This window comes from Staphylococcus sp. 11511212 (genome assembly GCF_011394755.1).
Taxonomy (GTDB): domain Bacteria; phylum Bacillota; class Bacilli; order Staphylococcales; family Staphylococcaceae; genus Staphylococcus; species Staphylococcus chromogenes.
Map to the genome: position 1 here is coordinate 57672 of NZ_JAANBQ010000012.1, position 57671 is coordinate 115342.

Sequence of the window (57671 nt, forward strand, 5' to 3'; positions counted from 1 at the left end):
TATCCTAAATCATTAATTTTAGAAGTTCCCATTCACCATCATGCATATCCAAAAGTTGAGCAACTTCAATTGAAATGGTATGCCGTACCTATTATTTCAAATATGGATTTAAAAATTGGAGGTATCACGTATCCTACTGTCCCTTTTAATGGATGGTACATGGTAAATGAAATTGCTGTTCGTAATTTCTTAGATACTTATCGTTATAATTTGTTAGAACCCTTAGCAGAAGCCATGAACTTCACTCAATTACGCAACAGTTCATTTAATAAAGATCGTGTCGTTGTTGAAATAAACGATGCGGTTTATCAATCTTTTAAAGACGCTGGTGTTTCAATGGTTGATCATCTGACAGCTGCTAAACAATTTGAAAAATTCGAGGCAGCCGAACACGAACATGGACGAACGGTGACAGGTAAATGGTCATGGTTAGCACCACCGCTTTCTCCAACTTTAACTGCCAACTATCATCACGGCTATGATAATACAATGCGAGAAACCAATTTTTATTATAAACAAAACACCTCGGGAGGCTGTCCTTTTCACTAAAATTGTGTAAAATGAGAAGAAATCACAATTTTGAGGTGACGTTATGACATTATATTACTTAGGACCTAAAGGCACTTTTTCTTATCTGGCTGCATTAAAATATAACACGAATGATGAAAGTTTTATCCCAAAAGAAAACCTATATGAAGTCATTACAGCACTTAAATCAGATGCTTCATCACGTGCCATCGTACCCATTGAAAATGCAATCGAAGGAACGATTAATGTGGTGGCAGATAGTTTAGTAGAATATCCTTTTACCGTCATTCAAGAAGTGCATCTTGACATTGAATTTTCATTGTATGGTGCAAAGGGAACTTCCATAGATGAAATTCAAGAAGTACGTTCAATTGCGCCGGCAATAAGTCAAACTCAAAAATTTATTCATCAACACCAACTTCATTATTCGTATACACAAAGTACGGTTGAATCCTTACAGTTTATTGATGCATCCACTGCAGCAATTGCGCCTAAAGGAAGCGGTGAAGCCTATGGTTTTACTGCCCTAGCACAGAATATTGAAGATTATCCACATAATGTCACAAGGTTTTTAGTGTTATCAAATGACGAAATGCCTTTGGAGGAAGGGACACAATGCTTGTTATTGATTACGCCTTCACGAGATCAACCTGGCCTACTGGCTAGTATCTTAAACACTTTTGCATTATTTAACGTCAATTTAAGTTGGATTGAATCTCGCCCATTAAAAACGCAATTAGGGAGATACCGTTTTTATGTGCAAGCGGAATATCCCGATGAGATGACGATGAAAAAAATCACGACAATTCTTGAAACACTTGATTTTGAAATTCGTCATTTAGGGAGATTCAATTAATTCAAAAGACTGTCTATAAAGTGCTCTTCATTATAGTGCGTTTGGGGTACTTTCTAAACGTGACTAAGTATAATCATCTATGCGACATCAATTTTCTTTATTAAAATAGCCATCAAAATTTATCTACGTGTAAATTTTGATGGCTTTTAATTCAACTTTTTTCTATATCATATCTATAGGAGCTAAAAGAATTCTTTTATTAGAAATATTAGGAAAAGCACAACCTATCATTTTAAACTACGCATCACATCTTAAGTCATTAACACTTTGTTGACGTAGTTCCGGTAAATTTTCATTTTTAAATAGTGCGACATGGTCAATTGCCGTTAATTGAATAGGACTCATCGTACCTATAAATACGTTATTTAAAATTTCGATATGTTGATGGGGTGCCTCTTTATGACTTCTAATGTGCAATGTATCTTGATGAGATACATTTTCGACTCTATTATTCATAAAAATGAGACCCTTGCCGCCTTCTTTACCTTCGATACGTCCATCAAATGAATACATATTTTTCCCCTTATAAACACCTAGATATCTCAGTGCACCTGCACAATTCTTGAAGGTATTGTTGACAATGTATACATTTTTTGCTTTTAACGGTGTTAATGCGTAGTCTTTCGTCGCTTCGAAAACATTATCTTGAATAACTATATTTTCATAAAAATGAAATAGGCGACTTGCATGCGAGCCTATAGCGCGATTCCAAGGCCCCATCGCCCCTTCGCCAGAATTTCCGAAGTAACATCTTTCAATAACTACATTTTTAGTAATTGTGCCATCATTAATGCCAAATTTAGGAAATGCACCTTCTACAAATAAATCTAGTTGAATCGCTTCTGAAAAAGAACGATCTCCAACATAATCTGCAAAACCTAAAAACTGACAGTCATGGATGTGCACACCATCCAATCCACAAGCATCAATTCCATGACCCCCTACAATATTTTTGAAAGTCACGTGAGCCACTTCTACTTCACGTGCATGTCCAAGACACATCGCTGTATTGTTATAAGGGTATTCATTACCGTTCATATCGAAGGTGCCCCCTTCTATTTTTATATGGCCATTCCCTTCATAACGATAATATTTTTTACGACTCGAACCATTCTTCAGTAATGCATCTTTTCCTTTACGTAATAAAATCGCTTCTGGATCAAGTTTCAATTTAGTATTATGATATATTTTTAAAGCCTTTGCAATATGGTATTCTCCTTTAGGAATGAAGACAGTGCCACCCCCGTGTTGTGCTACTTTCGTTAATGCACGTTGAATCCCAATCGTATCTTTCCATTTATTTATCGTTTTTGCACCAAAATCTTTAACATTTTTAAACATAAATGTAGTATCCTTTCGTATTTAGGTTATACTATAAACATCTCTTGTTTACAGATAGTATACCCATTTTTAGGAGGACGTTATGTCAAAAAAAGCATTAATTATTGTTGACTATTCTAATGACTTTATCGCTGACAGTGGAAAATTGACTTGTGGGGGAGCGGGTCAAGCCATTGAGGGTTATCTCGTTGAACGTATTAAACATTATCATGAAGCCAATGAGAATATTTTTTTTATGATGGACTTACATTACGAAAACGACCCAACCCATCCAGAGTCTAAAAGTTTTCCTCCACATAATATCATCGGTACTGAAGGTCGTGATTTATACGGTCAGGTAGGTGCCATTTATCAGGACATTAAACATGAAAATCATGTCTTTTTTATCGATAAACGTCGATATGATTCGTTTTTCGGTACACCGTTAGACACACTACTTCGGGAAAGAAAAATTGATACTTTAGAAATTGTCGGTGTATGCACAGATATTTGTGTATTACACACGGCTGCTACGGCTTACAATTTAAATTATCAATTAATTATTCCAAAAGATGGCGTTGCCTCTTTTAATTCACAAGGACACGAATGGGCATTAACTCATTTTAAAGATACACTAGGCGCAACGGTGGAATAACACGTACTTTGCATGATAAAATATTTAAGAAAACATTAGTATAAATATAAGGAGTTTGAACTATGACAACATATATTTTTGGACATCAAAACCCAGATACAGATGCAATCACATCAGCCATTATTATGGCAGACTTTGAACATTTACATGGAAATAATGAAGCGAAAGCCTATCGTTTAGGTGATGTCGCTCCTGAAACACAATACGCATTAGATTACTTTAAAGTTGAGGCACCTGAATTACTTTCAGATGATTTAACAGATCAAGATGTCATCTTAGTGGACCATAATGAGTTCCAACAGAGTGCTGAAACAATTGAAAAAGCAACTGTGAAACATGTTATCGACCATCACCGTATTGCTAACTTCGAAACTGCTGGTCCACTTTACTACCGCGCAGAGCCTGTGGGTTGTACGGCTACAATTTTATATAAAATGTATAATGAACGTGGTTATGAAATTAAACCTGAAATTGCGGGTCTTATGATTTCAGCGATTGTTTCAGATAGTTTATTATTCAAATCACCAACATGTACAGAACAAGATGTCAATGCTGCACGTGCGTTAGCTTCTATTGCTGATGTTGATGTCGACCAATATGGATTAGACATGTTAAAAGCAGGTGCTTCTACAAAAGACAGTACTGAAGCCCAATTATTAAATAAAGATGCTAAATCATTCAATATCGGTGAAAGCACAGTGCGTATCGCACAAGTAAATACGGTTGATATTGATGAAGTGATGCAACGTCAAGAAGCACTAGAAAATGCAATGAACAAAGAAATTGCTGATGAAAATTATACGTCATTCATTTTAGTCGTAACTGATATTTTAAACAGCGATTCTAAAATTTTAGTTGCTGGTGCAGACACAGACAAAATCGCAAGTGCATTTAATACAACACTCGACAACAACACTGCATTTTTACCTGGCGTCGTTTCACGTAAAAAGCAAATTGTTCCTCAAGTAACAGACGCTTTATCTTAATTGAAATGAAGGTGAAAACATGCCATTAACCGTTCAAGCTGGACGTAATAAATTCTACATTGGTGAAGATGAAACTTCTCCACAAGCTGAAATCACATATACGTTCGTAGAAGAAGATACTATTGACGTGACACATACATTCGTAGATCCGAGTCTTAGAGGGAGTGGCGTTGCAAAACAGTTGTTCAATGCGGTGATTGAAAAAGCACAAAATGAACAGTTACAAATTATTCCTTCTTGCTCATATGTACGTGTACAATTTGAACGTGATGCATCTTTACAACATTTATTAAAATCGTCACTATAAATTAGCGCACGTGTAGTTCAAGGCTATGACGAGCAAACATTCAACGGGGCTAGGACAACTATTGTTCTTGCCCTTTCCTTTTATCAATAAAGCATTACGAACTTTAATATACGTACTAAACATGCAAAGTCCAACTTAACGTCACAGTTTTTTTAAATTCCATGGGTTCTAACTGACTCACTAAATAGGAGTGATATCAATGAATGAGCGTTTACTTTTTGAGGCCTCACAAAATTATTTTCGAACTTTAGCAACACGACCAATAGATACAAGAAAACAAAAACTCAAATCTTTAAAGAAAAGTATCAAAAAACATGAAAAAGATTTATATGCAGCTTTAGAAAAAGATTTGGGCAAAAATAAGGTAGAAGCTTATGCGACAGAAATTGGCTACATTTTGAATTCAATTAGCTATTACCGTAAAAATCTAAAAAAATGGAGTAAAAAGCGTGCAATCGATACGCCCTTTTTCTTATTTCCTGCCAAAAGTTTTATGATGAAAGAACCCTTAGGAACCGTGTTAATCATCGGTCCTTTCAATTATCCATTTCAATTGGTGATGGAACCGCTTATAGGTGCGATTGCAGCAGGAAACACCGCAATAATTAAACCGTCAGAAATGACCCCTCACGTTGCAGAAGTTATTCAATTAATTATCGAGGATACTTTTGAAAAAGAATATGTATCTGTTGTTCAAGGCGGTAAAGAACAAATAGAAGCGCTACTCTCTCTCCCTTTTGATCACATATTTTTCACAGGAAGCACAAAGGTAGGACAAATCGTTTATGAAGCTGCAGCCAAACATTTAACACCAGTGACATTAGAGTTGGGTGGCAAATCTCCAACGATTATTGATAAAACGGCAAATCTTAAAGTCGCTAGTGAACGTATTTGTTTTGGTAAATTTATGAACGTGGGTCAGACGTGTGTCGCCCCGGATTATGTACTTATTGAAGAATCAGTCAAAGAGGCATTTTTATTGGCTATAAAGACAACCCTTACAGAATTTTATGGAAAACGCCCTTACGAAAGTCAAGATTTAGGTCGAATCGTCAATGACAAACATTTTCAACGATTGTCTCATTTATTAGAGGTTCATAAAGAAAATATCGTTATTGGCGGTTATCAAGACGCTGAACATCGTCTGATCGAGCCGACAGTATTAGATGATATAGAAGCAGACGATTTCATCATGCAAGAGGAGATTTTCGGTCCTATTTTACCGATCATCACTTATCAATCCTTAGACAATACGATGGACTGGTTAAAAACTTTACCGAAGCCCCTTGCCCTCTATGTATTTTCAGAAGACGAAAATGTCTCTAATCGTATTTTAGAAACACTCTCTTTTGGTAGTGGTGCTGTGAATGATACTATGTTGCAATTGGCAAATGCGAACTTACCGTTTGGCGGTGTAGGAGCTTCTGGAATCGGTAGATATCATGGAAAATATACTTTTGACACGTTTTCACATGAAAAACCCTATATCTTTAAAACCACTAAACTTGAAACGGGGCTATTATTCCCACCTTATAAAGATAAATTGAAAACAGTAAAACACTTATTTTCTAAGAAAAAGTAATAAGGAACTTGAAGAAAACACATTATTTGCGAAGTCGATTGAAAGGTAGTAGCTATTCTTTGCAAAATGGATATAGTGTTACGTCTACAGCTAAGGCATGAATCAAAATTACTATTTTATAACCCTAAAGTTATAAATGTTTCTTTACCCACTCAAATTTCCTGAATTAAGTTGCATCAAAATAGCCATCAAAATTTATGCTAAGATAAATTTTGATGGCTTTCTCAATTGAGGCGCGCTCTAACTTCTAACCCTTTATATTTTGCAAATCTTTACTGTTTGTAACTGAGTATTTCTATGCATTAAATTTCACGCAAACACCTTCAGCGGCAAATGCTGCATCATCTTTTTTAGTTAAAGTACCATTTTCAATATTTCTCTCAAATACGACAACTTTAGAATCACCCTGCTCATGGGCCACAACGAGCTGTTTTCCTGATGGAGAAATGTTAAAGTCACGTGGAAATACATCGCCCGTTGAGACTATATCCACGAGCTGTAATTTTGCACCATCTTCTAAAATTTTAAATATCGCAATGCTATCATGCCCACGATTACTAATATATAAAAACTTTTGATCTTCTGAAAGATGCACTGCTGCAAGTTTTGTAGGTTGTAAAAAGGCTTCTGGAATCGTCAAATGACGTTCTAAAGGTTGAAATTGCCCGTCGTGGTATGACATGACTACTACAGTATTGGATAACTCATTAACCACATAAGCATATCGACCTGATTGATGGTAAGCAATATGACGTGGTCCGTCACCAGGGAGCATTTCAGTACGGTGTGCGACTTCTAGTCCTTTTGTGCCATAGTGATAAGTCACGAGTAAATCGGACCCTAAATCCACCGCTACCACGTACTTCTCTTCAGGTGTGACTTCTAAATAATGGACGTGTGATTGATCTTGACGGTCAACATTTGGACCTTTTGGATATTCGTGATAAACTTCTTCAATTAAACGTACGACTTTTTGATTTTTTTCATCAAATTCATAAATCCGTGCAATACCATCACCATATACCGCTTCGAAGACAAATTGACCATCTGGTGAAAATGCAACGTAACAGCCGGAGCCTTTTAATGAATCAAGGCATTCTCCTGTTTTTTCTAATTGTCCATCACTTTTGATTTTAAATGTCGCTACGCCACTATACGTATCATTTTTAGTAATCGCCACAAGTGTATCTTTATAAATATCAAAATATGTAGAAGCGTTCAATTCATAAGCTGTGTCGATTTGTGTGATTCGATTTTGATTCTCATCAAGTTCAAAATAATATAAACCTTTACCTTCTTTTTTTGTATAGGATCCAATATAACCTTGTACAGTCATAAGAACCCCTCCTTTTTCCGAGTTTTTTCAGTGTTCGTTTCTATTTTAACAAATATTCATTCTTTCTTGATATCAAGAAGATAAAATCTGAATTTCCCCTTGATGCACATGCCATGCTTTGCCACTCGGCGTTAACCCTTTTATTCCCTCAAAATATTTATTACCAAGTAATTCTAATAAATAATGTGAACAGAGATTACTTATACAATAAGTACGTGAGGCATCAAAACGCTCGTTACGATAGAGCCTTTTTAAGAGTCTAGAAAAGCCCAACGCATTTGAAAACACAAACCAAAGATCAGGGTCGTTTTCAACAAAAGCACGTTCAAATTTTTTCATATTACTACTATCGTCATTCCACGTCACTATTTGGACAATCGAAGGGGTTAAAGTATCATAACTTAAATAATCTTCTAGCTGTCTTTTAAATCTCTCAGCACACTTTAATAATTCTGGGTCTTGGCTTACCCCAATTGTAATATTTCTAGCGAAAAGATGTGATTTGAATATAGTGTCAATCAAACTTAAAGGGACGCTTTCTTCTAAATGCGAATTTCTCAGTTGTCTATCTAATTGTTTAACTTGAAAAGTCGTTTGTTGATTTAATTTGTATGAGACTAATGTATTTTGATTTCGATACAAAATCATCACCCTATCACTAAAATTTTAAAATATTCAACTAAACTTAATTAGTGTAGACAAAATGTTATGCAAACGAACAATTTTAAATTCAAAAGAAAAAACGAACACGGTCTCGTGTTCGTTTAAGATTAAGCTTGATTAGCTTCAATATCAGCAATAATTTGTTTTGTTTTGTTCTCAATATCTTCAAAGTCTTTTTTAAATACAACAGCTAAAACAGCCACTGTTGCACCTACAAGTACAGTCAATACAAGCATTAAAGCAAAGAATACTTTAAAGATACCACCGATAAATCTTAACATACTTGTTTCACCTCTAAATCCCATTGTTTAGTCTGTCTAAGTGAATTATAACATAGACAACATACCTTATAAAACTTATACCCTATCAAATGATGTTTAATCCTAATTATTCATATCAATACAAAAATATGTTACATTTATTACAACAACAGTATGAAAGAGGTTACGTCAATGCCTTATATCTCATTTCTCAATTCTTGGAAAAATCATGATTTAGAACGTGTAAAAGAAATGATTGATGACACAGTTTCTGCGTACTATATTAACGATTTAGGTGTTCCTGTTGCACTCAATAAAAAAAGACTTATCCAGTTACTCGCAACACGAATGTCTGCAGTAAGTGCAGATCCTAAATTACAATGGAATTTCGAAATGATTCATCGTGCGCACATACATGGAAATCAAATGATTATGTTTTATGCGTACACACAAGAAAATCAAGACTATCGCGAAACTCCCAAAACACTTTTAACGATGACATTTGGTGAAAATCCTAGAAATAATATTAATCAAATTAAATCAGTCTATATTACACCAAATGTGACAGATATATAATAAAAAAGATTGTTACCCCACTTGAATTACAGAGCTCAAGTTAGTAACAATCTTTTTTCTTCTGTACATTTTTTAACGATAAAATGTCCGATACAACCATCGTTTCGTAGCGACATACGTGTCTACCCACATCCCTATCACTCCCTGATTGTGATGTTCTCTCATTTCTGAAGATAATAATATTATAAGTGCATTATGACTTAAATACTATTAACGATGTATTACAACATCGTAACAAATTGTGTTAAACAGATTTCACTTAAAGGGGCTTTTCCACATGCAAAAAGTAACGTTAGATATAGAAACATTTGAAGGCACACATTATGATTATGGTGTCTTTGTTGCGCACTGGATGCAACAAACAAAAATGCTTAAAAATAGAGAGAAAGAATGGAAAAAACGTGTTCCTCGCTTCGATATTGATGTACAAGAAACGTTTTATGCTTTCCAAAATTTTGCTCCTGGTATATGGGATGAAATCAAGGGCATTCAAGACACTTTAAATATCCCAACAAAGCAAGCCATCCTTAATTTTGCACATTTTCGCTTCACTGAACTGCCGGAGAGTGGTTGCACCGTATACGTTGGCGATGACTATATGGTTCGCAATTATGATTATCATCCCGCAACATACGATGGAAGATATCAACTTTTTCGACCAACGGATACAGGGTATGCCCAAATCGGCCCAATGTCAAGGACGACAGGCAGAATGGATGGTATGAATGAACACGGCTTCGTCATGGCTTATAATTTTATGCATCGAAAAAAACCTGCGAATGGGTTTGTGTGTTATATGGTAGGACGTATATTATTAGAAACTTGTCGAAATGTCGAGGAAGGCATTCAAATGTTGAAAAAGCTCCCCCATCGAAGCTCTTTTACATATATGTTACAAGATAAAACAGGGGCACATGCGATAGTAGAGGTGACGCCAAGACGTGTTGACGTCCGATATGATCATACTTGTACTAATCATTTCAAACTTTTGCAACATGAAAATCGAAATTACATCAAAGAGTCCCAAGAACGATTACAACGTTTAAATCAAAATTTAAATGAACCCTCAGATCGTTTTGAAATTTTCAAGAGATTCAATGATCCACAATATGGGATTTATAGCAAACTCTTTAAAAGTTGGAGTGGTACCATTCATACAACCATGTATGAACCTAAAACGTTAACTGCATGGATAAGTTTAGGTGAAAACCAACATCCCATCGCCATTTCATTTCAAAATTGGTTAAACGGACACCCACTCGAAGTCAACAAAATTGAGGGTGTGATTGATACCGACATTCAATTTGCCTCAAAATAGTTCAAAAAAACCGCTTTACGTGTCAATTTACGTAAAACGGTTTTTCTATATTAATCAATACTTATATCTCCATGGTTCGTATAGAGCTCAATCAAGTGTTTGCCTGTTCCATTTTTTCCTTGATGTAATCCCGGCGTATTGACATTAATTTTCCCCTTTTCAGGGCTTAACTTTAACATCACATCTTTTGGAGCGTCTAAATAACGCATTGTGATATTACCATGATTAACAGATCCCTTGAAATCGCACTCTGGTTTCATCTTGTTGAGCTCCATGCTCCCTCTTTCAACTTTAAAGACGCTTTTATGCACGAGCGCATTATTCATCATAATTTTACCTTTATCGACGTTGATTTCTGAATTTGAAAGTTGACTGTTTTTCATCTTAACAAACGATTCATTCGCATTAATGTTTGTTTCGTCAAACTTACAATGATTTAAAGTAATTTCTCCGTTAGCCTCATTCCAAATGGTCGCATTGTGACTTTGTACATCATTTAATGCCACATCACCAACACGCGTATTTATATTGAGTTCATCTAATTTTTGTGGCGGTACAGTAATGATTAACTGCTCTTGTGAACTATCAAACGGGTTTAAATTTAGAATGCGTTTTTTATCGTTTTGAGAGTCGGAAATTTGTAAAGTTTCATTTTGATTGGAAAAGTTGATGTTCGACTTTCCTTCATAATGTACATGAAAACGTTGGCCTTTTTTTATTATGACATTTGTACCGTCAGAGTGAACATTAATTCGTTTGATGTTATTTTGAGAATACGATTTTTCTATAGTTTTGACTTGGTTGCCATGGGCTTCTACGCCAAACCATATCGCAGAGCCAAGTGCAAAAAAGACTAAAAACATGATCAAACCTGCTATAAATAATTTCTTCATGATTGAAATGTTCCTTTTTTAATAAAGTTAATGTTCCATTTTAAATAACGAATCAATGCATCACGTAGAAGACAAACGAATTTTACAATGACAACAAAAAACATCAAACCTAAACCACAATACGCAAAACTAAAAAGGTAATTACTCACTGAAATTTGGTGTAAATCTGCAAAGAGATTTGTAATCAATACAATAAGTGGTGCTAACACCATACCTAACGTAATAAACATACCGACAATAATTAAAAGTATGAGAAAAATTAATGGCACAACCACAAAAATAAGTGTGATTAAGCTCATACCAATGGTCGCCGCCACCGCACGTCTTAAGTGATTAAAATCTGGTTTCTTTTCAGCATCTTTGACCGCATATTTTGCATACTTTTTCTTTGCAATTTGTTTAGGGGAATCTAGTGTTTTGAGAATTTCGCTATCGGTTTTGCCTTTTTCATTCTCTTTAAAAAAGTGATTTTCATATTGATTCATAATTTGATCCGCCACCTGATTCGGTAACCGATGCAATTGATGTTCTAACTCATTTAAAAATGTGATTTTGTCCATCTATTCCCCCCCTTTTGCAAACATATTATCTCAACACTTAAAATTATAATTTGAAACAATAAAAATTAAAACCTCGTGCCATTATTTGTATTCTAAATGTCATAAACTTAATTTGTTGTAATCTTTTTAATTTTCTTTCAATAATCATGTTGCTATAATAGAAACAACGAAGGAGGGTGTTAACGATGACGCATTTAAAAACATATTATCAGCAAGCAAAGCCTATCGATCAATATATTGAAGATATGTCAGTCAATAAAGAGGGATTTTTAAGCATCTATGAAGGCTTTGAAATGCCACAAAATGATTCAAGATTTGATGCGATACAAGCGAAAGGGTATCGTTATGTACTGATTATTACCGAAGATTGGTGTGGGGATGCCATGATGAATAGCCCGATTCTAAAACACATTTCAGAAAGATTAAATTTAGAAGTTCGTGCTTTTTATCGTGACGAAAACACGGACCTCATCGACCAATATTTAACGAATGGAAAATCCCGATCTATTCCAATTTTTATTTTTATGAATGAACAATTTGAGCAACTGGCAGTTTGGGGACCACGCGCGCAGTCTGTACAAAAATTTGTAACTTCTGTTCGCGAAGCATTACCAGACAAATCACATCCAGACTTTTCAGATAAAGAAAAAGAAGTCCATCAAACGATTCGTAATCGATACTTAACAGATCATACATTTTGGAATGATGTGTACGAATCCATTCTCAAAACACTTCAATAAGCGAATAATGCTGAAATAAAATTAATTTCATTGATTCTCAAATGGGCCTCATATAATCTGTCTTTTTGATTCTTTTTCACTTATTGAAATGCTATAAAAATAGCCATCAAAACTAACGCATTGATAAATTTTGATGGCTTTTTAATTACTGGGTGCAATGTCTTTTAACTTTTTTGTTTGTGTACTAGCTTTCATTTTCATTCGGATTTTTGATGTGTGATAACATTTGTGTTTTTATTTTCCGCAATCTCTTTCGCGCGTTTTACCGCTTCTTCTTTATTTCTAAATGTATCAGAGGCTTGTTGTGCAGTTTCAGTTTTCACTTTCCACATATCGTCTTCATAATAGACGTGTACGTCATGCTTATTGAGCTTAGGATTGGCTGAAGAAGATTTTTCGTGTTGCGTTACAGATTGATGTTGTAGTTTTTCTAAATCCTTTTCTGAAGCATTTTTGTACCATTTCTCTGCCTGTGAAGTTGCGATAGGAATCACTTCAGACTCCTTGTAGCCATCTTCTAACATTGCATTTCCGATATCAATTGCTTTTCTAAGTTCTAAACGGTCAAGATTTTTCCAACTTTCAGGATAATCCTTCATTGTCCATGGCATGAAAATCACCTCTTTTATTTCATACCCTCACTGATTTTTATTACACAAATAGACTTAATAAAAATACAAAAATAAAGCCAGACACTGAAATAATTGTTTCAACTAATGACCATGTAAGAAATGTTTCTTTTATTGTTAAACCAAAATACTCTTTAAACATCCAAAACCCTGCGTCATTAACATGTGAACAAAAAACACTTCCAGCCCCAATGGCAAGCACTACTAAAGCAAGATTGACATCCGCTGTTTGGAGTAATGGTAAAACGATACCTGTCGTCGAAATCGCAGCCACGGTTGCTGAGCCTAATGCAAGACGGAGCACTGCAGCCACAATCCATGCTAATAGAAGAGGTGATAATGTAGAGCCAGTAAAGAAATGTTCAATTGTTTTGCCAACCCCTCCATCAATTAGGATTTGTTTAAAGGCACCCCCACCCCCGATGATAAGTAACATCATGCCAATAGGATAAATCGCTTCAGAAACCGAATCCATAATATGAGACATTTTACGTTGTTGACGAAATCCCATACTATAAATCGCAAAGAGAACAGCAATCAACATAGCTGAACCAGCACTACCTACAAAATATAAAAAACTTTCAAAAATATTTGTTGCACCCTCCTGATGCCCAGATATCAATTGCCAAATCGTTGCAATTAACATCAAAATAACGGGTAATAACGCGGTAAAAGTACTGATTTTAAAGCTTGGTAATTCTGAAGGTTCGAAAACTTTTGAAGCACCCAATGAAGAAATATCCCCTTCACGTTGAAATGCTTGAGCGGTTAACTTCGGTGCGATTTTAATGAATAAAGGACCTGCTATAAGCGTCACAGGAATCGCAATAATAAAGCCATACATGAGAACTTCTCCGATATTAGCATTTAACTCTTTAGCTATGACGACAGGTCCAGGATGAGGGGGTAAAAATCCGTGCGTCACTGAGAGCGCTGTGACCATTGGTAAACCTATAGACAATTGAGAGATTTTCATGCGCTTTGCAATTGTAAAAACGAGTGGTATGAGTAATACGAGACCTACTTCAAAAAATAACGCGATACCTATAATAAATGAAGCGAGGACCATCGCCCACATGACGTAACGGCGTCCTAATTTTGCAATTAAAGTATCCGCAATTTGAGTGGCACCTCCACCATCTGCAAGCAATTTACCTAACATTGCGCCTAACCCAAAAATCAGGGCAATGTGACCTAGTGTTCCTCCCATACCGGTTTCAATAGTTGTAATAATTTTATCAAGTGGCATGCCTAATAAAATTCCAGTCACTATGGCGGTAATAATCAATGCAATAAACGTATTTAACTTAATCTTCATAATTAACACGAGCAAAATAAGAATACCCAAAATAATACTTATCAACGGCCATAATTCTTGTACCATTTTCATCCCTCAATTCATTTATTTTGATTTTGAAAAGCTGCAATTCTTTCGTAAGTCGTCATTAAATTTTGAGTCATTTCCATAAATATAGAGCTTAAGATCCGATACTGTTGTACAGCTTCATCATTAGGTTCATGACGATTGACGTTTCCTATCCAGTTCGACAGATAATCATAAGCCCGTTCATCTCCAAGCGCTTTAAATCCAAGGGTTGCTGCGCCTAAACAAGAACTTTCATAACTTTTAGGAATCACGACTTCACAGTCAAAGATGTCTGCCATTATTTGTCGCCAAAGTGAATTTCTTGAAAAACCCCCAGTCGCTTTAATCGTTTTAGGTAAGGTTCCAGTCATTTCTGTTAAAGTCATTAAAACCGAATAGAGATTATATAAAACACCCTCTAACACAGCGCGTATCATATGACCTTGATGATGCGCCAATGTAAAGCCGATGAAAGCCCCTCTCGCATTGGAAGACCAAATAGGCGCACGTTCTCCTGACAAATAAGGCTGAAAGATGAGGCCATCAGCACCAGGTTGTATCTCTTCTGCCATATTAAACATTTGATCGTAACTTAAGCTCACCTGTTCATCCTCATGATTTGTCTGTCTTTGCAATATTTGTTCACGTAGCCACTGTAACGTGACTGCCCCATTGTTCACAGGACCACCAATGACATAATGATTTTCATCTAATATGTAACAGAATGTACGCCCTTTAGGATCTAATTGAGGCGTATTCACTACCGTTCTGATGGCACCTGATGTGCCGATTGTGACCGCGATTTCTCCTGGTCTAAAACTATCCACACCTAAGTTTGATAAGACACCATCACTTGCACCTATGATTAACGGAACACTAGAGGTTAGATGTAACTTTTGGCTTATTTCTGGTTCTATAGATAAAACGTGCAGGGTTGATACAACCTTTGGTAAGCTCATCTCATCAATTCCAATTTGTTCTAAAGCTTCAGCATCCCATTTTTTATGATGAATGTTGAATAAACCGGTTGAAGAGGCAATGGACATATCCATCACGCATTTTTGTGTAAGGTGAAAAATCACAAAAGTTTTGATATCAATCATTTTATAGGCTTGATTAAAAATTTCTGGTTGATGTTCTTTTATCCATATTAATTTACAAAAAGGCGACATCGCATGAATAGGTGTTCCGGTATTGTAATAGAGCGTCGCCCCCTTATCAGAATGTTTATAACGTTCCGCAATCGTTTTTGCTCGATTATCGGCCCAAGTTATTGATTTTGTAAGCGGTCGCATATGTTTATCAACTAGCAATAAGCTATGCATTTGTGCACTAAAAGCAATATGTGAAAGCGTGCCAAGCGTTTGTGCTTTCTCAATTGTTTCAGTTAACGTATGCATCACCGCTAAAACAATGTCTTCAGGATTTTGTTCAGCCGTCTCTGTATTCGGTGTTAATAGCGGATATGCTTGTTGTGACTTTCCTCGCTCTTGACCCTGAGCATCAAAAATCACTGCTTTAGTACTTGTCGTGCCTATATCGACACCAATACTTAACTTCGTCATCCCCTCATCCTTTCTATAATTCTCATCTCCAAAATGCGCCAATATCATCATTTAAATCATTAAAATTAACTTTAAACGCTTCGTACATCAAGGTTTTATTTCTTTTTTGGATAGCTTCAATATAAAGTTGATGGTTATGTACAATTCTTTCAAAATCAGCCTTATCTGATGTCATACGTGTCGACATGCCAATGTAAATAACACAAAGTAATTTTTCACGAATCGATGTCCACAAATTAAGGAGGGCTTCATGGTGACACGCAAAAACTAAATGTTCATGAAATAATAAATCATGTTCAGAAAATCCTGCCGCGTCGTTGAATTGTATACACACTTTCATCATTTCAAGTGTTTGATACATTTTTGAAATTAGCCATTCGATATCTTCATGTTGAATGACCTTAGTAAATGCAAAAGATTCAATCATTAATCGGATATCTGTTAATTCTTGCTGTTTTTCTTTATCAAACGCTTTAACCTCTGCCCCCATTCTTTCTAGTTGAATGAGCCCTTCTTGATTTAAATTTTTAAAAGCATCTCTCACAGGTGATCGACTCACTTCAAACTGTTTGGCGATTTGATTTTCCGTTAATACGGTTTTCTCACTATAATCTCCATTGATAATATTCAAACGAATTTGCGCTGCAATTTTCTCTCCCGTTGATAAGGGATACAACCAATTTTCAGGAATATTCATAAACTCACCTCAACTTGTATACAAGTATTCTAAAACATTTTCCGGTTTGTGTAAACGCTTTCTTTTGCGAATAAGTATATCTTTAAAAGCCTGGGTATTTTCAGATATGAACACCCTCACATTAAAAAAGCACCCAAAATTCATTTTCCAATGAATTTTGAGTACTTTTATGAATTTATTTTAAATATCTCTTTTACTGATAACAAAGAGGTTCGCTACAAATAAAACAACAATAGAAGCTATATTAATGAACCATTGCCAATGTGTAAAATCTAAACCATCATTCATGGATTTTTCACTGAGGTAACTGAATGGGATGTACTTAAGTGATTTATTAATATCGTCACCTATTTCAGGAATTAAAGGTACAAAAGGTTTCACAACAGGCAGTAACAGTAATAATAAAATGCCTAGTGTAAAGACTAATGATGGTTTTTGAACAAATAAATTAATTAAAAATAGTAATAAACCATACACCAAAAATAAAATGAGATAGAAAACGATAAGTTCCCAAATATTTTTACTATCAAAATCAGGACCTTTTGTTGTCCAACTAATAATATAAGTGACTAAAATGACAACACCGGACATTAAAATAGAAATAAGGATAATTGAAACAAATTTGGCAACAAAATAACTTACACGATTTCTTACATTGTTAATAAAGAGTTGAATAGTTCCTTGGCTAGTATCTCGTGTAATCGTTTTGATGACAAACATTAATCCAATAAGTGAGAAAAACCACTTAGCCACACTAAACATTGTTCCAGGGTCAACATCTTTATGGTTTCCTATTAAGATACCTATTGTAATGGCTAAGGGTGCGATGCCTAATAATAAAGCAATATATGTTAATGGACTCTTAAGAATACTAATAAGATCATATTTGATTAATTGTGCAATATTCATTATTTGTCACCTCTCTGATTAATATTAAAGTACGTATCACGTAATGATGCGCGACGTGTTTCGATATAATTCGGGAAAATGTTTTCTGTCGCTAATCCTTTTAATACAGGTTGGTAACTCGTTTGCACATGAAGAATAATTTCTCCAGATTCTTTATAACTTTGAATCACCTCAAAGTTCGATTTTAGATATGTAAGTGCTTTATCAAAATCATTGCTTTCCACGTGCAGAATTGTTTGATCTGACGTTTGTCCTTCAGTCATATTAACATCTTGAACAAAATGACCATCACGTAAAAATACAGCACGGTCACAGATTAATTCTATATCCTCTAATTTATGACTCGAAATTAATATTTTCATATCTAATTCTCGCACAAGTTTTTCAATTGTTTTTAAAACATCGATGGAACCATCGGGATCCATCCCATTAGTTGGCTCATCTAAAATTAAATATTTCGGTTTATTCATTAATGAAACAGCAATGGCTAGCTTTTGTTTCATACCCATTGAGTATTTTTTTACTTTTTTCTTAATATACGTTTCCATTCCAAATGCTCGAATAATTGCTTCTGTATACTCCGCATCGTACCCTTTTCCTAACACATGGGCGAACAACTTTAAGTTATACAATCCGGATTTATTGTCATAAAGCTTTGGATGCTCGATGAGGTACCCTATATTGTCTTCCTTATTAACTGAAACTTCACCAGAATAATTCACGATATTTCCGTTCATTATTTTCATAATTGTAGTTTTACCTACACCATTTTTACCGATTAAACCTACAATTTTACTGTCTTCAAACGCAAAGTTGATCGCATCAAGTACAGTATTATTACCATAACGTTTTGTAATTTGTTTTAACTGCATGCCTGATATCCTCCTAAAAATTCTTTAAATGTATCATTTATTTAAGATACATATTCATTGTTGATAGTATACTTACAACAAAGTATGAAAACCCTAGCTCTATATGCCCCTCACGGAGGAATTTTTAATAAAAATGAACCCTATTGCTAAAAGAACTTCACCTATTCATTAAGAATTTCAGAGTTTTTTAGTTACGAATAAACAAATATCGGTATGTTAAAATTCATTTTTTACTACACTGAGATAACCCCAAAATCAAGATAAACAATCACTGTAATAAACATTTATACAAAACTAAAATGTACAACAATACCACTTACAAAAGCGCATTCCCTATGTAACGGGAAAATCAATGATAGCCTCAGTTGCTCCCAAAACTGATATGTAAAGGCTATTAAGCAGTTGTAAACGTGATACAGGTAAACTATGCCAAAAACGCTTATTAACCAATACGGTTAATTTACCTAAATGCATTTACGCTTTCAAACAACATGATGATTGATAGGATAAATATGAATGATTGCTAAAACAAAGGGTAGTCTGATTTCGCAATCATATACCAAGGTAACCATAACAAAATTATCAAATAAAGCGCAACTCTCCACTTTCTTAAATAAAAGAAACTTATCAAGAGTTGTGTCATTGTGTTATTGCTTTCTGTTCTATGCGCTCATAATTTAATTACATCATAATTACTACTTATAACGTCTCCTTATCATCATGGTTAACGCTTCTAATGGCATGTGCACAGTTTTGGCTTCTTTCACTAAGTTTTGAGACATTTCTTCAATCATTTTCAAATGTCTCTCTTTAAGCCGCTCTGTATTGAAAGTGTTCACATACGTCCCCTTTCCTCTATAAGTACATAAATAGCCTTCTTTTTCTAAATCTTCATAAGCACGTTTTGTCGTAATTAAACTAATGTCTAATTGTCTTGCGAGCTCTCTCATAGAAGGCAAAACCATTCCTGGGGCAAGTTCTCCTTGTAACACTTATCCTTTAATCTGTTGCTTAATTTGCTCATAAATAGGGAGTTCATTTTGTTTTTCTAACATTATTTTCATAATACACCTCCAACAGTGTATATATACAAAATACACAACATTCAACTTTAAGTGAATCAAATACATCTTAATTTTATGTAAATCCCCTTTAATTAATACTATTTATATAAACAAAAAAAGAACCTGATATCATACACATGATACAGATTCATTTAAAATATCGATAACTCATAAAATTTGATATTGAACAAAATGCTAACTTCAAAATGAAACTTCACTTTTGATGCTTTATTGATTTCTTTTTTTACGGTCATTATTTCGACTAATAAACGCACAAATCATAAACATAATGGATGCTATAAATAATTTTATTGCAGAGGGTTCCTCACCTTGATACTGAAAAAAGAGCCCTACGAAAAATACGATAATCGCAATAATTAAAAAGATTTTAGTCAGATGCTTCATCATACCTTCACCTCATTTATCACAGTATAACAAAGATACATAATAAGATAAATGTGAGATTTTATGAAGGTTCCTCATTGAATACGCTTTCCTTCCCTTTAATTTTTATGCAATTCACGTTATAGTAAGAATATCTATAATAACGAAAGGTTGACGCTTATGAACCCTTTAGCCCTATCCTTAAATGATGAATTAAATCGTTCCAATCCCATAGTCTTAGATATGCTTTCTGATTTAGGAAAAAGCATGTATTATCCTAAGGGAATTTTAACACAATCTGCTGAAGCAAAATCAGCGGACTACAATGCGACAATTGGCATGGCCACAACAAAGAATGGAAAAATGTACGCTGCATCTTTATACGATATGTTCAACGATATGTCGACGGACGAAGTCTTCGGATATGCTCCTCCTCAAGGGATGGAGTCCTTACGTCAATTATGGAAAGACAAAATGCTAAAAGAAAATCCTGAGCTTTCCGAAGAGGCTATTAGTATGCCTGTTGTCACAAATGCATTGACACATGGTCTTTCTTTAGTCGGTGATTTATTCGTAAATGAAAATGATGTTGTACTATTACCTCATCATAATTGGGGCAATTACAAACTCGTATTTGGTGTACGTCACAAAGCGAATATCGAAACTTACCCTATTTTTGACGTGGATGGCCATTTTACAACTGATGGACTCATTAACAAATTAGAAGAAGTTACTCAAGAAAAAGTCATTATGGTACTTAATTATCCAAATAACCCAACAGGCTACACGCCGACACAATCAGAAGTTCAAAAAATGGTTTCAGCCATTGATCAACTTGGTCAACGTGGCGTTAACGTTGTTGTTGTAGTGGATGATGCTTATTATGGCCTTTTCTTTGAAGAGGTTTATACGCAATCTATTTTCACTGCATTAACGCAACTAGATAACCCACATGTGTTGCCCGTTCGTTTAGATGGGGCCACAAAAGAATTTTTCGCGTGGGGCTTTAGGGTTGGCTTCATGACATTTGGTTTGTCAGACGATTCAACGAAAGCAATCTTAGAAGCAAAACTAAAAGGTTTAATCCGTAGTAACAATTCAAGTGGTGCTTCGCCTTCCCAAGCGGCCGTGCAACACGTCTTAAAAAATCATGATAAATTTGATCATGAAATCCAACAAAATATTGAAACTTTACGCGCACGATATGAAGTCACTAAAGAAATCGTGTATCGCGACGCCTATCAATCCTTATGGCAACCTTATGACTTTAATTCAGGCTACTTTATGGCGCTTCAAGTTAAGCAAGTGAATGCTGAAACATTACGCCAACATTTATTAGAGAAATACTCTATTGGCATTATTTCATTAAATGATCAAGATATTCGCATCGCCTTTAGTTGTATTGAAAAAGAAGATATTGAACATGTTTTCAATACGATTGCACAAGCTATTCAAGAACTTCAATGTTAAGAACAAACATCTATAGCGCATCTATTCTTAAGCGACGAAATCATCAGATGGATTTCGTCGTTTCCTTTTAAGGAGGGATGACCATGGATATTGATTTTAAAAAGCCTCAACGATTTTTAACGAAAGCGAGTGGCTTTTTATCAGACTACACCCATACCCTTAATCCCTATATGGGTTGTCAATTTGGATGTCTTTATTGTTATGTCCGTAAGTCACCGATATCATTATTTTCCGGAAAAACGTGGGGAGAATGGGTCACTGTTAAACAAAATCTGTCGACGCAATTTGAAAAAGAACTCGTAAACGCTAAAAAGAAAGGGCCAGTAACGATTTTTATGTCGTCATCGACAGACCCGTATCAACCGTTAGAAAAGAAGTACGAAGTGACGCGCGAATTACTTAAAATCATGCACAAAACGCCACCCGACTTCTTATTCATCCAAACGCGAGGCCCCTTAATACAACGTGATATCGATATCTTATCAACCTACCCTGGGCGTTTTATTGTGAGCATGACCATCGAAACAGATCGTGAAGATGTGATTCGGCAATTCACTCCTCACGCCCCAAGTATCCAAGCACGACTCAAGACGCTATCAAAATTAAATGAGGCACAAATACCCGTACAAGTTGCCATCGCCCCAATCTTACCCTGCACTTCTCATTTTGGAGAACGTTTGAAAAACTATACAAAACGCGTAACGGTCGATGATTATTTTATGGGAGATGGTTCTAACGGGCATCGAACGCAATCATTAAATATAGAAAACATTTATGCGTCTATTGATGAAATGGACTGGTATCAGCGTGATGCCTACCAATATGTACAAAATCTCATGACACAAACTTTTGGCAAACAAAATGTCTCTATCAGTGTCGATGGATTTAAGCCCAAGTAATGTGAGGAATGAAGATGAAATACTATTATAAAGATTTTATGACACCCTTAGGTGAAATGCGCGCAGTGGCCACTGAAGAAGCTATTGTTCTGTTAAGTTTTAAAGATGCTAAAGATTACAATAAAGCGCTTCAAAAACTAACTCAGCGCGGGCGACTTGTCCAAGTTTCCATATCACCTTTAATCGATCAACTAATTTATGAATTAACTGCTTACCTACACGGAGCGTATCACACGTTTACAACACCGTTACAATTTGATTTAGGGACCCCTTTTCAACATAGTGTTTGGCAAGCATTACAAGCGCTAAATGTAGGTCAAACTGTGAATTACAGTGATATCGCACAAAAAATTGGGCGACCTAAAAGTACGCGTGCAGTCGCCACTGCAATAGGACAAAATCCAATTTCTATTGTAATCCCTTGTCATCGCGTATTACGTAAAGATGGAGGGCTCGGTGGATTTAATAGCGGTCTACATCGTAAGATTCAATTACTCGAACATGAACAACAGATGACAAAAGACAAACCTAACTTTTAAAAAGAAAGGTTTGTCTGTTTTTATGAATATGTTTATCTATAGGCGTCTCGCAAAATTACATAAACTCCTAAAGGAAAACAAAAATCAACTAAAAAATAGAGTAAAAAATGAAGGTCTGTGAGATTAATATCAATGAAAAAGACATTCAAAAGTTTCACAAATCATCAATTCATGTTCATTAAATACTAAACCATATTTCTGAAACTCTTCTTTAAAAAACTTCTCATGCGCGTCTTTCCAATAATTTAATGTGCGATCGCCTTCCCCTTCTAAAAAAGCATGTAGCGCAGTCACCTCACGATAAGGTACTTTTTCAACACGCGTCGTTTTAATAATACACATCGGTTCGTTTGTCTCGTTCAAAACGATACTTAAGTCTCCAACTTTTGGCAAAGGTTCAGCATCAATGGCATAAAGTGCATAAGCGCTTGTCGTCGCTGTTTTCTTACCTTGAATCACTAAATTTGCTAAATGCGTCGCATCAACTCCAAATTGCCATGCTGTATAAGTATATGATTGATATTCTGGATATTTTTCAACGAACTTCTCCCAAAATACGTTGATATTCATCATCGTTCATCCCTTCTTTTGCTGTCATTTTCTTTTAAAAGAGGAGAACACGCCTATCCAATTTGATAATTGAATGAAAACAAACTCAATAATTTTAAAGATAATTTCCATAACTTCCTCCTCGGATTCGAAAATATTACATCGAAGTATTATGAGATTCTTTGCGTGTTTTACTTCTTTTATCTTCATCTTAGCATAAACGATGACTTTACAGAAACGTGTTAGAATAGCGTCCTATATGAACGTTTATCTTAACTAAAAATTTTCAATCGTTTTCATTTATTTCTTCACATATGAACATTTCTATTAATTTTGTTAAAAAGTTGTAACTATTTATTATAATTTACTCATCTTATTAAGGTATATACTTTACTTGTATAAAAGCGTTTGAGTATGGACTTATGTGATTCAAAATTAAAAATGAAAGAGGTTGATTAGAATGAAAGCAAAAGTATTTCAAAATTGGACAACTCTGCTTTGGGCAAGTATCATAGGTGGACTCTTATCTGGGATTGTTAAGTTAGGATGGGAGGTGATGTTTCCACCAAGAACACCGATGAGAGACGCAACGAATCCTCCGCAACAATTACTTCAATTGTTCGGCATACCTTCTGATATCACACATTTCACTTATCAATTTTCTGAACATGCACTCCCTTGGGTGAGTTTTATTGTACATTACAGTTTTTCAATTGTTATCGCCATTATTTATATTTTTCTAGCGACTAAATATTCAAAAATTACACTAGGTTATGGGGCAATATTTGGTATTTTCATCTGGATAGCATTTCATTTAATACTCATGCCAGTGATGCATGTCGTCCCTAGTCCTCTTCAACAACCTCTTGCTGAACATATTTCCGAGTTTTTTGGACATATCGTTTGGATGATGGTCATTGAAATGGTAAGACGGTATTTTGCAAATAGCTTTAGACAAAAATCGTGATGATACACGCTTGTCATCACATGAGACTGGCAGGTTCACTTAAATATCTTTAATTCACGAGATAATCACACTAATGTTTGAATTCATCACTTAAACCAAAAAGACGCTTTCCAAAAGTTTACTCAACTTATGGAAAACGCCTCAAAAGAATTATTTTAAATGTCCTTTTAGTTCATCTGAATTGGGGGGCATTTTTATTTTTTAGATTTTTATGTCATTATTATGTCATGCAGAATCTTAAAACACTGTCAAATCAATGTTTATAAGCTATTTTACATCATGCCTGGCATTAAGTGCTGCTTAAAACAAGCTAAAATACATTCATAAAAGCCTATTAAATCAACATTTATGTATTTAGATTATACCATTATTTTTAGTTTTTTTATCCCATTATGACCAAATTATGACCACCATTCTATTTTCAGACCAACAAAAAAAGGCTTAGAATTTAGTATTCTAAACCTTGTGAAGTGTTGTTAATTAAAAATTTATTTTATTTAAAGCCTCAAAATCTGGGGGATAAATTTCTTCAATCGTAACTATATATTTTAGGTTCACCTTAATTTTTGTTGGTTCTAACACTTCAATCAATTCTTTTTCTAAACTACCCTCTTCAATACTATAAACTGATACTTTATCGCCAGTAATTAATTTCAACTCAATATGATCTAAACCATCTTTCTTTAATAACTCTGAAATGTATTCTTTATTCATCTATTCTCATCTCCAATATTTGCGTTGAGGTGCACAACACCCTTTAATTAATATTATCTTGCAACACAATGCGTTTCTCAGCGTCTTATTTATATGCTTTACCGAAAATAGTTAATGTTTCATTCTTTCCATCATCATTTTGAACAGATTCAATATTAAAATCTAAATTTTTCCACTTGATACGTTGTTTTGAGGTTATCCCCTCTCTGTATCTAATAATGAACCTCACAGGGATTTCTGAAGCTGTAAGTCCAGAACTTAAATACTCATTACCACGAATTGTTTTTATATCTGCCCATGGTTTTGCAATAACGTTCTCTTTAAAATTATTTGGCATTGGTCCGCTACTTACTCTTTCAACTATTTCTATTCTATTATTAAAACGATATGCCATAAATACACCTCCTATATCTAACGTCGTGATTTGCGACGTAACGAATCGTTACCCCAGCGCTTACATAGCTCTCAAAAACTGTTCATAGTTATCAAACAATCCCACATACGCATCTAATAATGAAGCTGTGCCATCTATACGGCGTTTTGGTGATTGATTCTTAACAGGAACAATATTTCCGTTACGATCTGTTTCTATACCCGTGTTTGTTAAGCACCACTTCAAAATCGGATTGTTATTATAATTGATTTTGTGTTTCTCTAAATCGGCACCCATATTTTGCATCGGTAAACTTAAAGTTCTAGCGCCTTGTGGCGTACGTACCATCTTAAAGCCGTTAGCTTCCATTTCGTCAACCCAGTAACGAGCAGAATAATTATCGTAGTATATCCATAGTGGCGTGATGTCATATTCATTCAGCATCTCTAAGAACCATTCTGTGATGTCGCTATAATCAATTGTATTGCCCCTACACAAACGAAGTAATCCTTGTTCATACCATTTGTCATACGGTATCTTATCTTCGTCTACACGCTTTCTGAGGTTATCCTCAGGCAACCAATACATTTGATGTACATAACGCATTTCTGTTTCAGGTTCTACAAATAACAACGTGGCACAACTAAGGTCTGTAGTGATGGATAAATCAGCACCACCTATCGCATAACTACCTGAGAAGTCACTTATATCAAAAGTATCTTCATTATTAATCGCCTCAAATGTGAGCCATGCGCTATGTGTGACTTCACGTATATTAAAATCTTTCGTTAAGATTCCTGTTAAATCATTCACATTATTTTTAGCACGTGTAACCTTACGTTCTAAGTCCTCGACCTTTTTTGATACACCTAAAGCAGGATTTGCCTTTTGCCAGCATTCAGGTATCTTATATTCTGCTTTATGATCTAACTCATACATAATCGGTAAAAAGTTATCATCTGTAAATTTACCGTCAACAACATTGCAGGCATACTCATATAAATCATCAAATATTGTACCTCTATGAGTGCCAGCTGTTGTAATCATTATCAGTAACGGTTGTGTACGTGCTGATTGAGACTGTTTCATAACCTCATACAAATTACGGTCTTGAATAGAATGTAATTCATCAATCACAACGAGATGTGCATTCAATCCATCAAGTGAATTTGAGTTTTTGCCTAGTGATTGCATTTTACTGAAGTTATGCGCAAAATATAAATCACTTTTACGCTTACGGATATTTTTATTTAAATCAGGACTCTGTATAATCATCTCATGCGCTTGGTCAAATAAGATATTAGCTTGGTCACGTTTCGATGCAACTGAGTACACTTCTGAGCCACTTTCACCGTCTGCAATCATCATATATAATGCAATAGCACTTAACATGGTTGTTTTACCATTCTTACGCCCAACAAAGAAAAAGGATTCTGTATAACGTCGGTAACCCGTCTCTTTATCTACAAAGCCAAATAGCGCCGAAATATAGGCTTTTTGGAACAAATCTAACTTTAGGGGTTTACCCGCCAGCTCCCCTTTAGAATGACGGCAGAAACGTTCTATGAAAGCGATAGGGCGTTCTGCTTTAGATTCGTCATAAATATATTTATCGTGATGTTTCATGTCATCTATGAGCTTTTTATACTGCTTACGTACACGATTTGAAGCAACTATATCGCCATTTTCAATTGCACGATAATAGGCCTCAATTGGATTAGCCATTGTTCACAAACTCCATAAAGCTATCTGATTCATCTACTTTTTCAGGGAACAATGACAACAATTGTTTGTACGTAGCGTTATATTTAGGCATTGTAGCGTTATAGGCTTTCATTGCGGGATTCTCCTTGAGGTAGGATTGTTCACCTTGAGTAAAAACGTATGTTGCGCCATGTTCACGTACAGTCTGTTTAAGCTCGTCCATCGTTTCTTTCATGAACATCAATTCTTCAAGTAAATCGTAGGCTACATGTTTATTTTCTATATCATTTTTATCAATATATGTTTTAAGTTTTTCTAAATTAATATATTTCATCTATAAATTCTCCTAACTTTATTTTTAGGCACCCCTAAACTTTCAAAATATCAGATGGAGGAAAAGAAAGCCCCAGCACCGTTTCCCAAGCGTTCCTTTCATATCAAGGTTATAGGGGGTATCCTATTTTTATTTTATTAACTTTTTATAATGTTACCTTTTTCATCAAATTGTAATCCTTCACCAATTGCTATGCTCCCGAAATGTTCCTGATTATGACACGTTTGACACAATGCTTCTAAATGGTCATGGTTCAAAGATACATACGGATTCTTATAATTATTAGCGTTTAAATATACTTTGTGATGGCATATACTTGCCAACGCCCCGCATCTTTCACAAATATAATTTTGTTTGGCCATATAGCTATTTTTGCACTTAATCCATTTTGTAGACTTGTAAAATGAATGCGGAATACTTCTAGCCATTATATTCACGTCCTAATGCAGTTAAAGACACCAATAAACTGTCGATGGTACGCTTTAAACGCTCACTGTCCTGTGTCTGTGGGTCAAACCATAACTGCAATATAAACTTTGCCGTAGTCTGCGCTAATGGTTGCACTGGCTTATCCAACCAATCACGCCCAGTAGTGATATACAAGTAATTAGGTATTGCATCAATGAGTGGCTCGATAATCTCATCATTGTAATCACCATCTATCCGTAAAGCATTACGTGCTTCTTCAATTGTTATGATCATTATGTTCACTCCTTTATTAATAAAGGACACCAGCTATATCACTGATGCCCTCACTGGTTTATGTTGTTTATGCGATTGGTTCTGACGTAGTTGTTGAAGCTGATAGTTTAACAAATGCATCATCTACTAATACACGTGTATCTGCTACCGCCATAGCTCTATAATCTATTAAACCTGAACGGAAACTAGATTCACGTGATGATTCAAGCATAATGCCTTGCGGTAAGTTATAACCAATATAATTAAAGTCACCTAAAAGAATTGTGCCGTCCTCGATATTGTCATCAATAATAACTGGTTTACCGAAGATGTACCCTACGTTTTCACGTTGTGCATCTTGAATAAAAATAGGACGTTGGTTATTATCCATCACACCATACACAGTGTTATATAAAGTCGCATTGCTCATTGCAAACTTCGCATTTTGTGCATAACCACGTGCTAACATACCTAACGCTTCTGTGAAGTCTGTATATTTACCTGTTAATGATAAGCTGTTTGTATCGTCCCATGTAATGCCTGTTAAGATACCTTGCCCTTGGTTTGTACCTGTACCATTGATTAATGCGTATTCAATAGCTTCTACAACACAGTTAGTCAATTCCTCAACAAGATATGATTCAAATGCCGAAATACTCATTGTTTTAGCTTTAACTGAGATACTGAAAATTTTAATAATCTCATTCGCTTCAAATGATACGGCTGTTGTAACTGCCTTATCTGCTTCTACATATGCCCCTTCCTGATGCCATTCTGCACGTTCTTGAGGCGTTGAAATCGGAATACGAATTTTAGTAGGCATATTGAATGAACGTACATTAGCAAGTAATCCTCCTTGTGTTCTAGCACGGCGAATGACTTCATTAAGAGTAGTTTCAGGAATTACTGCCGATGCGTTAGATGATGAAGTAAATTCATCTGCGCGATGTTCAGTTTTTTGTTGATCCATTGCATGATTGAATGTACGTTGTTCCACATCTGTTAATTCTTGTCCTAACATGGTTTTAAAAAATGCTGATCTATATTCATCTGAACCAAAGATATTTTCTTTTGGTACATCTTGAGTTTTAAATTGTTGTCCTGTAATTGGATTATATGAACGGTTTTCCACTTGTTCTTGCTCCTTTTCTTTAATATTTTCTTTTGCTTGATTTAAGCCTTCAATTTCAATATTTAACTTTGTGACATCTGCCTCTGGGTCGTTTTCGATTGTGCCTCTAATTTCACCAGCACGTGTTTCAATATCTTCAAGCGAGGCATTGCGATAATGGTTAAATGCTTCTTGTACTGTATTGAACATTTTATTTAATCTCCTTCATAAATAGTTTATTTAAATTGATTTTCGCTTTATTAATTTGTTGTTGTCGTAGTTCTGCTTCCTGCATTTGACTTCTAGCCTCAACAGATGTTTCAGAATAAGCAGGGAAATTTACTACAGAAAATTCTAATACTTTATCAATTTTGGTTATTGTGCGGGTTCTTGTTTCTACATCGTACCGACTGCCGTCTGATACGGTGAAACCAAAAGAAACTCCTGACATATCACCACGTTTGATAGATTCATAGACGGAACGGGCTTCTTCTGTGTTTGCCAACTTTGCCCTAAAATGCATGCCTGCATCGTCTTTCCATATATCCATCGTTTTTGGTGATTTTGCTAATGGTAAACGGTTATGATCATGAGACACTAAAAGTCGTGTATCATTAAACTTAACTCCGTCCAGCGCATTACGTTTGATAACTTCGGTATATGAACCTGTTGGCGTATTAATAAGTGCGGGTTTATCAAATACAATTGCTGTACCTTCAAGAACCATTTCGTTACTTTGGGAATCTGTTTGTATTTCTGCACTTCTAATTTCCTTCATCTGCCTTAACCTCCTTATCTGCCATTTGATAGTTCTTTGCTAATGTTTTTTCAATATAGTTCAAACTTTGTATGCGTTCATCTCCATCTTCAACATGAGGCAAGTTCATTAAGTCACGTGCTTCATTAATGGTTAGTAATCCGAGTGGCAACAATTCTCTTATAATCGTTGATTTCGATTGAGTGCTTGCATACTGTAATTTCGATGATTCATATATGATGCGGTTACTAAAAGACTGTTCACGTTCAGTAAAAATCTTTTCGGTAAGCTCTGAGGATAACTGAATGGCAAAAGGTTCAATCACAGATTCAAAGAACGCTTGAAATGTGTTTTCATCATAGTTACCTGTCACAATAGCTTCATTGACTCCTAGATACTCATATATCTTTTGTTTAATTACTTTTATTTGTGATGTATCTATTTGTACATCTGATATGTTTAATTGTTGGTAATCCATCGACGTATCTAATGGAACAACACCACCGTTATTTGCCATTGATAAATAATTGCTTGTAAATTCTTCTTTTGCCTGCTTCAACTTGCTAGGACTTAATGCTTGATTGTATTTCAGAATACCTCTGATTTGAGCCGAATTTTTAATTGCCTCAGTCATACCTTCATTTTGCGTATAGGCAAGTTGTAACGTATTCATGATCGCATCGTTGTTATCTCCTAGTAATTCATTAGAATTGAAGTGTCGACGTAATACCGCAATTTCTGAAATATGGAAATGAACGATTTCACCATCATTGAATAAAAATTTAAGATACATTTCGCCTGCACCATCAACCACGTATTCAACACTGCTCGGCGTTAACGGATATAAGTTTTTCAAGTTGCCTTTATCGTCCTTTTGTACAAGGATAAACGCATTATTAAATAAGTAGTATTGAGTCGCTACTTTATAGAGAAAGTCATAACCACTCATATAAGGATTGGGTCTATTTTGTAAAATTCTGTTAATTTTATAGTTGTTAAAGTCTTTCGTATTATTTACATGCTTACCTGATAACTTCGCTATATGGCGAGCAATCGTATCTACTGCACTGCGATATACATCGTTTGAATATGCATCTCCTGAAAACTGAGATAATGATTTAAAGCCACCCGTTAGCATTTCAAACTGTTGTGCAGTCGTTTGCTCAAACTTATCAAGTCCTAGCATCTTATTAATCCACTTCGGCACTTTGTCACCTACTTTATAGAATGTTTGTTCGTTTAATAAGTACATACGTTCGTTTTATACATCTAAATTATACCACACTAGGGTATATAAAGCTAGTTGTGGTAAGGATTTAAGGGTTATTTAACTGAGTTTCTTTTAATGTATTTTAGATAACTTTTTAGTCGTGCTAACACAAAATCGTAATCACCGTTAGCTATAATTTTATAATTAGTCCTTTTATTAGTGTTAGGTATAAAACTTTCACGCCACGCTACCCAGTTGCTATCAATTTTTTCAAAATATACTTGTGACACTTTACTTATTGAACAAAAGTATATTTCTTCTGATATTCCTGTGATTAATCCTATTTTTTCCGCCTGCTCGTCTAAACTGTAAATTTTATTAACGGCTTGCACTTCTAACAGTCGCCTCCCACTCTCTCTCGGTTATTACATCACCGTTTTTATTATCTCCTATTAATATCCTTAAAGGATCTATATCAACGTTACATTGTACCGCATAACTAACTGCTTTATATAGGTCATCATTTCTGTATTCACTTGTACCGTCTACTATTCTTTGGTAAGCACGTTTACCCTCTCCGCCTTTACCGTTAGCTAAATGCTCGAAGTTGTTATTTGGTAACACGTTTTTTACTGAATAAGGTTCAAGTGTTTGTTGCGTGTAATTGCCATGAGTTGAAAAGATACGTTTCTCAAAATCTCCTTCGTATTCTTTAACTTTTATCCCGTTATGTTTATACTTTCCTTTTAATGTCCGACTGCCTGCAAGCACAAAATAATTATTGCGATGTGCTTTTATATCTACAGACGGTAAATAACTTATTTTCTGACCGTATTCAATCCCTTTACGTTTCCTGAATATAATATGTTTGCCACCACTCGGCGTAGTTTGAACAAGTGTACTTTGTGCGTTAGTTACAATCTCATCGTAATAAGGAATGTGCTTAATACTATCAAAACCATCATTTCCATTTGCATGGTTTATATCAATGTCGATACACCACACCTCTCTTGTAAGGACACCTAATACATGAGCGTAGTGATATAAATTTTTGTGTTGCTCAATAAAATCATCAGTTATATCAACATCTGCAAACGTAACACTAGGTTTTTTATATTTGTTGAGCGGTATAACTTGAATATTCTTTTTTAATAATTGTTTCGCAACATGATAACCTGACAATTGGTAACCTCCTTTTATTCGAGAATTAGACTAACCCTTATAACCAACTTTTTTTCTATAATAAGAAAAATATTTCGATACCTTAATGCACTGTATAAAAATAGAGTTATAAGAGTTAGAGAGTTGTCATTATAGGTTATTTTAAGTTAGTTTAAGAGTTAGTGAGAGTTAGACTAACCCTTATGTTAATAATTTATATGCCATATCAAATAATTCTTGATTTCCTATTTTATGCACTTTGCAGTTTTGCCCTTCTAACCATAGCTGACTATTAATATCAACGCCGATTCTCTTCATATCTTGCTTAGCATTTTTAAAACGTAAATTCTTATAATCCTCTTGAATTAATCGTTGCAATGTATCATCGCCTGCAGGAACAAACCCTTGTTTTTTAAGCATCTTCAATATAACGACTTGCGTTTCAGTCAATTCATCTTCACTAAAGTAATGTTTCAATGTAACATCATTGAACTTGAATTCACCGCCTATTGATTTAAGGTGATCTAAACTTGCAATTAGAAATGAAATAGCAGAAGCCACTGAACATTTGTCGTTAGGTTTAACAAAATTCCAATATGGTTCAAAAACTTTGTAACGTTCCTCGTCTGTTTCGTGTATCGGTCTATCTTTAAGCGAAATCTTGACTGTACGTGTCGTGTTTGCGGTAATCTCTCCAGTATCTACGTTTTCGTTTGTATCTAACACCAAAACAGATTTGTTTCGAAAAGTGAATGCATTTCTCCCAATACCTCGACCAGATATAATTTCACCAGTTGCTATTTTTCTTAATATACGCATCATAGGTTTAGTGATTTCACCCGTTTCATTTGCGTGTGCTAAGTCTGCACCGTAGAAACTCATCCACTCATTCGCCGATTCAAAGCCACCCGCAATAAGACTATCAAAATTAACCTTATTCACTTTTAACAATTCATTAAATGTTTCCATAAGCAAACCTTTACCTGAACGTCCAAAATCTTTCATCAAGAACCATTTTTCAGCTTGAACTAATTTCATTTTTCGAAATATCACATAGGCATGCAAAAGCATTAAATTGTTTTTACTTTTGTTATTTTCGGTAACTAGATTGAAAAACTTTTTTGGAATTTCAGTATCAATATCTGATAACTTCACATCATATTTGAGTATGAACAACTCATTTTCATCAAGTTGTCTTTCGGTCAATTCAAGATTTCGACAATCATATATAAAATCATTCCCAGCAAATGCAAAAGGGTATATTTTGAATTCGTGTTTTTCTCCTAAATGCTCTCGATACAACTCAAGCATTACTTCGATAAAATCATTGATCTGATGTTTATTATCGACTGGATATTCAAGCGCAAAATTTGTTTCATCAATAGCAATATATTTATTTTTCTTAACCATCAAAAATTGTTCCAACTCATTCGAGTAAATAACTTTCTCAGAAATTAAGTCAGCGATGAACTTTGCGTAATTATTGAATTTATCAGCCTTAAAACGAGCTGTTTCTTCTTCGTTCTCAGTTTTCACAAAAACTGTACCGTAAATCATTCCTAATTCACGTGGTATTATGGTATAATCTAAAGTAAGATTACTTATATAATCGCCTGCTACATCATCTTTTTTTCTGTGGTAAAGGTTACCTTTATTATCAAAAATTTGTTTTTCAGTAGAGATAGAAGCGAAATTAATTCGCTTGCTAATCTCTTTAATTCTTGACAAATTTGCTGTATTTACATAATCTAATTTAGAATGAAACTCTAAATGTCTTTTGTATAATTCAACTTCATTCATATAATCAACCTTTCATTTGTGTTATTATTTTTGTGAGTATTTAATTAAATACTTCGTTCTATGCGTTATCTGATTCAGTCGGCAAACTTTCGTCAGATAGCGCTTTTTCTATTTCGTTTAATCTCTGAATAATTTCCTCAAATTCTTTTAAGTAGCAATGCATTAGATCGAATGTTTGTTGATGGTGAACCTGAGCTTCATGATAGCCGTATGCGTATAACATCAAATCACTTTTTGTTTCTGGCTGTTTTTCGAATTTATACATATCATCGCCGAACCACGAGTGTGTGCTTAAAAGAAAATCATATTTCTGTTTTAATACTTCTAAATCTGCTTTTAAATTTGCTAATTCAAAATTCATTATTCGTTGTCTCCTTTTGGAAATTTGATAATATTATCCGATGGAATTGGATAACCATAAAAAGTACATAAGTTTTTAAATTTAGTCATTTTATTTTTATAATCCTCATATAATTCTTCATATTTAGGATACAGATATAGAACTTCTGAACGAATATGATCATTAAGCACATGCACTATTGCTCTAGCTCCATCATGGTCACCTTCCTCTTTATATGCTTTTACCTGTTCTTCTAAGCCTCCGGATAATTCGGAAAGTCTTTCTAATTCGCCTTGTGCAACACTTAGGCTAGCAAGTGATAGTGTTACCTCTGCAATTGCATTTACAATCTCATTATTCATTTGTTTCTTCCTCCATAATTTCAACGTAATATTCCATTTCTTCAACTGCTCCCTTTAAATCTTCGATATCATCTTCAGTTAGAAATCGATTTACATTTGATTCTGCATAGTTTGTAGGGAAGTCTCTTAAAACTTCTATTGCATTGATTAGTTCTCTATACTCTCTATAATCAGCAAGAATCTGTGAGCGATCATCAGCATTTAAATTAGGATATTCTTTACTTAAAATTGATTCGTCATTAGCATGTTGTTTTTGAAAAAGTTTAATGATTTTTTTATTGATGGAATTATTTTTGAAAATACGTCCTCCATCTAAAACTTTTTTAATATTTTTAAAATCTTTGCCGTTTAAATTTTTCATTTTAACTACCTACCTTTTTCTTATTTTTGATTTCTGTAATACGTGATAAATCCATTTCTAACACTGCAATTTGAACATCGTTATTCACTTCAGGGAAGTTTTGTTCAAATACTTGTGGTGATACATTTAAAAGCAAATTGTGATTTGTATCCTTGATGTTATACCAGTTGAGAATCGTCTTTGTAATAATGACTTGTTCTTTCATCGTGTGACCACCTTATTAAGTTTTTTTAAATCATTATCGTGAATATTCATTTGAGATGTGATGTGATCCATAAATTCATCGACATCAGATTTCTTGAAACGATACGTTGAACCGACCATGTAATATTTGAGACCGTTTTTAATTAGTAGTTCTTCAATTGTTGGTTTACTCAAATTAAGATATTCGGATAATTCCTTGTAGGTCATGAAATATTTGTCATGCGCCAATTCCTCCACACGCTCATCAATAGCCTTTTGTAACATCTCACGTGCTTCGTTTTCATCAATGTTTATGTTGAACATTGGTTATGCCTCCTTTTGTAATTCTTGAATAACACTGAGGTTAAAAATTTTTTCTGGTTTTTCATCTAAACCAGAAGATATTTTTTGAATGGTTTCCAAGCTGGGATTTGATTTTTGAGATTCTAATTTGTATATAGTTGTTCTGCTTATCCCACTTTTTCTACTCAATTCAGTAATGGTAATTTTTTTATTTTTTCGTATTCTTTTGACGTTGTTAACCATGAATAACACCTCCTGTTTTATATAATAATCTATATTGAAATTTGTGTCAACTATGATTTACAATAAAATCAATAATTTGTTTAAGGAGTGATTTCTGTGAATGACTTTGGAAAGAAATTAAAAGAATTAAGAGGCGACCAATCAATTAGAGAAGCGTCTAGGAATATTGGTATAAGTCACACTTATTTAGATAGTTTAGAAAAAGGCATTGATCCAAGAACTGGCAAAGAAAGAAAACCTACAATTGAAGTAATCCATAAACTATCAAAATATTATAATGTTGATTTTTTTGATTTAAGCAGATTAGCAGGTGTGTTTGTATCAATTAAAGATACACCTAAAGAAGTTAAGCAAGAAGAAATTAACAAAATGAAGAAAAGATTTAGAGAATATTTCAACGATACAGAACTTATTGTTAAAGAAAATTATCTTGATATTATGTCAAAAAAGTTAAGTTATCGCGAAAGTATATTTTTGCAAAATTTATATAATTTTTATATTCAAGAAAAAGATTCTGATTATCTAAAAATAAAAGATGAAGAAGATACAGATATTTTAATTTTTATAGCTTCCTTGTTTAAAATATTAACTGAAAATAAACATTCTAATGATGACGAAATGTTCAAAGACATTTCGAATGATTTTAATAAATTCTTAAAATCGTACTTAAATGTTAAGTAGGTGAACCTTATGGCAACATATGAAAAACGTGGCAACACATGGCGTTATCGTATTTCTGCAGGTAAGAATCCAATTACCGGCAAATATAAATATATCTCTAATTCAGGTTTCAAACGTAAATCAGATGCTAAACACCACGCTGAAATGATTGAACGACAATTGCGCACTGGTGAATATATAGCACCTTCTTCATCTACATTCAAACAAGTGGCTGATGATTGGCTTAAACAATATGCTAATGAAGTGAAAATAAGCAGTGTGAGAGCTCGTGAGAAAGCCATACATCACGCTATACAACGTTTTGGGACTTATCCGATACAAAGTATCAAGAAACATGATTATCAACGCTTTGTGGACGATATGAGCGCTCAGTACAGTAAGAACTATGTTGATAGTATTGTGGCATCTACAAACATGATATTTAGATATGCTTATGATATGAAGATAATTAAGGCGCTTCCTAGTGAAGGTATTAAACGACCTAAAAAGAAACGCACTGTTGAGGAATTAGAAGATACTGAGATACATAAAAAGTTTCTTGAAAAAGATGAATTATTTGAGTTCTTACAAGTGGCAAAATATAATCATTCACCACAAAATAGTTTTGAAGTCTTTACCACATTAGCCTATACAGGCATGCGTGCTGGTGAATTACTAGCATTAAAATGGGCTGATATTGACTTTGAGAACAACACGATTAACATTACTAAAACTTATTACAATCCTAATAACAATAAGAAAAAGTATCAAATACTGACACCAAAAACTGAAAGCTCTATCGGTAAAATTTCAGTAGATCCAAATGTAATAAAGATGTTGCGTGAGTATAAGATAAATGTGCAGGCCAATTGGAAAGATGAACTGTATGAAGATAATAATTTTGTATTTACAGATAATAACGGGTATCCACTTGTGATTAAAAAGTTGCAGTTATGGATCAAAGCGATACTTAAAAAGACTAATATTAATAAAAACATCTCCACTCACTCATTCCGTCATACACATTGCGCTTTACTTATAGAAGCTGGTGTACATATTAAAGAAATTCAGGAACGCTTACGTCACAAAGATATCAATACCACAATGAACATCTATGCTAAAATCACAAATTCATACAAAAAAGACGCTTCCCAAAAGTTTAGCCAACTCATGGAAAACGTCTCAAAAGAATTATTTTAAAATTTCTATGACCAAATTATGACCATTGAGCATGACAAACGTTGATATAACGGTGTTCAGTGGTCTTTTTACATCATGCCTGGCATGCCACCCATTTGAGGGGCTTCATTGCCTTTTTCTTCAGGAATATTTGCGACTACTGCTTCTGTAGTTAAGAACATCGCTGCGACACTTGCTGCGTGTTGTAGAGCTGAACGTGTCACTTTCGTTGGGTCAACAATACCCGCTTCTAACATATTCACCCATTCATTAGTCGCTGCGTTAAAACCTACACCAGGATCAGCATTTTTCATGCGTTCAACAATTACAGATCCTTCTAAGCCAGCATTTTCTGCAATTTGACGTACAGGGGCTTGTAAAGCTTTTAATACGATATTAATGCCTGTAGCTTCATCACCTTCAGCATCAATGTCACTCACGTTTTTGTATACGTTCATGAGCGCTGTACCACCGCCTGCGACAATGCCTTCTTCTACGGCTGCACGTGTAGAGTTCAGCGCATCTTCAATACGGAGTTTACGTTCTTTTAATTCAGTTTCTGAAGCAGCGCCAACTTTAATCACTGCAACTCCGCCTGCTAATTTTGCTAAGCGTTCTTGTAATTTTTCACGATCAAAATCAGAATCTGTTTCTTCGATTTGCGCTTTAAGTTGATTTACACGTGCGTCAATATTCGTTGGATCTCCATCACCATCAACGACTGTCGTGTTATCTTTTGTCACTTCTACTTTGTTCGCAGTACCTAACATATCAATCGTCGCTTCTTTTAATTCTAAACCTAAGTCATCGGTAATGACTTGTGCGCCTGTTAAAATAGCTAAATCTTCTAACATTGCTTTACGACGATCACCAAAACCTGGTGCTTTTACAGCAACAGCCGTAAATGTACCACGCATACGGTTTAAGACTAGGTTCGTTAAAGCATCACCATCAACTTCGTCAGCCACAATAAGAATTGGGCGATTAGATTGAACAATTTGTTCTAATAAAGGTAAAATATCTTGGAATGAAGAGATTTTTTTGTCTGTGATTAAAATATATGGTTTTTCTAACTCAGCCGTCATTTTGTCTGAATCTGTCACCATATATGGAGATTGGTAACCTCGATCAAACTGCATACCTTCAACCACGTCTAATTCAGTGTTAAAGCCGCTTGACTCTTCAATAGAAATCACACCATCGTTACCTACTTTTTCCATTGCCTCTGAAATAAAGCGTCCTACTTCTTCGTCAGCAGCTGAAATCGAACCTACTTGTGCAATTTCTTCTTTATTTTCAACTTTTTGAGAAATATTATGAAGTGATTCAATAGCTACTGACACTGCTTTGTCAATCCCTTGGCGAATACCTACAGGATTGGCACCGCTTGTCACGTTTTTAAGACCTTCTTGAATCATTGCTTGTGCAAGGACAGTTGCTGTTGTTGTACCGTCACCAGCGATTTCATTTGTTTTGTTCGCTACTTCTTGCACAAGTTTTGCTCCCATATTTTCATAAGGATCTTCAAGTTCGATTTCTTTAGCAATTGTCACCCCATCATTTGTAATAAGAGGCGCAGTAAATTCTTTATCTAAAACAACATTACGACCTTTAGGACCAATCGTCACTTTAACAGCATTTGCAAGTTGGTCTACACCACGTAACATTGCTTGGCGTGCGTCTTCAGAAAATTTTAATTGTTTTGCCATAGTGCATAAACCTCCATCATCATAAAAATTATTAATAAACTAAACAAACTCAAATTTTATTTCGACTATTTATTCTTCAATAATTGCGAGTATTTCGTCTTCATTGAGTACGAGATAAGCTGTTTCGCCTCTTTTAATTTCGGTACCTGCATATTGTTGAAACACAACACGATCGCCAACGCGAACTTCTGGTTCAACACGTTGTCCGTTATCTAAAACTCGACCTGTGCCTACTGCTACGACTTCACCTTCATTTGATTTTTCTTTCGCAGAATCAGTTAAAACGATACCACTTTTAGTAGTTTGTTCACGTTCTTTTTTTTCAATTACAACGCGGTTTCCTATTGGTTTAAGCATGTGTTGTTGCCTCCTTGAGTTGATACTAATTTAGCACTCGAAACACTTAAGTGCTAATACACTTCCAATAATAATCAAAGTTAGTCAAAACTTCAAGTATTAAACCTTAGTTTGTTGAGTCAACTATAGAGATACGTTATGATAAGATTATCAAACTAGGAGGTCAAATATGAATCGAATTCTCGTTTCTGTTCTAACAATCGTTTTATATTTACTTGCTCAATTTGCACCTGCTATCCTTAATCAATTGGGCTTAATTTCTCATCATCAAAATCAGTTAGAACTTATGAAACAACTTATACATATTCAATTAATTGGTTTTATTATTGCCGCAATACTTATCTTAATCATGCAAATCCGGGTTAAAAACCCTTTACAATTTGAGCTTCCACCTAAAGAACCTAAACGCTATATTGTTCCTTGGATTCTTGCAGGTCTTGCCATTGTCTTAATCGCTCAGATTATAGTGAATGTGATTAGCGTCTTCTTATTAGGTAGCAATCCCGCAAGCGAAAATACAATGCGCTTAATGAAGATTGCGAAACAAATGCCGATCTTTATTTTACTCATTGCTATAATTGGCCCGCTACTTGAAGAATTTGTTTTTAGAAAAGTGTTATTTGGTGAATTATATCAGTTGCTAAAAGGGTCTAAATCATTACGTTTTATCATAGCGAGTATCATCAGTTCAGCTATTTTTGCGATCGCACATATGGATTTTTCTCATTTTTTAGCTTACTTTATTATGGGAATTATTTTCTCTAGTTTTTATTTTTATACAAAGCGTTTAAGTATTTCAATTGGGATTCATATGGCTCAAAATGGGCTCGTCGCATTGGTGCAGTTCATGATACCTGAAAAAGTAGTTGAGGAATCTTTAAAAAATGCACAATTGATTCACTATTTCCTTATCTTCTTTTAATTCTATATTTAGCTTTTATTTAAAAGCCAAAGAAAAAGACGACTTTCTCTTTTTGTAAGAGAGGGTCGCCTTTTCTATTAATTTCCATTTTTAATTCTTCTCCATATGAGGTAACTAAATCCAGCAATCAATATCAAGCTCGCTAAACCTATCCCTATATACTTTAAAAAATTTAATCCTTCACGTGCCCTATTATGACCATTACCATTTTGTTTTGCTTCTAAATTTTCTCCATTTTGGTTAATTTCACGAACCTTATCATCATTATGATGAGTTGCACTTATCTTCCCTGACATTTTTCGATCATCTGGCAAAGCGCCAATCTCTCCAGTGATGAGTGCAAGTATTTTACGATCTAAATTTTGATAGTAACGGTCGGTCGATAATGGGTTAAATTCATTTTCTCTATCAGAAAACCCTACACTACTTATGTCATTCCTACCTTGAGGTATCTCAGGGGATGTAGAGGTATTATTTTGATAATAACTTGGCAATAAGAAATCATTATTGATTAAATCACGATTGATTGGTTCATTGTTCATTGCATTTTGAAAATCTCCTCTATTACCGGATTGACTTGGATCGTATGGTTGTTGGTTGTTGCCATCATGATTTTGAGTTGATGTGTCATTTTCTCCTGACTCACTTGGATAATTTGGACCTCTAGGATTTTCACCTGAAGGAGCTTGTTGCCCATGAGAAGTTCCATTGTCTGATGTCGGTTTATTAGGTTGAGAAGGCCCTGGCGTTGGAGGCTGTTCTGTTGATGACTCTTCTGTCGACGGCTGCTCCGTTGATGGCTCCTCGGTCGACGGTTGTTCCGTTGATGGTTCCTCTGTCGATGGCTGTTCTGTTGATGGTTCCTCTGTCGATGGCTGTTCTGTTGATGGTTCCTCGGTCGATGGCTGTTCCGTTGATGGTTCCTCGGTCGATGGTTGTTCCGTCGACGGTTCCTCTGTTGACGGTTGTTCCGTTGACGGTTCCTCTATTGACGGTTGTTCCGTTGACGGCTGTTCCGTTGACGGTTCCTCTGTTGACGGCTGTTCCGTTGACGGTTCCTCTGTTGACGGCTGTTCTGTTGATGCTTCCTCTGTTGACGGCTGTTCTGTTGATGGCTCTTCCGTCGATGGCTGTTCTGTCGATGGTTCCTCGGTCGATGATTGGACAGTACGTTGGGTGGCATTGTTAGGTGTCACGCTATCTTCAGCATTTAGATTGGATATCATATGACTAGGCGCATACAATAACGTTCCGGCCATGAATAATGAGATATTTAAAATTTTTAGCCCTTTTCTTCTTTTTGATTTAAGCACTCGGTCGTACACCTCCCTTACATTCATTTTAATCAGTTCTAGTATAAACAAAAGAGACTTTAAATACCAATGGACATACTTCTAAGTCCCCTCGCTTTAAAGATGTTAATGCTTTTGTCTTTTGTATGCATTTGTAAAGTTTAGTACAATAATGCTAACTATACTAAGGGGGTTATGAGATGAAGGTACAATTATTACAATTTTATGTCACGCCTCAGTCTCCTTCTATCAATGAAGAAAAAATAAAAACACTTTTTAGAGAACATATCCAGTCAGATACAGATATCGTTGTTTTGCCGGAAATGTGGAATAACGGTTATGCACTTGAAGCACTTGCGACCCACGCCGACCAGGATTTATCACGTTCATTTACATTTATCCGCCAATTAGCTGAAGAATATCAGGTCGATATCGTTGCAGGTTCTGTTTCTAATCATCATGATAAGGGGCTTTACAATACAGCATTTGCAGTTAGCCGCAATGGTGCCAAATTATACGAATACGATAAAATTCATCTCGTACCTATGTTAAATGAACCTGATTATTTAGATCCAGGTTCAACCGTCCCATACGTTTATGAGTTAAGTAATGGTACACCTGTCTCACAAATCATCTGTTATGATTTGAGATTTCCAGAATTAACACGTTATCCCGCTGCTAGCGGTGCTAAAATCTTATTTTATGTTGCACAATGGCCCAAAGCGAGACAAGATCATTGGCGAAAATTATTACAAGCAAGAGCCATCGAAAATGATATGTATGTGATTGCCGCAAATACATGTGGAAATGACGGAAATACAGAATATGCAGGCCATTCAATGATAGTGAGCCCCAACGGAGAAATAATTGAAGAAGCTGGAAATGAGGAAACAATTCTTAGTGTGACTTTGAATTTGAAAGATGTCGACGAACAACGTAAAAAAATTCCAGTTTTTGAAAACTTGCGTCCGGATATCTATCAACATTTTGAGCATTAAAAAAGGCGAGCTTGGGAGGGGCTCGCCTTTAAATTTAATATTAAGGGAATGTTTATTTGTTTACAGTTATTCTATTTAATTAATTGGGGATGTTATTAATTATGAAAAAATTTAGTGAATTTACCGATTATTAAATGTTTACAATAGTCTCAATATAGAAACCTGATTTTAAGCTTCAATTACTAATGGAAAAAGATTTTTAGCATTTGGGAGAATGATTACTTCTTAGTGAATTTTTCAATAGTTTCGACGATTAACTTAATGAAAGCAAAAACTGTGTTAACGATATCTCCAGCCATAAGTAAAGCACCTCCTCATTATAAAGTATTCCAAGACATTAGAGTTTGCACTAGTGAAGTAAGCTGAGCGAAGAATACAACACATCGTGCTAAATAAACACTTAGGTATCACAAGGGCGTAATACCGAACCACTTAATGTGATTATGGTTATATTAAAACACTTAACATTCCCCTTGTGTGAGAGAGTGCCTAGATTGCAGAAAAACATGCTTAGATGTACATTATTTATGTTAATTTAATATGAAATTCATGTTAATAAAACAGTTAGGCATAAAAACATAACAGTTACGCAAAAAGCATTTTTTTGAATTAATTGTACTTTATAATATTGAATAAGGGGGAAAGCCATGAGATTTGTTGATACAGCCATCGAAAACTTAGCATTAAAACTTCAAAAGAGACAAAATCTAGATCACATTGACTATCTAAAAGTACGATTAGGTATGCAAGTGTTCGTCACGAATCTCTTTAAAGGTATCGTCACCTATGGATTGGCAATCCTTCTCCATATATTCTTATACACACTCACAGTTCATATCACTTATTTTCTTTTAAGACGTTTTTCACATGGGGCTCATGCGAAAAATTCACTATTATGCCATGTTCAAAATATTATTTTCTTTATATTAGTACCATGGCTAATAGTTAAATATGACATACCATTCTGGTTTATGTTATTCTTAACTATATTAGGATGGATATTTGTTTTTTACTATGCTCCTGCTGCAACACGTAAACAACCGATTAAACACTCTCGTAAACGAGCCCTTAAAATAAAGTCTTTAAGTTTGATGACGCTTTATTTTATATTGTTTTTATTCGTTCCAGAGCCGTTTAACCATTTAATCGCATTTGGAGCATTTTTACAATCAGCAACACTATTACCTGTATTTTTTCCTAAGGAGGAGTAAAAATGGCTATTTTCGAAACACTTTTTAATTTATTCACTGCACTTTTCAAAACTTTAGGTAACTTTGCTGCTATGGATCCATGTACTGGATTTTTTGATGAACCTGAAGTTCCTCAAGAGTTAAGAGAAACAGAATAATTTATAACCATTTAGAGAGTGTGTGTAAGAATTGGAAATTCTAAATATTATTTTTATTACCGTTTTCCAAGTTTGTGTCTATTTTGCTGTAATAAATATTATCATAATCGAAAAAATAAATTACAATCTCAGGGATTATCTTTCTATTATTATAGGAGTGGTAATCCCTAGTACTGTTTTATTCATATTTTTTGGAAGAAATAGTCTAATTGCTTTAGTGGTAGGTTACCTCATTTTCTTTTATTACAAAAAGAAAGTTATTGGTTTAATTGCTGTTTTATCGAGTGTTTTAATTCTTGTCGTTTGTGACTTTATGGCAACTTGGTTTTACTATTATATCAATGAATTAACGGTACACCCTACTATCTTATATTTAATTTATTCATTTGTCTTCACTTTACTAGCATTTATTACTGCTTTAATAGTAAGACTATTAATGACTAAGTTAAAATATACATGGCTATATGGGAACAAAATATATTTAATGACATTGATGATTTGTTTATTAACATTTTTCGTTGTTCTATTTATATTTCTCCCTACTCAAGTAGAAACAATGGCGGAATATAAAATCATCGGTATTTTCTACTTCACCTTTGTCGCTATTTTTATCGCAATATTATTATTAGTCACAATCACAACGTCACGAGAAATTAATTATCGTAGAAGTCGTCAAGAAGTTGAAGATTATTATAATTACACACTTCGCATTGAAGAAGTCAATAAGAGAATGCGTAAATTTAGACATGATTATATTAACATTTTGTCTACAATGTCAGAGTATTTGCGTGAGGATGATCTCGAAGGATTGAAAGCTTATTACGACAAGCATATTATCCCACTAAAAGATCATTTTGAAGCAAATACGTTGAAGTTGAACGGTGTTGAAAATCTAAAAGTTAAAGAAATTAAAGGTGTAATAACGACCAAAATTTTACAAGCACAAGAACGTAAAATTGAAATCAGTGTTGAAGTCGCTGATGAAATCAATCAAATTAATATGGAAATGATTGATTTAAGTCGTGTCTTAGGGATCATTATGGATAATGCGATTGAAGCTTCCATGAATGTCGAAGAACCTATGATTCAAATTGCATTCATTAAAACTGATCAATCCGTGCTCATCATTATTATGAATAAAGCACCCGAAAACCTTCCAAAATTACATACATTGTACCAAGAAGGGTTTTCAACTAAAGGTAAAGATCGAGGTTTAGGTTTATCTACTTTAAAAGAAATTACAGATAGTAAAAGGAATGTATTTTTAGAAACTACGATTGAAAATAACTACTTTATTCAAAAATTAGAAATCATGAATAGTGATGATTAAGGATGTGAACCCATTTGAAAATTTTAATTTGTGAAGATGATCCTAAACAAAGAGAACGAATGGAATCCATCATTCGAAATTATATTATGATTGAAGAAAAACCTATGGAAATTGAAATTTCGACGAGTGATCCCTATGCTTTACTCGAAGCTTCTAAAAACATGAATGATATTGGTTGTTATTTTTTAGATATTCAACTCGAGTCTGATATTAATGGGATTAAGTTAGGAAGCGAAATTAGAAAACATGATCCTGTTGGTAATATTATTTTCGTTACAAGTCATAGTGAATTAACCTATTTAACATTCGTATACAAATTGGCGGCCATGGATTTTATTTTTAAAGATGATGTCGATGAGTTACGCACGCGAGTCATTGATTGTCTTGAAACAGCTTTAAAACGTCTTGATTTGCTTACTAAAGATAATACGGTTGAAACAATGGAATTAAAACAAGGGAGCAATTCTGTTTATGTGAATTACGACGATGTTATGTTTTTTGAATCCTCTCCAAAATCACATCGTCTTATTGCACATTTAGATAATCGTCAAATTGAATTTTATGGGAATTTAAGAGAATTAGCACAAATCGATGATCGTTTTTTCCGTTGTCATAATAGTTTTGTCTTAAATCGCCACAATATCACGCATGTGGATGCAAAAGATAGAATTGTCTATTTTAAAAATGATGAGTTTTGCTATGTCTCTGTAAGAAACATTAAGAAAATCAAAAATTAATGAATATATTAACCCCCCCTTTTACTTGTCCTTATTTCAAGTAAAAGGGGGTATTTTTAGGTTTTCTGTCAAATCGGACTGGTCACATTAAATCAAGGAATTAAGGTAATAATAAATTGCTTAACTCCATTTTTGTTGTGAGAGTATAAATTCTTGAACGTTATTGGTTATTTCAATACTACTTAAATCTGTAAAACTGAGTCGTAAAATAGAATTTATAACGCTTGTGAATAAATATAGCGTATTTGATTGGTTCCTAAGCCGAGACTTCTGAGGCATCTAGCCGAAACCGAAAATCCATTTTAAGCTTGAGATTATCTCAATCTTAAACTATGGATCACCTATTCACATATGTTCATAGGTGTACTGAATACGTAACTCATTTCATTCGTAACGTTTTCATGCAGAGGTGAGGCGCCTAGAAAAGCGAGGCTTTATGGAATAATCAAATACATGAAATTATTTATACATCAGTTCGATTTATTATAGAAACTATTTTTATTGTTTGCTTTTAAGATCGTATTTCGTCATTTTCAAATAAACTTGCCCAGAATCCGTCACAACTTTAATTTTATTCGCATTTGGTTTTGGGAAAATCCGTGAAGTTAACACTTTTTCACCTTCATTACAGAAGATTTCTATACTTGATGTATCTACAAAAATGCGTAACTGTTGTAAGTCTGATTTTAACTTTGCCACACGTACTGTCCCTTCTACGGGATGTGGGAGCTCACCACTGTCAAAACGATCTAATAAGACTTCTTTTGTTCTTGAGTCGTAACGAATAATGGTGGCTTCTTGTTTTGATGCTCTTAAGTGAAACTCAATGGCTGAGGCTTCATTTTCTAATATATCGACAATCAGTTCATATTGTTCCCCTTCATAGGGATGAAGTTGTTTGATAAATTTATTCGCATAACCGAGCGCTGTTTCTTTATTATGGCGTAGTTTACGTAAATCCATATGTGGTTTTTGTTTCAATACTCCTGCCTCATACGTTAAAATACGTGGCACGGTTAAACAATGTGCCCATCCTTCTTTATCAGTAGGATATTCTGTATCAGGAAGCCCCATCCAACCAATGATAACTCGGCGTTTGGCCTCATCTAAAAAGCTTTGTGGCGCATAAAAGTCAAATCCATTATCTAACTCAACAAAACCGTCATGTTTAAAGTGTAGCGTCTCAAAATCCAACGTCCCCATAATATATCCACTTTGATAAATATTTTGATAATCGTTATCTTCAGATTCTAAACCTTGAGGACAAAATAAAAGGACGTCTTTTTGATTGATTTGAAAATAATCAGGACATTCCCACATATATCCAAAGGAAGAGAGGTCCGTTTGGATTTCACCTTTAAATATCCAAGTTTCTTCTGGATGTACCGCTTCATAAACCAATACTGTCCCTGTTTTATTTTCTCTTTGTGCCCCTATCACAGCATATAAACGACCATCTTTTAGAAATACTTTAGGGTCTCTAAAATGTTCGGTATAGCCTTCAGGAGGTCCTGAAATTACAGGTTGTGTCAACTTTTCAATCGTACCGTTTGGATGAACTTTCGCAAGCATTTGACTACTTTTTCGTTCCCATGTAGCTGTCCTCAAGTTAGCGGTATACATATAGTAAAGTTGCCCATTAAACTCAAATGCACTCCCGCTGTAAACGCCGTGACGATCATATTCCGTATCTGGACGTAGTAATACACCTTGTGGTTTGAAATCAACCAAATTTTTTCCTTTGTAGTGAAACCAATATTTCAAACCATGTACCGGACCTAAAGGAAACCATTGATGAGAGAGTAAATATTGACCTTGGAAATAGATGAGGCCGTTGGGGTCATTGAGTAACCCTGTTTCGGGTTGTATGTGATAATGTTGCCGAAATGGAGATGCGGCCACACGCGTTTTAAGTTCATCTAACTCCTCTTGACGCACATCTTCTAATTTTTGATAACGCTTTTCGCGACTCCATTGTTCCATTAAACTAAGTTGCCTCCTTTAAAACTATTGTCGCACCCCTTCATACTAGGGTGTTTATGTATGTACTGAAATGGACGCCTTATCACGTTCGTTTCAAGCTCTATGTTATTTTATCATATTCTTTGGTTTTTCAATGAAATCTTTTTAACGTCGTCTCTTTTATAACATACGAGTGCGTTGCAAAGATCAATAATTAATAATAAGGAAGTGCTTGTATTAATCTATGCTCAAATGTCTTTCAATCCTACTTTTATACGAAAATAGCCATCAAAATTTATCTAAGGCTAAATTTTGATGGCTTTCTAACTTTAAAGGACACTCTTGTCCTCTTAAAAATTAAATTTGATTAAGCTTTTTGAACTGTAATGGTCCAAGCAGCATTGCCGACTTGCTCATAATTTGTGACTGGATAGCCATTTTCAGCTGCCCAATTTGGAATTGCCTCTGTGGCTTGCGTGCAATCAAAATCGATTTTCAATTCATCACCAATGGCCAATTCTTCCATTTTCTTTTGTGCCTCAATCAGTGGAAATGGACAAACCATTCCAACTGTTCCTAATTCATGTACCATACTTTTAACCTCCTCTTTTAATTAAGAAACACTGACCGTTTGTGTTTTTGTCATATTTTGACGTCGTGCGGCTTTCATTGGACGAACAAACATGAAATAACTCATAAACCAAGTGCCTAAAATCATAAATATTAACCCAATCCATCCTTGCCATGATAATGCAGCTGTTGCCACTAAACCATTTCCAATAGAACAACCTCCAGCTACTGCCGCGCCAAAGCCCATGCAAGTACCACCAATTGCACTATTACGTATTGTTTTTTTATCAGGTAAACGCCACGCGAATTCACGAGAACCTCGTGCCGCAATATAAGAGCCAAAGAAGATACCTATAACTAGAAACACTCCCCAATCGACAACTGACACGTCTCCAGTAGTTAAAAACATCACAATATTAGAAGATGGCGTCGTAATTCCAAGACCTCCGTCTCGCCCTGTTGACCCTGACATAGGCCAAGCAAGTAATGCAATAAGTCCCACTGCTATAGCAGCGACAAACGGGTGAAAACGTTTTTCAAACAGAAAATATCGTACGCCACTAAACTTAGGCTTTAATTTGGGGATAGCAATCTTAGGTTTCGGTTGGCGTAATGTTTTTACTACGACAAATAGTGTCACTAAAATTAAAATGAGTAAAAACACCCAACCTGGTATTCCAGTCGATTGTGCCATATCCGCATTCGTTACAGTTTGACTATTGATTTGATTTAAAACAGGCGCCAATACGCCATTTTTCGTAATCGCAGCAAAAAGACCATACATCACTAGCGCAATCCAACTTCCAATGAGTCCTTCTCCTGCTCTATAATACGTTCCTGTTGCACATCCTCCTGCTAAAATAATCCCAATGCCAAAAATAAATGAACCGATAATTGTGCCGATAATAGGAAATGTGCCGTTATCAATTGTAATGATGCCCATAATATTTAATATATAAATCCCTAACGCCTGAATTGCGATAGCGATGAGTAAGGCATAAAACATTTTATTATTTTTCTGCACATACATATCTCGGAATCCCCCTGTCAAACAAAAACGGGTACGTTGCATGACAAAACCGAGGAGAACTCCTACAATAAGTCCACTAAAAATTGTCCATACCATGTCACTCTCTCCTTATCCCGATAATTATGATAAGAATTATATCAAATATGTTTGATTAATCAAGAGTTTCTTTATGATAACCTGTATCATCATGTGTATTTTATAAAAAAATGGGTTGAGATTGTACTCAACCCGTAAGGCTTGTTGTATGAAATTGATTATTGTCAACCTTTATTCCTGTTCTTTACCATAATTTTTCATAAAGAAAATTAATGATTGTAACTCGACACCTAAATCAATTTGATGAACTTGAACATCATTAGGCACATGTACAGGGGATGCTGTAAAGTTTAGTATTCCCTTCACACCTGCATCTACAAGTTGATCTGTAACAGATTGGGCCACTTTTACAGGCGTTGCAATAATAATCACCTCAATACCTTGATCTTGTATCACTTGTTTCATTTCATCCATTGATTTAATCGTGACTTCCCCAAATTGTTGTCCAATTAGTTTTTCATCAATGTCAAATGCTTCTGTGATTGTCATATCATCATGAATTGAGAAATTGTATGAAATTAATGCCTTTCCAAGATGACCTACCCCTACCAAGCCAATCTTGATAATATCTGAATCGCTCAACTCAGATTTAAAAAATTCTAATAAACTCTCAATGTTATAACCGTAGCCTTTTTTACCTAACTCACCAAAATAAGAGAAATCACGTCGAATGGTAGCAGAATCTATATTTAATCCTTCGCTAATTTCTTTTGAGTTAACACGCGATACACCTTTCGCTTTAAGACTATTCACGAACCGATAATAAAGTGGCAATCGCTTTAAAGTCGCTCGTGGTATTTTATTTGTATCTCTAGTCATTTTCAGTCCTCCATATTTTACACACTCAATAAAGTGTGAACACACGTTAAGTCAATAAGGTTAACTAACCTTTTCATGTATCACAAATAAACATCGAATGATGAAGGGGCACATGAAGTCATTATCATTGCAATTACAATTTGACTTAAAATCATAGCATTGTTAAAAAATTCACCAACTTTATTCATTACTTATTATACCCGAATTCCCGTTTTAAAGGAACTTAATCTATTTGATACCTTTTTACTTTGTTGTACAATAAACAAGAATGAAAGGAGTTAGAACATGATATTAATGCAATTAAGTCAACTCTCAAAATCCTTTGATGGGGAAGAAATTTTTAGTCATGTCAATTTCGAAGTAAAAACAGGAGAACGCATCGGCATTGTCGGTAGAAATGGCGCAGGTAAATCTACACTTATGAAAATAATTGCGGGCGTTGATGACTATGATAGTGGGCATATTTCAAAAGTAAAAGGCTTAAAATTAGGATATCTTACTCAGCAAATGACGTTAAATACAGATGAAACTGTTTTTGAAGAAATGGCAAAGCCTTTCCAAGAAGTTAAGTCAATTGCACAAAAGATGCAACAAGAAACCGATTGGTTAAGTCAAAATGCCGATCGTTATGAGACAGAAGACTATCAAGAACATCTCAAACGTTATGAACTGTTATCAAATCAATTTGAGAAAATGGAAGGCTACCAATATGAAAGTAAAATCAAGACTGTTTTGAATGGTTTAGATTTTACAGAGAAAGACTATCATCGACCTATCAACGATTTTAGTGGCGGGCAAAAAACGCGTCTGTCACTTGCACAAATGCTATTAAGTGAACCTGATTTGCTTCTATTAGATGAACCAACGAACCATCTTGATATGGAAACGACTGAATGGCTTGAGGATTATTTAAAATATTTTAGTGGTGCGATAGTCATCATTTCACACGATCGTTATTTCTTAGATAAAATTGTGACACAAGTTTATGACGTCGCTTTAGGTGAAGTGAAACACTACAAAGGGAATTATGCAAAATATGTTCAACTTCGTGATCAATACTATGAAAAACGTATGGCAGAGTATGAACGTCAGCAAGCAGATATTAAAAGGCTTGAAACCTTCGTTGACAAAAATATTACGCGTGCATCCACAAGTGGTATGGCTAAAAGTCGCAGAAAACAATTAGAAAAAATGGAACTTATTGAAAAACCAATGCTTGATGCTAAAAGTGCGAATATCCAATTTGATTTTGATCGGAATACAGGTAATGATGTGATGCACATTAAAGATTTAGAAATCGGCTACTCCTCCCCTATTACACAACCGATTTCCTTAGAAATTAGTAAAGGAGACCGTATTGGTATCATCGGCCCTAATGGTGTAGGAAAATCTACTTTTATCAAAACATTGGCTTTAAAAATTCCTGCAATTGCTGGAACGATTCAACGTGGTTCTAATTTAAAAGTAGGCTATTATGATCAAAAACAAGCAGAATTCAAATCTAATAAATCCATCCTAGATTTTGTGTGGGACCAATACCGAGAAATGCCAGAAAAAGATGTGCGTGCCGTATTAGGTCGATTCCTATTCACACAAGAAGATGTTAAAAAGGTCATCAATGATTTATCTGGTGGAGAAAAAGCACGCCTTCAACTCGCCCTTTTAATGTTGGAAAGAAATAATGTTTTAATACTGGATGAACCTACAAACCATTTGGATATTGATTCCAAAGAAATGTTAGAACAAGCTTTACAAAACTTTGAAGGCACCTTAATCTTCGTTTCACATGATCGTTACTTTATCAATGCCTTAGCCAATAAAATTTTTGATTTAGATGCTAATGGCGGTCAATTTATTCAAGGGGATTATGCTTATTATTTAGAAAAAATCGCACAACAACGTGCTTTTTCAGAGCATCACGCACAACAAGATGTTACTGAATCGGCGACGACCGAACAACCAACAAACGATTATCAAGACCAAAAAGCGTTAAGGCGTGAAAAACGAAAATTAGAACGCCAAATTGAAGAAAACGAAGCGCTCATTACGACCTACGAAAGTGAAATTGCCTCTATTGATACGCTTATGGCATCAGAAGAGGTCATTAATAATTATGAAGAAACAACACGATTAGCAAATGTGCGAACTGACCTCGAACAAAAGTTAGAACAAACGATGCAACAATGGGAAGAATTACAACTTATGTTAAGCGAATATGAAAATTAACCCCTCATCCAGAGTAAAATTTTATACTCTGGATTTTTTTATCCTCACATTTTATAGACAATCAACTACTTTATGATTACTTGATATAAAAGCTATCCACACACTTATCCTAGTTATCCACAATATTTCACATCCTCTACCTCTTGTATATACACACCTTATCAACAGAACATCATTTAAAATTAACTATTTTATGCACAACTTGTTAACAAATTGTGCATAAGTACGCATGTTCCCTATTGACAAATTACGAATAACTTCGTGAACATTCTTATGTTAAAATAAATATATACATCAATAATTTTTCTATCTCATTGCAAAGGATTGTAATTTATATGGCCAATTATATTTTCTTATCAATATTAATTTTACTCATGCTTTCTGTGATGGGGATTACAGAACTTAGACAGCGCATTTTATTTCGCAAGTCTATTCAATCTCATTTAAAACATAAACATATTTTTGATGATTTAGAACGTCCATACGCTTTCTATGATACTTATTATCAGATGTATCCTTCACTTACAAAAAAAGCTAAGAATGAATCATTTTGGATAGATGATAAAACATGGTCCGACTTAAATATGGATGCCCTTTTTCATAAGATGAATTATACATATACTTCTATTGGAGAAAATCACTTATATCATGTATTGCGCTTACAAACGACATTAAAACAGTTTGACATATGGTCACAAGTTGAGAAGAATGCAACACTTCATGAAAAAATTGTCACGTTGCTCGCACAATTTGGTAAGCAACATTACCCTAAATATCATTGGAAAGCGTTCGTGACACGGTTTCATTGGATCTATTATTTCTTATCTTTTTTACCGATTCTTAGTGTACTTATTGGCTTTATTCATATACCGACAAGCATTTTTGCCTTTTTATTTTCTTTAATATTAAATATGGTCATTAGTATGAGATTTAATCACGTCATTGATCGAAATATGGAAAATTTATTTTTTACAGGACGTGTAATCTATACTGTTAATGCTTTAACTAAATTAAATTTGTCGTTACCTTTTCACTATTCCTTAAATCAACTCAATCGTGTTAATCGTTGGCGCTTTTTACTCGTAAAAGTGACGACGATTCCGGGGTATTTTGTTTTATTATTTAAATACATTTTTTTAATTGATATTCATTTATATCACCTATTAGTTCGTCGATTTAAAGAAAACGAAGAAACAATACACGCTTGTTATCGATATATTGGAGAATTAGATACGTTGTTATCTGTGAAACAATGGCGCTATCATCATGAAAATTGCCAAACCCCCATCGTTAAATCCAATTTAAAATTTAAAGGTTTGACACATCCGTTAATTGAACAAGCTGTACCAAATGACTTTGACTTTACCCAAAATGTGTTACTGACAGGCTCTAATGCGTCTGGAAAGTCGACGTTTATGAAAGCCATCGCCCTAAATTTAATTCTTGCCCAAGCGGTTCAAACTGTTACGGCACAACAATTTCATTATCAGCCTGGCATTGTGAAAACGACTATGGCAAACGCTGATGACGTACTTTCTGGTGATAGTTACTTTATGGCAGAAATTAAATCATTAAGGCGTTTATTAAACTTCGATGCGTCCATTCCACACTATTTTTTTATCGATGAAATTTTTAAAGGCACAAATACTGCAGAACGTATCGCCGCTTCACAAGCCGTTCTTGAATATTTGGCGCAATTTCAAGGAATTAAAGTCATCGCAGCCACACATGATATTGAATTAACCCGTCAACTTCATCCTATTTATGCAAATTATCATTTTAACGAAACAATTCAGCAAAATGCGATTCATTTTGATTACACAATTAAAAAAGGGCCTGCAAATACACGTAACGCACTTGAATTAATCCGTATTATGGACTTTCCGCTCACAATCTATCAAAATGCAAAACAACATGTTGAGTCGTTTGACCACAAAAACACCGATGCACAGTATTGATTACCGTGCATCGGTGTTTTTTTAACGATACATTTCAATGTCCATTTGACTTTTTCCATTTAAATCTAAATCAGCGGTGATGCCTTTTTGGTAAATGTAATAAGCTGCTGCTCCGATCATTGCCGCATTATCCGTACAGAGCGCACGCGGAGGAATCGTAAGTTGAATGCCTTTTTCTGATGTCGCTTGAGTCAATGCTTCTCTTAATCCTTGATTACTGGCCACGCCACCTGCAACAATGAGTTGTTGAACACCATAAGCTTCACATGCTCGGATAGCTTTACCCACAAGCACCTCGACAACACTATTTTGAAAACTTGCGGCTACATTTTCTGGGATAGGCGTCTCACCTTTTTGTTTTAAATTATGCAGTTTATTAATCACAGCACTTTTCAAGCCACTAAAGCTAAAGTCATAACTTCCCTGTTCTAACCAAACACGTGGAAAATCGTAAGTATCTTCCCCTTCATGAGCTAAACGATCCACATGTGGACCTCCAGGATAAGGTAAATTAATAGTCCGAGCGACTTTGTCATAAGCTTCTCCTACAGCATCGTCACGCGTTTCTCCAATAATTTCAAAATCTAGATGATTTTTCATATAAACCAATTCTGTATGTCCCCCAGAGACAATCAAGGCAATTAATGGAAAGTGAAGTCCCTCTTCTAATTGATTGGCATAGACATGACCTGCAATATGATGTACTGGGATTAATGGTTTTTGATGTGCGAATGCAAGCGCTTTGGCAGCATTCACGCCTACGAGTAAGGCGCCGATGAGTCCAGGCCCTTGAGTCACCGCTATCGCATCGATGTCTTCCATATGACATCCAGCGTTTTGTAGCGCATCTTCAATCATTAAAGTCATATTTTCAACATGATGTCGACTTGCGACTTCTGGTACAACACCCCCAAATCGTTTATGACTATCGATTTGACTTAAAACACTGTTGCTGATGAGCTGTGTTCCATTATCGATCACGCTTACACTTGTTTCATCGCAACTGGTCTCAATTGCTAAAATTCTTGTATTTTGAGTCATTTTAGATTCACCCACATCACTAAAGCATCTTCTCCTTCTCCATAATAATTAACACGTTTCCCACCATATTCAAAACCTAATTTTTGGTAAATATGCTGTGCCACAGTATTTTCAACTCTAACTTCTAAACTCATCATATTGGCCACTTGTGCACAATAGTTCATCACATATTTTAATAAGTGTTGACCTAAACCGTAGCCACGAAATTCAGGTTTAACGGCAATCGTCGTGATTTGTGCTTGATCTACAACGATCCAAGCCCCTAAATACGCTATAATTAAATCTCCATATTCGACAACAAAATAATGCGCAAAATTATTTTCTTCGATTTCATGGTAAAAGGCTTCTTTTGTCCATGAACTATCATTAAAACTGAGACGTTCAATTTCAAAAACACTTGGCACATCAGCCACTGTCATACGTCGAATATTTAATTCTTGCTTGATTGTTGCTTCATCCAATTTTGTTCCGCCTCCGATAATTTTAAATAAGATGGCACAAACGTATGAACATTCACTGCTTCACCCCGTAAAGCAAACATTGTTTCTGCTTTCGGTAAGTTGGCGATGGTGTCAAAAGGTTGTAATTCAGTTTCAAATACACGCACATCTTCCCCAACAAAAATGGCATCGGAATAAGTATCAAGTTTTGACAGTAAGGATTCTAAAGCAATATATTGATCTTCCATCACTGCCTTTAACTTGCCATTTTGCCATTGGTAAATTCCCGCAAACACAAATCCACGGCGTGCGTTAAATATCGGGACAATCGTTTTTTCTTGTGCATCGATAGTGGCAGCTAAAGCTTGTAAAGAAGAGACCCCGTACAAAGGGATGTTTAATGTATACGCTAACGTTTTAGCAGTCGTTACACCAATTCTTAAGCCTGTATAGGAGCCAGGTCCTTTGGCTACAATGATTGCGTCTAATTGTTTTGGCGTAAGATTTGCTTCTTCTAGTAACATTTTTACTGTTGGCATGAGCTGAATAGAGTGATTAACTTTTTCGCCATTCGTTCTTGAAGCCAATACATCATCGTCTTCCATCACGGCCACCGATAAAGGTTGATTTGAACTATCTAAAAGTAAACTAATCATGTTCGAGATACTCCTTCATTTCGTTAAAATGTTCTCCAGAAGCTTCAATTTCAATCGTTCTAACGTCATCTTCCATCACACGAAGGATTAATTTCAAACAATGCTCTGGTAAGTATTCTTGAATAAATTGACTCCACTCGACCATGGTCACCGCATGGTCTTCAAAATATTCATCAAAACCTAAATCTTCATCAGAACTTTCTAATCGGTAACA

At 34.8% G+C, this 57671-nt stretch carries 66 protein-coding genes (2 of these 66 cut by a window edge); 23 read left to right on the top strand and 43 right to left on the bottom strand.

All coding sequences use genetic code 11. From position 1 onward, the window contains the following. Together G8Y84_RS08895 and G8Y84_RS08900 are read left to right on the top strand one after the other, a co-directional pair. A protein-coding gene (locus tag G8Y84_RS08895; RefSeq protein ID WP_107368101.1) for a nitric oxide synthase oxygenase crosses the window boundary here: on the top strand, window positions 1-549 show its 3' portion. 522 nt of this gene lie to the left of the window's left edge; 549 of the gene's 1071 nt are visible here — the last part of the coding sequence; the start codon falls outside the window, past its left edge; it ends in the stop codon at window positions 547-549. Between the two features lie 43 nt (window positions 550-592). After that, the gene (locus G8Y84_RS08900; RefSeq protein WP_037575723.1) at window positions 593-1384 is read left to right on the top strand and encodes a prephenate dehydratase; all 792 of its coding nucleotides are present in this window, start codon (window positions 593-595) and stop codon (window positions 1382-1384) included. A 237-nt stretch (window positions 1385-1621) separates the two neighbouring features. Here G8Y84_RS08900 and G8Y84_RS08905 read toward each other — a convergent pair whose 3' ends face one another. Beyond that, window positions 1622-2725 carry a glycosyl hydrolase family 28-related protein gene (locus G8Y84_RS08905; protein ID WP_105966040.1) on the bottom strand — a complete coding sequence of 368 codons (1104 nt, stop codon included), beginning with the start codon at window positions 2723-2725 and terminating at the stop codon, window positions 1622-1624. Between the two features lie 82 nt (window positions 2726-2807). On the opposite strand from G8Y84_RS08905, the gene G8Y84_RS08910 reads away from it, so the two are divergent. The 4 genes from G8Y84_RS08910 to G8Y84_RS08925 all read left to right on the top strand — a co-directional run bounded on the left by G8Y84_RS08910 (window position 2808) and on the right by G8Y84_RS08925 (window position 6234). After that, a complete protein-coding gene (locus G8Y84_RS08910; RefSeq protein ID WP_037575718.1) occupies window positions 2808-3359 on the top strand; it encodes a cysteine hydrolase family protein in 552 nt (183 codons plus the stop codon). A 62-nt stretch (window positions 3360-3421) separates the two neighbouring features. Continuing rightward, complete coding sequence (locus G8Y84_RS08915; protein ID WP_037575715.1) at window positions 3422-4345, top strand: manganese-dependent inorganic pyrophosphatase; 924 nt, start codon at window positions 3422-3424, stop codon at window positions 4343-4345. A gap of 19 nt (window positions 4346-4364) precedes the next feature. Continuing rightward, complete coding sequence (locus G8Y84_RS08920; RefSeq protein ID WP_037575714.1) at window positions 4365-4652, top strand: GNAT family N-acetyltransferase; 288 nt, start codon at window positions 4365-4367, stop codon at window positions 4650-4652. Window positions 4653-4851: 199 nt separating this feature from the next. Continuing rightward, a complete protein-coding gene (locus G8Y84_RS08925; protein ID WP_165806298.1) occupies window positions 4852-6234 on the top strand; it encodes an aldehyde dehydrogenase in 1383 nt (460 codons plus the stop codon). 295 nt (window positions 6235-6529) lie between these two features. On the opposite strand, the gene pglS is transcribed toward G8Y84_RS08925, so the two are convergent. The 3 genes from pglS to G8Y84_RS08940 all read right to left on the bottom strand — a co-directional run bounded on the left by pglS (window position 6530) and on the right by G8Y84_RS08940 (window position 8514). Continuing rightward, window positions 6530-7570: a 6-phosphogluconolactonase gene (gene pglS, locus G8Y84_RS08930; protein ID WP_037575709.1), complete on the bottom strand. Its 1041-nt coding sequence runs from the start codon at window positions 7568-7570 to the stop codon at window positions 6530-6532. Window positions 7571-7642: 72 nt separating this feature from the next. After that, window positions 7643-8212 carry a hypothetical protein gene (locus G8Y84_RS08935; protein WP_037575707.1) on the bottom strand — a complete coding sequence of 190 codons (570 nt, stop codon included), beginning with the start codon at window positions 8210-8212 and terminating at the stop codon, window positions 7643-7645. Between the two features lie 128 nt (window positions 8213-8340). After that, window positions 8341-8514 (bottom strand): hypothetical protein, encoded by a 174-nt coding sequence (locus G8Y84_RS08940; protein ID WP_165806299.1) that lies wholly within the window; start codon window positions 8512-8514, stop codon window positions 8341-8343. A 171-nt stretch (window positions 8515-8685) separates the two neighbouring features. Here G8Y84_RS08940 and G8Y84_RS08945 point away from each other — a divergent pair, with 171 nt between their 5' ends. Both G8Y84_RS08945 and G8Y84_RS08950 read left to right on the top strand, forming a co-directional pair. Continuing rightward, window positions 8686-9069 carry a hypothetical protein gene (locus G8Y84_RS08945; protein WP_105963433.1) on the top strand — a complete coding sequence of 128 codons (384 nt, stop codon included), beginning with the start codon at window positions 8686-8688 and terminating at the stop codon, window positions 9067-9069. 277 nt (window positions 9070-9346) lie between these two features. After that, the gene (locus G8Y84_RS08950; RefSeq protein ID WP_105963432.1) at window positions 9347-10387 is read left to right on the top strand and encodes a C45 family autoproteolytic acyltransferase/hydrolase; all 1041 of its coding nucleotides are present in this window, start codon (window positions 9347-9349) and stop codon (window positions 10385-10387) included. Between the two features lie 50 nt (window positions 10388-10437). On the opposite strand, the gene G8Y84_RS08955 is transcribed toward G8Y84_RS08950, so the two are convergent. Continuing rightward, window positions 10438-11250, bottom strand: a complete 813-nt coding sequence (locus tag G8Y84_RS08955) for a DUF4097 family beta strand repeat-containing protein (RefSeq protein ID WP_157946144.1) — start codon at window positions 11248-11250, stop codon at window positions 10438-10440. Between the two features lie 26 nt (window positions 11251-11276). Continuing rightward, entirely contained in the window at window positions 11277-11840 is a 564-nt protein-coding gene (locus tag G8Y84_RS08960; protein ID WP_037575700.1) for an HAAS signaling domain-containing protein, read from the bottom strand. Window positions 11841-12025: 185 nt separating this feature from the next. Here G8Y84_RS08960 and G8Y84_RS08965 point away from each other — a divergent pair, with 185 nt between their 5' ends. Then, on the top strand, window positions 12026-12580 hold the full coding sequence (locus G8Y84_RS08965; protein WP_037575698.1) for a thioredoxin family protein: 555 nt from the start codon (window positions 12026-12028) through the stop codon (window positions 12578-12580). Between the two features lie 197 nt (window positions 12581-12777). On the opposite strand, the gene G8Y84_RS08970 is transcribed toward G8Y84_RS08965, so the two are convergent. From G8Y84_RS08970 to G8Y84_RS09005, 8 genes are all read right to left on the bottom strand, one after another. After that, the gene (locus G8Y84_RS08970; RefSeq protein ID WP_037575696.1) at window positions 12778-13191 is read right to left on the bottom strand and encodes a DUF2188 domain-containing protein; all 414 of its coding nucleotides are present in this window, start codon (window positions 13189-13191) and stop codon (window positions 12778-12780) included. Window positions 13192-13231: 40 nt separating this feature from the next. After that, entirely contained in the window at window positions 13232-14593 is a 1362-nt protein-coding gene (locus G8Y84_RS08975) for a gluconate:H+ symporter (RefSeq protein ID WP_105996939.1), read from the bottom strand. Window positions 14594-14607: 14 nt separating this feature from the next. Then, window positions 14608-16140 (bottom strand): gluconokinase, encoded by a 1533-nt coding sequence (locus tag G8Y84_RS08980; protein WP_037575694.1) that lies wholly within the window; start codon window positions 16138-16140, stop codon window positions 14608-14610. A 22-nt stretch (window positions 16141-16162) separates the two neighbouring features. Beyond that, complete coding sequence (locus tag G8Y84_RS08985; protein WP_037575693.1) at window positions 16163-16837, bottom strand: GntR family transcriptional regulator; 675 nt, start codon at window positions 16835-16837, stop codon at window positions 16163-16165. 180 nt (window positions 16838-17017) lie between these two features. Beyond that, on the bottom strand, window positions 17018-17746 hold the full coding sequence (gene pmtD, locus G8Y84_RS08990; protein ID WP_037575691.1) for a phenol-soluble modulin export ABC transporter permease subunit PmtD: 729 nt from the start codon (window positions 17744-17746) through the stop codon (window positions 17018-17020). Further along, on the bottom strand, window positions 17746-18618 hold the full coding sequence (gene pmtC / locus G8Y84_RS08995) for a phenol-soluble modulin export ABC transporter ATP-binding protein PmtC (RefSeq protein ID WP_037575689.1): 873 nt from the start codon (window positions 18616-18618) through the stop codon (window positions 17746-17748). The genes pmtD and pmtC overlap by 1 nt, the downstream gene beginning before the upstream one ends. Before the next feature lie 695 nt (window positions 18619-19313). Continuing rightward, window positions 19314-19610 (bottom strand): GntR family transcriptional regulator, encoded by a 297-nt coding sequence (locus G8Y84_RS09000; protein ID WP_258026739.1) that lies wholly within the window; start codon window positions 19608-19610, stop codon window positions 19314-19316. A gap of 300 nt (window positions 19611-19910) precedes the next feature. Beyond that, a complete protein-coding gene (locus G8Y84_RS09005; protein ID WP_037575851.1) occupies window positions 19911-20087 on the bottom strand; it encodes an SE1626 family protein in 177 nt (58 codons plus the stop codon). Between the two features lie 159 nt (window positions 20088-20246). Here G8Y84_RS09005 and G8Y84_RS09010 point away from each other — a divergent pair, with 159 nt between their 5' ends. The 3 genes from G8Y84_RS09010 (at window position 20247) to G8Y84_RS09020 (ending at window position 22974) form a co-directional block, all read left to right on the top strand. Next, entirely contained in the window at window positions 20247-21536 is a 1290-nt protein-coding gene (locus tag G8Y84_RS09010; protein ID WP_105996940.1) for an aminotransferase class I/II-fold pyridoxal phosphate-dependent enzyme, read from the top strand. A gap of 83 nt (window positions 21537-21619) precedes the next feature. Next, a complete protein-coding gene (locus G8Y84_RS09015) occupies window positions 21620-22435 on the top strand; it encodes an SPL family radical SAM protein (protein WP_105996941.1) in 816 nt (271 codons plus the stop codon). Between the two features lie 14 nt (window positions 22436-22449). Further along, on the top strand, window positions 22450-22974 hold the full coding sequence (locus G8Y84_RS09020) for a methylated-DNA--[protein]-cysteine S-methyltransferase (protein WP_103158752.1): 525 nt from the start codon (window positions 22450-22452) through the stop codon (window positions 22972-22974). Between the two features lie 129 nt (window positions 22975-23103). On the opposite strand, the gene G8Y84_RS09025 is transcribed toward G8Y84_RS09020, so the two are convergent. Then, window positions 23104-23547, bottom strand: a complete 444-nt coding sequence (locus G8Y84_RS09025) for an ASCH domain-containing protein (RefSeq protein ID WP_306823253.1) — start codon at window positions 23545-23547, stop codon at window positions 23104-23106. A 436-nt stretch (window positions 23548-23983) separates the two neighbouring features. On the opposite strand from G8Y84_RS09025, the gene G8Y84_RS09030 reads away from it, so the two are divergent. Further along, window positions 23984-24490: a YagU family protein gene (locus tag G8Y84_RS09030; RefSeq protein ID WP_037575683.1), complete on the top strand. Its 507-nt coding sequence runs from the start codon at window positions 23984-23986 to the stop codon at window positions 24488-24490. A 480-nt stretch (window positions 24491-24970) separates the two neighbouring features. On the opposite strand, the gene G8Y84_RS09035 is transcribed toward G8Y84_RS09030, so the two are convergent. The 17 genes from G8Y84_RS09035 to G8Y84_RS09115 form a co-directional block, all read right to left on the bottom strand. After that, the gene (locus G8Y84_RS09035; RefSeq protein ID WP_165806300.1) at window positions 24971-25204 is read right to left on the bottom strand and encodes a hypothetical protein; all 234 of its coding nucleotides are present in this window, start codon (window positions 25202-25204) and stop codon (window positions 24971-24973) included. Window positions 25205-25289: 85 nt separating this feature from the next. After that, window positions 25290-25598, bottom strand: coding sequence for a phage head closure protein (locus G8Y84_RS09040; RefSeq protein ID WP_165806301.1), 309 nt, complete (start codon window positions 25596-25598; stop codon window positions 25290-25292). A 60-nt stretch (window positions 25599-25658) separates the two neighbouring features. Then, complete coding sequence (locus tag G8Y84_RS09045; protein ID WP_031797001.1) at window positions 25659-27302, bottom strand: terminase large subunit; 1644 nt, start codon at window positions 27300-27302, stop codon at window positions 25659-25661. Continuing rightward, the gene (locus G8Y84_RS09050; protein ID WP_031797000.1) at window positions 27295-27615 is read right to left on the bottom strand and encodes a hypothetical protein; all 321 of its coding nucleotides are present in this window, start codon (window positions 27613-27615) and stop codon (window positions 27295-27297) included. The genes G8Y84_RS09045 and G8Y84_RS09050 overlap by 8 nt, the downstream gene beginning before the upstream one ends. Window positions 27616-28035: 420 nt before the next feature. Then, a complete protein-coding gene (locus G8Y84_RS09055) occupies window positions 28036-28317 on the bottom strand; it encodes a head-tail connector protein (RefSeq protein WP_165621000.1) in 282 nt (93 codons plus the stop codon). A gap of 67 nt (window positions 28318-28384) precedes the next feature. Further along, window positions 28385-29617 carry a phage major capsid protein gene (locus G8Y84_RS09060; protein WP_165806302.1) on the bottom strand — a complete coding sequence of 411 codons (1233 nt, stop codon included), beginning with the start codon at window positions 29615-29617 and terminating at the stop codon, window positions 28385-28387. A gap of 1 nt (window position 29618) precedes the next feature. Continuing rightward, window positions 29619-30185: an HK97 family phage prohead protease gene (locus G8Y84_RS09065; protein WP_165806303.1), complete on the bottom strand. Its 567-nt coding sequence runs from the start codon at window positions 30183-30185 to the stop codon at window positions 29619-29621. Beyond that, a complete protein-coding gene (locus G8Y84_RS09070; protein ID WP_349236833.1) occupies window positions 30172-31371 on the bottom strand; it encodes a phage portal protein in 1200 nt (399 codons plus the stop codon). The genes G8Y84_RS09065 and G8Y84_RS09070 overlap by 14 nt, the downstream gene beginning before the upstream one ends. Window positions 31372-31487: 116 nt before the next feature. Then, window positions 31488-31766 (bottom strand): pathogenicity island protein, encoded by a 279-nt coding sequence (locus G8Y84_RS09075; protein WP_165806304.1) that lies wholly within the window; start codon window positions 31764-31766, stop codon window positions 31488-31490. Then, on the bottom strand, window positions 31753-32556 hold the full coding sequence (locus G8Y84_RS09080) for a bifunctional DNA primase/polymerase (protein WP_165806305.1): 804 nt from the start codon (window positions 32554-32556) through the stop codon (window positions 31753-31755). Before G8Y84_RS09080 ends, G8Y84_RS09075 begins: the two co-directional genes overlap by 14 nt. Window positions 32557-32736: 180 nt before the next feature. Further along, window positions 32737-34335 (bottom strand): phage resistance protein, encoded by a 1599-nt coding sequence (locus tag G8Y84_RS09085; RefSeq protein WP_165806306.1) that lies wholly within the window; start codon window positions 34333-34335, stop codon window positions 32737-32739. Window positions 34336-34393: 58 nt separating this feature from the next. Beyond that, window positions 34394-34696 (bottom strand): type II toxin-antitoxin system toxin TscT, encoded by a 303-nt coding sequence (gene tscT, locus G8Y84_RS09090; RefSeq protein ID WP_165806307.1) that lies wholly within the window; start codon window positions 34694-34696, stop codon window positions 34394-34396. Further along, window positions 34696-35037 (bottom strand): hypothetical protein, encoded by a 342-nt coding sequence (locus G8Y84_RS09095; protein WP_165806308.1) that lies wholly within the window; start codon window positions 35035-35037, stop codon window positions 34696-34698. Before G8Y84_RS09095 ends, tscT begins: the two co-directional genes overlap by 1 nt. Continuing rightward, window positions 35030-35398, bottom strand: a complete 369-nt coding sequence (locus G8Y84_RS09100; protein WP_165806309.1) for a pathogenicity island protein — start codon at window positions 35396-35398, stop codon at window positions 35030-35032. Before G8Y84_RS09100 ends, G8Y84_RS09095 begins: the two co-directional genes overlap by 8 nt. Window position 35399: 1 nt before the next feature. Continuing rightward, window positions 35400-35603 (bottom strand): pathogenicity island protein, encoded by a 204-nt coding sequence (locus tag G8Y84_RS09105; protein ID WP_136732201.1) that lies wholly within the window; start codon window positions 35601-35603, stop codon window positions 35400-35402. Next, entirely contained in the window at window positions 35600-35905 is a 306-nt protein-coding gene (locus tag G8Y84_RS09110; RefSeq protein WP_165806310.1) for a helix-turn-helix domain-containing protein, read from the bottom strand. Before G8Y84_RS09110 ends, G8Y84_RS09105 begins: the two co-directional genes overlap by 4 nt. 3 nt (window positions 35906-35908) lie before the next feature. Continuing rightward, the gene (locus tag G8Y84_RS09115) at window positions 35909-36127 is read right to left on the bottom strand and encodes a helix-turn-helix transcriptional regulator (RefSeq protein ID WP_037551098.1); all 219 of its coding nucleotides are present in this window, start codon (window positions 36125-36127) and stop codon (window positions 35909-35911) included. 96 nt (window positions 36128-36223) lie between these two features. On the opposite strand from G8Y84_RS09115, the gene G8Y84_RS09120 reads away from it, so the two are divergent. Together G8Y84_RS09120 and G8Y84_RS09125 are read left to right on the top strand one after the other, a co-directional pair. Continuing rightward, window positions 36224-36808 carry a helix-turn-helix domain-containing protein gene (locus tag G8Y84_RS09120; protein ID WP_165806311.1) on the top strand — a complete coding sequence of 195 codons (585 nt, stop codon included), beginning with the start codon at window positions 36224-36226 and terminating at the stop codon, window positions 36806-36808. A gap of 9 nt (window positions 36809-36817) precedes the next feature. Continuing rightward, window positions 36818-37987 carry a tyrosine-type recombinase/integrase gene (locus G8Y84_RS09125; protein WP_165806312.1) on the top strand — a complete coding sequence of 390 codons (1170 nt, stop codon included), beginning with the start codon at window positions 36818-36820 and terminating at the stop codon, window positions 37985-37987. 68 nt (window positions 37988-38055) lie between these two features. Here the strand turns inward: G8Y84_RS09125 and groL are convergent, their stop codons facing one another. Both groL and groES read right to left on the bottom strand, forming a co-directional pair. Further along, a complete protein-coding gene (gene groL / locus G8Y84_RS09130; RefSeq protein ID WP_037575682.1) occupies window positions 38056-39675 on the bottom strand; it encodes a chaperonin GroEL in 1620 nt (539 codons plus the stop codon). 69 nt (window positions 39676-39744) lie between these two features. Beyond that, on the bottom strand, window positions 39745-40032 hold the full coding sequence (gene groES / locus G8Y84_RS09135; RefSeq protein WP_037575681.1) for a co-chaperone GroES: 288 nt from the start codon (window positions 40030-40032) through the stop codon (window positions 39745-39747). A 169-nt stretch (window positions 40033-40201) separates the two neighbouring features. Between groES and mroQ the strand changes: the two genes are divergently transcribed. After that, window positions 40202-40954 carry an intramembrane glutamic endopeptidase MroQ gene (gene mroQ, locus G8Y84_RS09140; protein WP_037575680.1) on the top strand — a complete coding sequence of 251 codons (753 nt, stop codon included), beginning with the start codon at window positions 40202-40204 and terminating at the stop codon, window positions 40952-40954. A 77-nt stretch (window positions 40955-41031) separates the two neighbouring features. Here mroQ and G8Y84_RS11505 read toward each other — a convergent pair whose 3' ends face one another. Next, a complete protein-coding gene (locus G8Y84_RS11505; RefSeq protein ID WP_165806313.1) occupies window positions 41032-42267 on the bottom strand; it encodes an SdrH family protein in 1236 nt (411 codons plus the stop codon). A gap of 179 nt (window positions 42268-42446) precedes the next feature. Here G8Y84_RS11505 and G8Y84_RS09150 point away from each other — a divergent pair, with 179 nt between their 5' ends. The 5 genes from G8Y84_RS09150 (at window position 42447) to agrA (ending at window position 46659) form a co-directional block, all read left to right on the top strand. After that, window positions 42447-43244: a carbon-nitrogen family hydrolase gene (locus G8Y84_RS09150; RefSeq protein WP_037575679.1), complete on the top strand. Its 798-nt coding sequence runs from the start codon at window positions 42447-42449 to the stop codon at window positions 43242-43244. A 647-nt stretch (window positions 43245-43891) separates the two neighbouring features. After that, a complete protein-coding gene (locus G8Y84_RS09155; RefSeq protein ID WP_037575678.1) occupies window positions 43892-44455 on the top strand; it encodes an accessory gene regulator AgrB in 564 nt (187 codons plus the stop codon). Between the two features lie 2 nt (window positions 44456-44457). Further along, window positions 44458-44592, top strand: coding sequence for a cyclic lactone autoinducer peptide AgrD (agrD, locus tag G8Y84_RS09160; RefSeq protein ID WP_069191685.1), 135 nt, complete (start codon window positions 44458-44460; stop codon window positions 44590-44592). A gap of 31 nt (window positions 44593-44623) precedes the next feature. Beyond that, window positions 44624-45922 (top strand): quorum-sensing sensor histidine kinase AgrC, encoded by a 1299-nt coding sequence (gene agrC / locus G8Y84_RS09165; RefSeq protein WP_165806314.1) that lies wholly within the window; start codon window positions 44624-44626, stop codon window positions 45920-45922. 14 nt (window positions 45923-45936) lie between these two features. Continuing rightward, window positions 45937-46659, top strand: coding sequence for a quorum-sensing response regulator AgrA (gene agrA, locus G8Y84_RS09170; protein ID WP_037575675.1), 723 nt, complete (start codon window positions 45937-45939; stop codon window positions 46657-46659). Window positions 46660-47157: 498 nt separating this feature from the next. Here the strand turns inward: agrA and G8Y84_RS09175 are convergent, their stop codons facing one another. From G8Y84_RS09175 to G8Y84_RS09190, 4 genes are all read right to left on the bottom strand, one after another. Then, on the bottom strand, window positions 47158-48642 hold the full coding sequence (locus tag G8Y84_RS09175; RefSeq protein WP_165806315.1) for a sucrose-6-phosphate hydrolase: 1485 nt from the start codon (window positions 48640-48642) through the stop codon (window positions 47158-47160). 346 nt (window positions 48643-48988) lie between these two features. Beyond that, entirely contained in the window at window positions 48989-49213 is a 225-nt protein-coding gene (locus tag G8Y84_RS09180; RefSeq protein WP_037575670.1) for a sulfurtransferase TusA family protein, read from the bottom strand. A 21-nt stretch (window positions 49214-49234) separates the two neighbouring features. Beyond that, window positions 49235-50317, bottom strand: a complete 1083-nt coding sequence (locus G8Y84_RS09185) for a YeeE/YedE family protein (RefSeq protein WP_165806316.1) — start codon at window positions 50315-50317, stop codon at window positions 49235-49237. Window positions 50318-50488: 171 nt separating this feature from the next. Continuing rightward, complete coding sequence (locus G8Y84_RS09190) at window positions 50489-51136, bottom strand: redox-sensing transcriptional repressor Rex (protein ID WP_037575663.1); 648 nt, start codon at window positions 51134-51136, stop codon at window positions 50489-50491. A 285-nt stretch (window positions 51137-51421) separates the two neighbouring features. Here G8Y84_RS09190 and G8Y84_RS09195 point away from each other — a divergent pair, with 285 nt between their 5' ends. Together G8Y84_RS09195 and G8Y84_RS09200 are read left to right on the top strand one after the other, a co-directional pair. Continuing rightward, entirely contained in the window at window positions 51422-53362 is a 1941-nt protein-coding gene (locus G8Y84_RS09195) for an ABC-F family ATP-binding cassette domain-containing protein (protein WP_165806317.1), read from the top strand. Between the two features lie 335 nt (window positions 53363-53697). Beyond that, window positions 53698-55320 carry a MutS-related protein gene (locus tag G8Y84_RS09200; RefSeq protein ID WP_037575656.1) on the top strand — a complete coding sequence of 541 codons (1623 nt, stop codon included), beginning with the start codon at window positions 53698-53700 and terminating at the stop codon, window positions 55318-55320. Between the two features lie 21 nt (window positions 55321-55341). Here G8Y84_RS09200 and tsaD read toward each other — a convergent pair whose 3' ends face one another. The 4 genes in view from tsaD to tsaE are tightly spaced (at most 11 nt apart) and all read right to left on the bottom strand, a layout consistent with a single transcriptional unit that may run on beyond the window. Continuing rightward, window positions 55342-56361, bottom strand: a complete 1020-nt coding sequence (tsaD, locus tag G8Y84_RS09205; RefSeq protein WP_037575654.1) for a tRNA (adenosine(37)-N6)-threonylcarbamoyltransferase complex transferase subunit TsaD — start codon at window positions 56359-56361, stop codon at window positions 55342-55344. Continuing rightward, on the bottom strand, window positions 56358-56780 hold the full coding sequence (gene rimI / locus G8Y84_RS09210) for a ribosomal protein S18-alanine N-acetyltransferase (RefSeq protein ID WP_371874997.1): 423 nt from the start codon (window positions 56778-56780) through the stop codon (window positions 56358-56360). Before rimI ends, tsaD begins: the two co-directional genes overlap by 4 nt. 11 nt (window positions 56781-56791) lie before the next feature. Next, window positions 56792-57457: a tRNA (adenosine(37)-N6)-threonylcarbamoyltransferase complex dimerization subunit type 1 TsaB gene (gene tsaB / locus G8Y84_RS09215; RefSeq protein WP_037575648.1), complete on the bottom strand. Its 666-nt coding sequence runs from the start codon at window positions 57455-57457 to the stop codon at window positions 56792-56794. Continuing rightward, window positions 57450-57671 carry the 3' end of a tRNA (adenosine(37)-N6)-threonylcarbamoyltransferase complex ATPase subunit type 1 TsaE gene (tsaE, locus tag G8Y84_RS09220; protein ID WP_165806318.1) on the bottom strand. It continues 228 nt past the right edge of the window, so only the last 222 of its 450 coding nucleotides appear in the window; the start codon falls outside the window, past its right edge; it ends in the stop codon at window positions 57450-57452. The genes tsaB and tsaE overlap by 8 nt, the downstream gene beginning before the upstream one ends.

Coding starts and splice junctions, on each gene's coding strand:
- G8Y84_RS08900 (WP_037575723.1), top strand. CDS start 593: ATGACATTATATTACTTAGGACCTAAAGGCACTTTTTCTTATCTGGCT.
- G8Y84_RS08905 (WP_105966040.1), bottom strand. CDS start 2,725: ATGTTTAAAAATGTTAAAGATTTTGGTGCAAAAACGATAAATAAATGG.
- G8Y84_RS08910 (WP_037575718.1), top strand. CDS start 2,808: ATGTCAAAAAAAGCATTAATTATTGTTGACTATTCTAATGACTTTATC.
- G8Y84_RS08915 (WP_037575715.1), top strand. CDS start 3,422: ATGACAACATATATTTTTGGACATCAAAACCCAGATACAGATGCAATC.
- G8Y84_RS08920 (WP_037575714.1), top strand. CDS start 4,365: ATGCCATTAACCGTTCAAGCTGGACGTAATAAATTCTACATTGGTGAA.
- G8Y84_RS08925 (WP_165806298.1), top strand. CDS start 4,852: ATGAATGAGCGTTTACTTTTTGAGGCCTCACAAAATTATTTTCGAACT.
- pglS (WP_037575709.1), bottom strand. CDS start 7,570: ATGACTGTACAAGGTTATATTGGATCCTATACAAAAAAAGAAGGTAAA.
- G8Y84_RS08940 (WP_165806299.1), bottom strand. CDS start 8,514: ATGTTAAGATTTATCGGTGGTATCTTTAAAGTATTCTTTGCTTTAATG.
- G8Y84_RS08945 (WP_105963433.1), top strand. CDS start 8,686: ATGCCTTATATCTCATTTCTCAATTCTTGGAAAAATCATGATTTAGAA.
- G8Y84_RS08950 (WP_105963432.1), top strand. CDS start 9,347: ATGCAAAAAGTAACGTTAGATATAGAAACATTTGAAGGCACACATTAT.
- G8Y84_RS08955 (WP_157946144.1), bottom strand. CDS start 11,250: ATGTTTTTAGTCTTTTTTGCACTTGGCTCTGCGATATGGTTTGGCGTA.
- G8Y84_RS08960 (WP_037575700.1), bottom strand. CDS start 11,840: ATGGACAAAATCACATTTTTAAATGAGTTAGAACATCAATTGCATCGG.
- G8Y84_RS08965 (WP_037575698.1), top strand. CDS start 12,026: ATGACGCATTTAAAAACATATTATCAGCAAGCAAAGCCTATCGATCAA.
- G8Y84_RS08970 (WP_037575696.1), bottom strand. CDS start 13,191: ATGCCATGGACAATGAAGGATTATCCTGAAAGTTGGAAAAATCTTGAC.
- G8Y84_RS08975 (WP_105996939.1), bottom strand. CDS start 14,593: ATGGTACAAGAATTATGGCCGTTGATAAGTATTATTTTGGGTATTCTT.
- G8Y84_RS08980 (WP_037575694.1), bottom strand. CDS start 16,140: ATGACGAAGTTAAGTATTGGTGTCGATATAGGCACGACAAGTACTAAA.
- G8Y84_RS08985 (WP_037575693.1), bottom strand. CDS start 16,837: ATGAATATTCCTGAAAATTGGTTGTATCCCTTATCAACGGGAGAGAAA.
- pmtD (WP_037575691.1), bottom strand. CDS start 17,746: ATGAATATTGCACAATTAATCAAATATGATCTTATTAGTATTCTTAAG.
- pmtC (WP_037575689.1), bottom strand. CDS start 18,618: ATGCAGTTAAAACAAATTACAAAACGTTATGGTAATAATACTGTACTT.
- G8Y84_RS09005 (WP_037575851.1), bottom strand. CDS start 20,087: ATGAAGCATCTGACTAAAATCTTTTTAATTATTGCGATTATCGTATTT.
- G8Y84_RS09010 (WP_105996940.1), top strand. CDS start 20,247: ATGAACCCTTTAGCCCTATCCTTAAATGATGAATTAAATCGTTCCAAT.
- G8Y84_RS09015 (WP_105996941.1), top strand. CDS start 21,620: ATGGATATTGATTTTAAAAAGCCTCAACGATTTTTAACGAAAGCGAGT.
- G8Y84_RS09020 (WP_103158752.1), top strand. CDS start 22,450: ATGAAATACTATTATAAAGATTTTATGACACCCTTAGGTGAAATGCGC.
- G8Y84_RS09025 (WP_306823253.1), bottom strand. CDS start 23,547: ATGATGAATATCAACGTATTTTGGGAGAAGTTCGTTGAAAAATATCCA.
- G8Y84_RS09030 (WP_037575683.1), top strand. CDS start 23,984: ATGAAAGCAAAAGTATTTCAAAATTGGACAACTCTGCTTTGGGCAAGT.
- G8Y84_RS09035 (WP_165806300.1), bottom strand. CDS start 25,204: ATGAATAAAGAATACATTTCAGAGTTATTAAAGAAAGATGGTTTAGAT.
- G8Y84_RS09040 (WP_165806301.1), bottom strand. CDS start 25,598: ATGGCATATCGTTTTAATAATAGAATAGAAATAGTTGAAAGAGTAAGT.
- G8Y84_RS09045 (WP_031797001.1), bottom strand. CDS start 27,302: ATGGCTAATCCAATTGAGGCCTATTATCGTGCAATTGAAAATGGCGAT.
- G8Y84_RS09050 (WP_031797000.1), bottom strand. CDS start 27,615: ATGAAATATATTAATTTAGAAAAACTTAAAACATATATTGATAAAAAT.
- G8Y84_RS09055 (WP_165621000.1), bottom strand. CDS start 28,317: ATGATCATAACAATTGAAGAAGCACGTAATGCTTTACGGATAGATGGT.
- G8Y84_RS09060 (WP_165806302.1), bottom strand. CDS start 29,617: ATGTTCAATACAGTACAAGAAGCATTTAACCATTATCGCAATGCCTCG.
- G8Y84_RS09065 (WP_165806303.1), bottom strand. CDS start 30,185: ATGAAGGAAATTAGAAGTGCAGAAATACAAACAGATTCCCAAAGTAAC.
- G8Y84_RS09085 (WP_165806306.1), bottom strand. CDS start 34,335: ATGAATGAAGTTGAATTATACAAAAGACATTTAGAGTTTCATTCTAAA.
- tscT (WP_165806307.1), bottom strand. CDS start 34,696: ATGAATTTTGAATTAGCAAATTTAAAAGCAGATTTAGAAGTATTAAAA.
- G8Y84_RS09095 (WP_165806308.1), bottom strand. CDS start 35,037: ATGAATAATGAGATTGTAAATGCAATTGCAGAGGTAACACTATCACTT.
- G8Y84_RS09100 (WP_165806309.1), bottom strand. CDS start 35,398: ATGAAAAATTTAAACGGCAAAGATTTTAAAAATATTAAAAAAGTTTTA.
- G8Y84_RS09105 (WP_136732201.1), bottom strand. CDS start 35,603: ATGAAAGAACAAGTCATTATTACAAAGACGATTCTCAACTGGTATAAC.
- G8Y84_RS09110 (WP_165806310.1), bottom strand. CDS start 35,905: ATGTTCAACATAAACATTGATGAAAACGAAGCACGTGAGATGTTACAA.
- G8Y84_RS09115 (WP_037551098.1), bottom strand. CDS start 36,127: ATGGTTAACAACGTCAAAAGAATACGAAAAAATAAAAAAATTACCATT.
- G8Y84_RS09125 (WP_165806312.1), top strand. CDS start 36,818: ATGGCAACATATGAAAAACGTGGCAACACATGGCGTTATCGTATTTCT.
- groL (WP_037575682.1), bottom strand. CDS start 39,675: ATGGCAAAACAATTAAAATTTTCTGAAGACGCACGCCAAGCAATGTTA.
- groES (WP_037575681.1), bottom strand. CDS start 40,032: ATGCTTAAACCAATAGGAAACCGCGTTGTAATTGAAAAAAAAGAACGT.
- mroQ (WP_037575680.1), top strand. CDS start 40,202: ATGAATCGAATTCTCGTTTCTGTTCTAACAATCGTTTTATATTTACTT.
- G8Y84_RS09150 (WP_037575679.1), top strand. CDS start 42,447: ATGAAGGTACAATTATTACAATTTTATGTCACGCCTCAGTCTCCTTCT.
- G8Y84_RS09155 (WP_037575678.1), top strand. CDS start 43,892: ATGAGATTTGTTGATACAGCCATCGAAAACTTAGCATTAAAACTTCAA.
- agrD (WP_069191685.1), top strand. CDS start 44,458: ATGGCTATTTTCGAAACACTTTTTAATTTATTCACTGCACTTTTCAAA.
- G8Y84_RS09175 (WP_165806315.1), bottom strand. CDS start 48,642: ATGGAACAATGGAGTCGCGAAAAGCGTTATCAAAAATTAGAAGATGTG.
- G8Y84_RS09180 (WP_037575670.1), bottom strand. CDS start 49,213: ATGGTACATGAATTAGGAACAGTTGGAATGGTTTGTCCATTTCCACTG.
- G8Y84_RS09185 (WP_165806316.1), bottom strand. CDS start 50,317: ATGGTATGGACAATTTTTAGTGGACTTATTGTAGGAGTTCTCCTCGGT.
- G8Y84_RS09190 (WP_037575663.1), bottom strand. CDS start 51,136: ATGACTAGAGATACAAATAAAATACCACGAGCGACTTTAAAGCGATTG.
- G8Y84_RS09195 (WP_165806317.1), top strand. CDS start 51,422: ATGATATTAATGCAATTAAGTCAACTCTCAAAATCCTTTGATGGGGAA.
- G8Y84_RS09200 (WP_037575656.1), top strand. CDS start 53,698: ATGGCCAATTATATTTTCTTATCAATATTAATTTTACTCATGCTTTCT.
- tsaD (WP_037575654.1), bottom strand. CDS start 56,361: ATGACTCAAAATACAAGAATTTTAGCAATTGAGACCAGTTGCGATGAA.
- rimI (WP_371874997.1), bottom strand. CDS start 56,780: ATGACAGTGGCTGATGTGCCAAGTGTTTTTGAAATTGAACGTCTCAGT.
- tsaB (WP_037575648.1), bottom strand. CDS start 57,457: ATGATTAGTTTACTTTTAGATAGTTCAAATCAACCTTTATCGGTGGCC.